This window comes from Paenibacillus sp. FSL M8-0334, assembly GCF_038000405.1.
GTDB lineage: Bacteria > Bacillota > Bacilli > Paenibacillales > Paenibacillaceae > Paenibacillus_AQ > Paenibacillus_AQ campinasensis.
The window spans coordinates 2996680-3054350 of the sequence record NZ_JBBOCH010000001.1; the positions used below are offsets into that span (position 1 = coordinate 2996680).

The 57671-nt window shown below is 52.6% G+C and carries 51 protein-coding genes and 1 riboswitch (2 of these 52 only partly in view); of the genes, 44 read left to right on the top strand and 7 right to left on the bottom strand.

Features of this window, described 5'->3' with window-relative positions; genetic code table 11:
• The 8 genes from MKX64_RS13160 to MKX64_RS13195 form a co-directional block, all read left to right on the top strand.
• A protein-coding gene (locus MKX64_RS13160; RefSeq protein ID WP_095398659.1) for an alpha/beta fold hydrolase crosses the window boundary here: on the top strand, positions 1–429 show its 3' portion. 375 nt of this gene lie to the left of the window's left edge; 429 of the gene's 804 nt are visible here — the last part of the coding sequence; its start codon lies beyond the left edge, outside the window; the stop codon is at positions 427–429.
• Positions 430–459: 30 nt separating this feature from the next.
• Positions 460–933: a GbsR/MarR family transcriptional regulator gene (locus MKX64_RS13165; RefSeq protein WP_095398660.1), complete on the top strand. Its 474-nt coding sequence runs from the start codon at positions 460–462 to the stop codon at positions 931–933.
• 196 nt (positions 934–1129) lie between these two features.
• Positions 1130–1771, top strand: coding sequence for a hypothetical protein (locus tag MKX64_RS13170; RefSeq protein ID WP_095398661.1), 642 nt, complete (start codon positions 1130–1132; stop codon positions 1769–1771).
• A 573-nt stretch (positions 1772–2344) separates the two neighbouring features.
• Positions 2345–2650, top strand: a complete 306-nt coding sequence (locus MKX64_RS13175; protein WP_095267924.1) for a YfzA family protein — start codon at positions 2345–2347, stop codon at positions 2648–2650.
• A gap of 15 nt (positions 2651–2665) precedes the next feature.
• A complete protein-coding gene (locus MKX64_RS13180; protein WP_095267925.1) occupies positions 2666–3037 on the top strand; it encodes a GntR family transcriptional regulator in 372 nt (123 codons plus the stop codon).
• Between the two features lie 6 nt (positions 3038–3043).
• Positions 3044–3910 carry an ABC transporter ATP-binding protein gene (locus MKX64_RS13185; protein ID WP_095398662.1) on the top strand — a complete coding sequence of 289 codons (867 nt, stop codon included), beginning with the start codon at positions 3044–3046 and terminating at the stop codon, positions 3908–3910.
• Positions 3903–4508 carry an ABC-2 transporter permease gene (locus MKX64_RS13190; RefSeq protein WP_095267927.1) on the top strand — a complete coding sequence of 202 codons (606 nt, stop codon included), beginning with the start codon at positions 3903–3905 and terminating at the stop codon, positions 4506–4508. The genes MKX64_RS13185 and MKX64_RS13190 overlap by 8 nt, the downstream gene beginning before the upstream one ends.
• Before the next feature lie 130 nt (positions 4509–4638).
• On the top strand, positions 4639–5190 hold the full coding sequence (locus tag MKX64_RS13195; RefSeq protein WP_095267928.1) for an NADPH-dependent FMN reductase: 552 nt from the start codon (positions 4639–4641) through the stop codon (positions 5188–5190).
• 144 nt (positions 5191–5334) lie between these two features.
• Here the strand turns inward: MKX64_RS13195 and MKX64_RS13200 are convergent, their stop codons facing one another.
• Both MKX64_RS13200 and cls read right to left on the bottom strand, forming a co-directional pair.
• On the bottom strand, positions 5335–6231 hold the full coding sequence (locus MKX64_RS13200) for a glycine betaine ABC transporter substrate-binding protein (protein ID WP_155618268.1): 897 nt from the start codon (positions 6229–6231) through the stop codon (positions 5335–5337).
• A gap of 452 nt (positions 6232–6683) precedes the next feature.
• Positions 6684–8132, bottom strand: coding sequence for a cardiolipin synthase (cls, locus tag MKX64_RS13205; protein WP_095267929.1), 1449 nt, complete (start codon positions 8130–8132; stop codon positions 6684–6686).
• A gap of 219 nt (positions 8133–8351) precedes the next feature.
• Between cls and MKX64_RS13210 the strand changes: the two genes are divergently transcribed.
• From MKX64_RS13210 to MKX64_RS13325, 24 genes are all read left to right on the top strand, one after another.
• Positions 8352–9431 (top strand): AI-2E family transporter, encoded by a 1080-nt coding sequence (locus MKX64_RS13210; protein ID WP_155618261.1) that lies wholly within the window; start codon positions 8352–8354, stop codon positions 9429–9431.
• Positions 9432–9557: 126 nt separating this feature from the next.
• Positions 9558–9704: riboswitch (cyclic di-AMP (ydaO/yuaA leader) on the top strand.
• 372 nt (positions 9705–10076) lie between these two features.
• Positions 10077–10931 carry an ectoine/hydroxyectoine ABC transporter substrate-binding protein EhuB gene (gene ehuB / locus MKX64_RS13215; protein WP_230875734.1) on the top strand — a complete coding sequence of 285 codons (855 nt, stop codon included), beginning with the start codon at positions 10077–10079 and terminating at the stop codon, positions 10929–10931.
• 1 nt (position 10932) lies between these two features.
• Positions 10933–11586 (top strand): ectoine/hydroxyectoine ABC transporter permease subunit EhuC, encoded by a 654-nt coding sequence (ehuC, locus tag MKX64_RS13220; protein ID WP_155618260.1) that lies wholly within the window; start codon positions 10933–10935, stop codon positions 11584–11586.
• Between the two features lie 2 nt (positions 11587–11588).
• Entirely contained in the window at positions 11589–12251 is a 663-nt protein-coding gene (ehuD, locus tag MKX64_RS13225) for an ectoine/hydroxyectoine ABC transporter permease subunit EhuD (protein WP_095398665.1), read from the top strand.
• Between the two features lie 12 nt (positions 12252–12263).
• Positions 12264–13118, top strand: coding sequence for an ectoine/hydroxyectoine ABC transporter ATP-binding protein EhuA (gene ehuA / locus MKX64_RS13230; RefSeq protein WP_095267934.1), 855 nt, complete (start codon positions 12264–12266; stop codon positions 13116–13118).
• 25 nt (positions 13119–13143) lie between these two features.
• Positions 13144–13656 carry a diaminobutyrate acetyltransferase gene (ectA, locus tag MKX64_RS13235; protein WP_341036076.1) on the top strand — a complete coding sequence of 171 codons (513 nt, stop codon included), beginning with the start codon at positions 13144–13146 and terminating at the stop codon, positions 13654–13656.
• Positions 13657–13678: 22 nt separating this feature from the next.
• Complete coding sequence (gene ectB / locus MKX64_RS13240; protein ID WP_095267936.1) at positions 13679–14971, top strand: diaminobutyrate--2-oxoglutarate transaminase; 1293 nt, start codon at positions 13679–13681, stop codon at positions 14969–14971.
• Positions 14968–15360: an ectoine synthase gene (locus MKX64_RS13245; RefSeq protein WP_095267937.1), complete on the top strand. Its 393-nt coding sequence runs from the start codon at positions 14968–14970 to the stop codon at positions 15358–15360. Before ectB ends, MKX64_RS13245 begins: the two co-directional genes overlap by 4 nt.
• Positions 15361–15496: 136 nt before the next feature.
• A complete protein-coding gene (gene thpD, locus MKX64_RS13250; RefSeq protein ID WP_095267938.1) occupies positions 15497–16408 on the top strand; it encodes an ectoine hydroxylase in 912 nt (303 codons plus the stop codon).
• Positions 16405–16935 carry a DUF2179 domain-containing protein gene (locus tag MKX64_RS13255; protein WP_095267939.1) on the top strand — a complete coding sequence of 177 codons (531 nt, stop codon included), beginning with the start codon at positions 16405–16407 and terminating at the stop codon, positions 16933–16935. Before thpD ends, MKX64_RS13255 begins: the two co-directional genes overlap by 4 nt.
• A 397-nt stretch (positions 16936–17332) precedes the next feature.
• The gene (gene rnhA, locus MKX64_RS13260; RefSeq protein WP_330163993.1) at positions 17333–18025 is read left to right on the top strand and encodes a ribonuclease H; all 693 of its coding nucleotides are present in this window, start codon (positions 17333–17335) and stop codon (positions 18023–18025) included.
• Positions 18026–18145: 120 nt separating this feature from the next.
• Complete coding sequence (locus tag MKX64_RS13265; protein ID WP_095267941.1) at positions 18146–19090, top strand: sugar-binding transcriptional regulator; 945 nt, start codon at positions 18146–18148, stop codon at positions 19088–19090.
• A gap of 291 nt (positions 19091–19381) precedes the next feature.
• A complete protein-coding gene (gene deoC, locus MKX64_RS13270) occupies positions 19382–20047 on the top strand; it encodes a deoxyribose-phosphate aldolase (protein WP_095267942.1) in 666 nt (221 codons plus the stop codon).
• 94 nt (positions 20048–20141) lie between these two features.
• A complete protein-coding gene (locus MKX64_RS13275) occupies positions 20142–21320 on the top strand; it encodes a NupC/NupG family nucleoside CNT transporter (protein ID WP_341036086.1) in 1179 nt (392 codons plus the stop codon).
• A 47-nt stretch (positions 21321–21367) separates the two neighbouring features.
• Positions 21368–22546 (top strand): phosphopentomutase, encoded by a 1179-nt coding sequence (gene deoB, locus MKX64_RS13280; RefSeq protein ID WP_341036088.1) that lies wholly within the window; start codon positions 21368–21370, stop codon positions 22544–22546.
• Between the two features lie 21 nt (positions 22547–22567).
• Complete coding sequence (gene deoD / locus MKX64_RS13285; protein WP_095398671.1) at positions 22568–23275, top strand: purine-nucleoside phosphorylase; 708 nt, start codon at positions 22568–22570, stop codon at positions 23273–23275.
• A gap of 58 nt (positions 23276–23333) precedes the next feature.
• The gene (locus tag MKX64_RS13290; protein WP_341036091.1) at positions 23334–24635 is read left to right on the top strand and encodes a pyrimidine-nucleoside phosphorylase; all 1302 of its coding nucleotides are present in this window, start codon (positions 23334–23336) and stop codon (positions 24633–24635) included.
• Between the two features lie 393 nt (positions 24636–25028).
• Positions 25029–25994 carry an MraY family glycosyltransferase gene (locus MKX64_RS13295; protein ID WP_095267947.1) on the top strand — a complete coding sequence of 322 codons (966 nt, stop codon included), beginning with the start codon at positions 25029–25031 and terminating at the stop codon, positions 25992–25994.
• 123 nt (positions 25995–26117) lie between these two features.
• Positions 26118–26981, top strand: a complete 864-nt coding sequence (locus MKX64_RS13300; RefSeq protein WP_095398708.1) for an SDR family oxidoreductase — start codon at positions 26118–26120, stop codon at positions 26979–26981.
• A gap of 132 nt (positions 26982–27113) precedes the next feature.
• Positions 27114–27770, top strand: a complete 657-nt coding sequence (locus tag MKX64_RS13305) for a hypothetical protein (protein ID WP_095267948.1) — start codon at positions 27114–27116, stop codon at positions 27768–27770.
• Between the two features lie 486 nt (positions 27771–28256).
• Entirely contained in the window at positions 28257–29045 is a 789-nt protein-coding gene (locus MKX64_RS13310) for a TerC family protein (protein ID WP_095267949.1), read from the top strand.
• Between the two features lie 244 nt (positions 29046–29289).
• Positions 29290–30036, top strand: a complete 747-nt coding sequence (gene map / locus MKX64_RS13315) for a type I methionyl aminopeptidase (protein ID WP_095267950.1) — start codon at positions 29290–29292, stop codon at positions 30034–30036.
• A 99-nt stretch (positions 30037–30135) separates the two neighbouring features.
• Complete coding sequence (locus MKX64_RS13320) at positions 30136–30939, top strand: bifunctional hydroxymethylpyrimidine kinase/phosphomethylpyrimidine kinase (RefSeq protein WP_341036092.1); 804 nt, start codon at positions 30136–30138, stop codon at positions 30937–30939.
• 242 nt (positions 30940–31181) lie between these two features.
• On the top strand, positions 31182–31862 hold the full coding sequence (locus MKX64_RS13325; RefSeq protein ID WP_095267952.1) for a YqaA family protein: 681 nt from the start codon (positions 31182–31184) through the stop codon (positions 31860–31862).
• A gap of 95 nt (positions 31863–31957) precedes the next feature.
• Here the strand turns inward: MKX64_RS13325 and MKX64_RS13330 are convergent, their stop codons facing one another.
• Positions 31958–32578: a hypothetical protein gene (locus tag MKX64_RS13330; RefSeq protein ID WP_341036094.1), complete on the bottom strand. Its 621-nt coding sequence runs from the start codon at positions 32576–32578 to the stop codon at positions 31958–31960.
• Positions 32579–32837: 259 nt separating this feature from the next.
• On the opposite strand from MKX64_RS13330, the gene MKX64_RS13335 reads away from it, so the two are divergent.
• A complete protein-coding gene (locus tag MKX64_RS13335; RefSeq protein ID WP_095266534.1) occupies positions 32838–34055 on the top strand; it encodes an MFS transporter in 1218 nt (405 codons plus the stop codon).
• A gap of 203 nt (positions 34056–34258) precedes the next feature.
• On the opposite strand, the gene rnjA is transcribed toward MKX64_RS13335, so the two are convergent.
• Together rnjA and MKX64_RS13345 are read right to left on the bottom strand one after the other, a co-directional pair.
• Complete coding sequence (gene rnjA, locus MKX64_RS13340; RefSeq protein WP_095398677.1) at positions 34259–35977, bottom strand: ribonuclease J1; 1719 nt, start codon at positions 35975–35977, stop codon at positions 34259–34261.
• 131 nt (positions 35978–36108) lie between these two features.
• On the bottom strand, positions 36109–36990 hold the full coding sequence (locus MKX64_RS13345; RefSeq protein WP_095266536.1) for an AraC family transcriptional regulator: 882 nt from the start codon (positions 36988–36990) through the stop codon (positions 36109–36111).
• 165 nt (positions 36991–37155) lie between these two features.
• On the opposite strand from MKX64_RS13345, the gene yicI reads away from it, so the two are divergent.
• The 7 genes from yicI (at position 37156) to MKX64_RS13380 (ending at position 49383) form a co-directional block, all read left to right on the top strand.
• A complete protein-coding gene (yicI, locus tag MKX64_RS13350; RefSeq protein WP_095398678.1) occupies positions 37156–39480 on the top strand; it encodes an alpha-xylosidase in 2325 nt (774 codons plus the stop codon).
• 216 nt (positions 39481–39696) lie between these two features.
• Positions 39697–41481 (top strand): sensor histidine kinase, encoded by a 1785-nt coding sequence (locus MKX64_RS13355; RefSeq protein WP_155618257.1) that lies wholly within the window; start codon positions 39697–39699, stop codon positions 41479–41481.
• Positions 41474–43024 carry a response regulator transcription factor gene (locus tag MKX64_RS13360; RefSeq protein WP_341036100.1) on the top strand — a complete coding sequence of 517 codons (1551 nt, stop codon included), beginning with the start codon at positions 41474–41476 and terminating at the stop codon, positions 43022–43024. Before MKX64_RS13355 ends, MKX64_RS13360 begins: the two co-directional genes overlap by 8 nt.
• A 254-nt stretch (positions 43025–43278) precedes the next feature.
• Positions 43279–44244 carry an ABC transporter permease gene (locus tag MKX64_RS13365; RefSeq protein WP_341036102.1) on the top strand — a complete coding sequence of 322 codons (966 nt, stop codon included), beginning with the start codon at positions 43279–43281 and terminating at the stop codon, positions 44242–44244.
• Positions 44245–44259: 15 nt separating this feature from the next.
• Positions 44260–45171 (top strand): carbohydrate ABC transporter permease, encoded by a 912-nt coding sequence (locus MKX64_RS13370; RefSeq protein WP_095266541.1) that lies wholly within the window; start codon positions 44260–44262, stop codon positions 45169–45171.
• 90 nt (positions 45172–45261) lie between these two features.
• Positions 45262–46956 (top strand): ABC transporter substrate-binding protein, encoded by a 1695-nt coding sequence (locus MKX64_RS13375; protein ID WP_095266542.1) that lies wholly within the window; start codon positions 45262–45264, stop codon positions 46954–46956.
• 57 nt (positions 46957–47013) lie between these two features.
• Positions 47014–49383 carry a glycoside hydrolase family 95 protein gene (locus MKX64_RS13380; RefSeq protein WP_341036105.1) on the top strand — a complete coding sequence of 790 codons (2370 nt, stop codon included), beginning with the start codon at positions 47014–47016 and terminating at the stop codon, positions 49381–49383.
• Between the two features lie 413 nt (positions 49384–49796).
• Here the strand turns inward: MKX64_RS13380 and MKX64_RS13385 are convergent, their stop codons facing one another.
• Together MKX64_RS13385 and MKX64_RS13390 are read right to left on the bottom strand one after the other, a co-directional pair.
• Positions 49797–51425: a response regulator transcription factor gene (locus tag MKX64_RS13385; protein ID WP_095266544.1), complete on the bottom strand. Its 1629-nt coding sequence runs from the start codon at positions 51423–51425 to the stop codon at positions 49797–49799.
• Positions 51403–53256, bottom strand: a complete 1854-nt coding sequence (locus tag MKX64_RS13390) for a sensor histidine kinase (protein ID WP_244908244.1) — start codon at positions 53254–53256, stop codon at positions 51403–51405. The genes MKX64_RS13385 and MKX64_RS13390 overlap by 23 nt, the downstream gene beginning before the upstream one ends.
• Before the next feature lie 119 nt (positions 53257–53375).
• Here MKX64_RS13390 and MKX64_RS13395 point away from each other — a divergent pair, with 119 nt between their 5' ends.
• The 4 genes from MKX64_RS13395 to MKX64_RS13410 form a co-directional block, all read left to right on the top strand.
• Positions 53376–54257: a carbohydrate ABC transporter permease gene (locus tag MKX64_RS13395; RefSeq protein ID WP_095266545.1), complete on the top strand. Its 882-nt coding sequence runs from the start codon at positions 53376–53378 to the stop codon at positions 54255–54257.
• Positions 54257–55105, top strand: a complete 849-nt coding sequence (locus MKX64_RS13400) for a carbohydrate ABC transporter permease (RefSeq protein ID WP_095266546.1) — start codon at positions 54257–54259, stop codon at positions 55103–55105. The genes MKX64_RS13395 and MKX64_RS13400 overlap by 1 nt, the downstream gene beginning before the upstream one ends.
• 70 nt (positions 55106–55175) lie before the next feature.
• Positions 55176–56459 carry an ABC transporter substrate-binding protein gene (locus MKX64_RS13405; protein WP_341036107.1) on the top strand — a complete coding sequence of 428 codons (1284 nt, stop codon included), beginning with the start codon at positions 55176–55178 and terminating at the stop codon, positions 56457–56459.
• Positions 56460–56704: 245 nt separating this feature from the next.
• Positions 56705–57671 carry the 5' portion of a GH1 family beta-glucosidase gene (locus tag MKX64_RS13410; RefSeq protein WP_341036108.1) on the top strand. The gene runs 386 nt beyond the window's last position, so only the first 967 of its 1353 coding nucleotides appear in the window; the start codon lies at positions 56705–56707; its stop codon lies beyond the right edge, outside the window.

Below are 57671 nucleotides of genomic sequence, written 5' to 3' on the forward strand. Positions count from 1 at the left end.
TGTACCTGCAATACAATGAAATTGACCGCGATGGAGAGGTTTTATTTATATTTAACACCGCTTATAACTCGGATGTATCCATGGAGCAACTTGGTTCATGCAAGTGTGAAGGCCAGTGCGTTACAACCGCATGTACAGGATTATTTACAGCAGACATTTAATCTTATAGGAAAAAAGGATTTTGTTAAAATATTTTTAGCCACTGCAGCCTGTCTTCATTACGAAGAGGGATATACAATAAATAAGCCTATTTTGCTTGTTTATGGCGAACATGATCAAACAGGGAATATTAAAAAAATTGCCCCTTCCTGGGCATCTAGCGAACCCAATTGTAGGCTGGTTGAAATAGCCAATGCAAGTCATTGTGCGAATCAGGATAATCCTTCACAATTTAATACGAGCTTATGGGAATTTTTGAATGATCAATAGATAAGTGTAGACAGGGAGGCAGATTCAGTCATGGACGTTAAAGAACTGGAGTATGATGAAGAAAAACGAGCCTTTGTCGAAAAGCTGGGTGTTTATTATGAGGACCATGGGATTCCACGAATTGGTGGAAGAATTTTAGGGTTATTATTAGTTTCGAATCAGCCTGTATCTGCGGAGCAAATGGCTAATCTTTTAAAGGTAAGCAGAGGGAGTGTATCGACTAACGTGAGACTCCTCGTCTCTATGGGGCTGTTAGAGAAAGTATCCGTTGTAGGTGATCGAACAGACTATTATTCCGTCAGTGAATCCATATGGGATAATGCCATAAAAACGAGGATTGACGGTTTTAAAAACTTGCGAAAGATTGTAGAACAAGGTTTAAAGGCAGTCGAAGGGCAATCTAATGCGAATAAGAATTTTGCTGAAATGCTCCTTTGGGTCGATGGTATGATCTCTAGTCATGAAAAGTTGCTGTTTGTGTGGAGGCAGGAAATCAAGGATTGAAGTAGGTAATAGGTTTACAATTAACCCCAATACCTTCGGGATTTTTGCTTTTTTATGCTTTAGTCCGTAACCCTTTATCATTTCTGTGCGTTTAGTTATATAGGTAACATGGAGAGCTGGTGCCCAGGAGTTACGTGGCGTTAATGTCCCGATAGTCCAGTCTGGGCTTACACCCTGGTAATGGAGGCATAAACCAATGAAAAAAACGATGGTAGCTTTAGGACTGTTACTCATAGGAGCTCTTACATTTGGTGTAATATCATCCTCTGCAATAGACCCACTTGCATCGGATCTGAGCCGTATCAAAAGTAATACAGACCGTAATGAAAAGGTGGAGAAGAAGGTACTGGTCCAAGTCGGCCCCAAAGAAATTACCAATACGGATGTATTAAACTACAAGGAGCTCAATAGTATTTCCCAATCAGTATCAAACGTTACCGACTCTGACATTCTTAAACATATGATTAAAGAAGAGTTATTCTTACAATTAGCCGAACAAGAAGGTGTATCCGCAACGTTAGAGGAAGGCAGACAAGAAGCAAACAAAATGAGGGACTTATTAAGTGAACAGCCCAAAGAAGTACAGGATACACACAAAATGTTAATTGAAGCATCGGGAGTCACCGAGGAAGAGCATTGGGAGAAAATTGCCCCAGGCCAGTATCAGAAGATCTTATCGAGTCAAAATTTAGCTGAAAAGATATGGAATGAACATGCTTCTGCTCAAAAGGAACCAGCCGATCCCGCTACAGTTCTTCAAGAATTTAAAGACCAACTGTTACAATCTTCAATTTCCAACGGTACCGTTAAATTTATTGACAAAAGCATCAGCCTTTAACGATGTAGAAGAATAAGAGTTTATACGGCGATTTGTTTCCGGAGTCTATCGGGAATCAATCGCCTATTTTGTTTTCAGGTTGTGCTGATCCACAATCCCTTTCCGGGTGCTTAGCGCCATGATCCCTTTTAATCAGGGAACTCAGAAACATGCTTTGACCCGTCCCTTGTTCCTCTTCCTCTAATCGCTCGCTAATCGCTCGTGAACCGCCCGCGCATGGACCGCGAAATCGCCTGCTCATGTCGCACTCTCTTTCCGCTGGCTTTGCCTCCTGAACGAAAGGGATAATCATGCAAGGAGGACAGGGGCCCTTCGATACGAACTTGCACTTATCAGACGATATATGCATACTGTTCGGCCGACTGAACGGATATGCTCCCCTTACAATTGACAGTGAAATAATTAAGCCTGGTGCTTTATGAGGAGTTTTATTTTCATTATCATCAACAAAAATGGTTGCACATCGCCTTTCACCGTGTATATAATGTGTATATAGTATATATACATTATATAAGATCGAAAAGAAGGATATTCTAACATCATGAAAGTGAAAGGTGAGGGGAGAGCGAGCCAATGTCAGGAACAGAACAATCCGTTCAAGCCAGTCAAGTGAAGAAATGGCTGAGCATCATCGCTGTATTTATCGTTTTTCAACTGATCTTTTTTGCCGTGGATGGTACATTCCTGGAGCCAAGGATCAATGATAGCAACAATTGGTTTGCCCAGTTGGGGCGGTGGATTCTGGACTCAAAACTGTTCACAGAATGGATTACGCCTTATAGCTATCCGTTTTTTAATATGTTCATGACCGTGCAAGTGATATCGATACTGGTTGTGGCTGTGCAGGACATAAAATCCGCTTGGATTTCCAAAACTTAAAGAAGAGGGATGGGCATGCAAATTGTTATATCGAACAGTTCCAAGGAGCCGATCTATGAGCAGATTACGAATCAGATGAAGGCGCTCATTCTGGGAGGCGAATTGCAGGAAGGGACAGCCTTGCCCTCCATACGCCAGCTCGCGAAAGACTTGCAGATCAGTGTGATCACAACCAAACGGGCCTATGAGGAATTGGAGAAGGCAGGCTTCATCTACTCCATTGTCGGAAAGGGTTCCTTTGTCGCTGAACAGAACCTGGAGGTGATCCGGGAGAAGAAGCTGAAGGTTATTGAGGAGCAGCTGAGCGCGGTGATCACGAACAGCAGGGAGATCGGCTTGTCTCTGGATGAGCTGCAGCAATTATTGAAGCTTTTATATGAGGAGTGAGACGGGATGGAGCATGTTATTGAATTGATCAATGTAAGCAAAACGTTTAAAGGATTTTCCGTTCATAATATGAATCTCGAAGTGAAGCAAGGGTATGTGACGGGATTTATCGGAGCCAATGGCGCCGGCAAATCGACCACGATCAAAATGATCATGAACCTGCTCAGGCCTGATGCTGGAGAGATCCGGATATTCGGTCTGGACTACAAGACGCATGAGAAGGCGATCAAGGAGCGCATCGGGTTTGTATATGATGGCAATGTATTTTTTGAAGGGCTGAACTTGAAAGATATCAAGCGGATCGTGGGCCCTGCGTACAAGCGCTGGGACGATACGCTCTTCAAACGCTATGTGGAACAATTCGAATTGCCGCTGGGCAAAGCGATCAAGACCTTCTCCAAAGGGATGCAAATGAAGGCGTCGCTTGCGATCGCGTTGTCCCATCATGCGGAGCTGATCATTATGGATGAGCCGACAGCAGGGCTTGACCCCATTTTTCGCCGGGAACTGCTCGACTTGTTGCAAGAATTAATGCTGGATGGCAACCGAACGATCTTCTTTTCGACGCATATTACAACAGATCTGGATCGGATTGCGGATTACATCGCTTTGATCCAGAAGGGGAAGCTTGTCTTCAATCAAACGATTCACGACGTTGCTGAGAACTATGCGCTCGTGAAAGGAACAACGGATCTGCTGGACAAGGATACGGAGCGGGCGTTTGTTCACATACATCGTGCGCCGACAGGCTTTGTGGCATTAACAGATAACGTCAAGGAAGTGGAGCATATTTTCGGGGGAGCGGTTGTGACGGAACGGGCGTCTTTGGAGGACATTATGTACTATATGAAAGGAAGAGAAAGCTATGTTTAATTTGATTCGGCGCGATGTGATTTTGCAGAAGAGGCATCTTTTAATCTTCTTACCTTTTATTATCTTTTTTATCCTTATGAGCAAGGACCCCTTCTTCATTTTTCTCGTTGCCAGCGTCTTCATTCCCTTTAATACGTATGCCTATGATGAAAGGGCAGAGACGAATATCCTGCTGAATTCCTTGCCTTACACCCGCACGGAAATTATCGCAGCGCGTTATCTGGGTGCGATTGTGTATATGCTGCTTTCCATCGTTCTGACCAGCTTGGCATTATTCATATTCAACAAACCGTTTACACTGACGGATATCGCGATTGGCGCAGGGCTGTTTATCGTGTTTGCGGCCTTTACCTTCCCGCTGTTCTATATCTTTAAACCGGGGCATATTACATCGGCGGTTCTTATTGGTTTTATCGTTCTGGTAGGGGTGGGCCCTTATGTTGCCAACCTTATCGCCGAGCATGTAACGGCGGTCACTGATTTTCTCCTTAGCTTGTCTATGCCGGCTTTATATACGGGAGCGACGATCGTGATCATCGGCATTTATGCCGTATCTTGGGCCATTACGACGACGATTTACCAGCGAAAAGCATTCTAAGAACGATGCTGTTTTTCCTTAATCTTAATATTGAGATTTTTAAGACTTTAAGGTATGATAGAAGTAGCAGTTGGAATGGACTATATTTTGGACGAGTTGGTAAGTAATATAGAAAAGGGAGGAAAGTACAATGGCAAATGAGAAATTGAACGTAGGCATTATTCTAGGGAGCACAAGACAAGGACGGGTAAGTCCGCAAGTAGGCGAGTGGGTTAAGGGGATTGCAGATCAGCGTGGCGACGCCAACTATGAGATTGTGGATATTGCAGACTACAATTTGCCGCTGCTTGGCACGACAGACGGATCCGAGCCGGGTATCGCAGCTTGGAATGAAAAGCTGAACAGCCTGGACGGTTTTGTGTTCATCGTGCAAGAATACAACCACAGCATTACCGGAGCCTTGAAAAATGCGCTTGACTTAGCTCGTGAACCTTGGAATAACAAGGCAGCAGGCATTGTCAGCTATGGTTCGACCGGAGGCGCACGCGCCGCTGAGCATTTGCGCGGTATTCTCGGCGAATTGATGATTGCAGATGTACGGGTTCATCCGACATTGTCATTGTTCACGGACTTTGAGAATTTCGCAACCTTTAAACCGGCTGAATTGCATCTGGACAATGTCAATGCCATGCTCGACCAAGTGGTTGCTTGGAGCGGGGCGCTAAAGACGCTGCGAGTTTAAAGTATCGTTCAAATAAAGGCATAGATAACGCGAATATCAGATACGGCTTACAGGGCCGTGTCTGATTTTTTTTTAAATAGATAGAAAAGGAAGGCCCCCATGATAAATCCTAAAGGTGCCTTCCCACATCGTGTACAATTCAGTTTAGGACTTCAAATCTTCGATGGAATTTACGTCTTCCATATAGGCCGGAACAGCCAATCCGGATTTCACATTTACCATGTTAGCTCCAAGATCGTCGAGCTGGTCGGCATATCGCTCCCAATAATCCGCATGTGTCACCGGCAGCCAGGCAGCTACCATGGCGTCTACGTCACCGTTGGCAACACCAATCCACATCGGTCCGATCTCCACCTGCAAGGCCTCCGCCTTGTAACCGAGCTTCTCTTCAAGCACATAGCGGACAACGCTGGTGCTCGCAAGCTCGGAATCCCACATGACAAAACTGAGGGTGAACGGATCGCCGTTTACGGGCTCCAAGCCTTCGATCCATTCCTGAACTTTAGCCTCGTTCTCCTCCACCCATTTGGAAGCAGCGGATTCCGCATCCATTCCGTTCTGGATATCAATCATCACTTCACCCATATCGTCGGCCGTCCAGTGAAAGCGGTCCAGAAATTCATAGGCCACCGGATGATCATCTTTCAGCCCAAGACGGGCAATCGTGTGAATCTCTTCAGGCTCTCCGTAAGTCAGTTTGGGATCATCGAGATATTTCAGATCATAGGTGTTAAACATCCAGTGCGGGGACCAGGCTACAAAAACAATCGGCTGTTTATTGTTATAAGCTGCATCGAGCTGGGCGGTCATGCCCGCTGCCGAACTTTCCGTCAAGGTCCAATTCGACAAATCATAATCTTCCATGGCTTGGGCTGTCAGCCTCATAAGGCCTGAGCCTGGATCCGTACCCGTAATCGTATATTTAACCTGCTCTCCGGCGGTCACTTGTTCCGCACCCGAGGCAGAATTGGAAGAACAGGCTCCTAATATGAGTACCATAGCTAAACTAAGAAACATCATCCATTTCGGTGTATTCTTCATCATGCGTTTCCCCCATCTGTAATCGTCGTTTCTATGCCGGCGTTACATTCTGCAGAAGTAGACAACGTTTGACGAATTGCGACAGTCGCTTGTCGTAACAACACCGTCATGATAACAAACAATGAAATTTTTCACAAATGAAAACGGCTGTTTATTAAGAATATACAGAAAAAACTGTATAAACCGAACGTGAGTATAATGCCGATTACGCTTGGATGCTCGCTATTTCTCAAAAATCACCGCCGTATATATTTCGTATAAAAAAATATTATTTTTTTTGTGGATGAGTAGGATTTCAGGGGAAACGCACCGAGTTAGCAACAGGAATATTCATGCTCGTTTCATTCGTAAGCCAATAAAAATCACCCCACTCAAGACAATGTCTGAATGAGGTGATTCATTGGCTTTGCTTCCTCGGCGGTCGAAACTGCCGGCTTCCTGTCACTTCGACCCTACAGAATCGGCGACAGCAATCGGGAAATCGACTCCTTGGTCCGAATCCAGCGCGACCGCTTCTCATAATCCTCCAGCGTGAGCAGCCGCGATACCCGCATATCCTGATGGAATGTCTCGGTCAGAGACCTTGAGATGAAATCGTCGTACAGGAAGGCGTTGACCTCGAAGTTCAGCTTGAAGCTGCGAACATCGATGTTGGCCGTTCCGACAGAGGCGATCTCTTCATCGACAATGATCGTTTTGGCATGGATGAAGCCATTGTTGTACAGGTACACGCTCGCTCCCGTCTTCAGCATCTCCCCGATATAGGAGAGGGTGGCCCAGTACACAAAGAGATGATCCGGCTTGTCCGGAATCATGATGTGTACCTTCACGCCGGAGAGCGAAGCGATCCGAAGCGCATCGAGCAGGCTGGCGTCCGGGATAAAGTAAGGTGTCTGAATGTAAATGGATTTTTTGGCCGCCGAGATCATTTTGATATACCCGTTTTTGATATGCTCATACTCCGAGTCGGGACCGCTCGTCACGATCTGGATGCCCACATTGCCGGGCGAATTGATCTTGGGAAACAAGTTCGGCTCATAGGAGATGTCATGATGATGGGACGCCTGATTCCAGTCCAGAATGAACCGGACCTGCATCGCATATACCGCTTGTCCCTGGATTCTCAGGTGGGTATCCCGCCAGTAGCCGAATTTGGAGTTGAGTCCGAGATACTCGTCTCCGACGTTGAAGCCTCCGACATACCCGATATCGCCGTCGATGATGACCAGCTTGCGGTGATTCCGATAGTTCAGACGCAGATTGACAAAGCGCAGTTTGGACGGAAAGAACGCCTCGGCCTCTCCGCCAGCTTCCCGGAACTTTTTGAAAAAGCCTTTGGTCAGCTTTCTGGAGCCCAGCTCGTCGTACAGCACGCGGACTTTCACGCCTTCCTTGGCCTTGCGGGTCAGGGCGGCGATTAGTTGCTTGCCCAGCTGGTCTCTGCGAATGATGTAATATTGGAGATGAATATACTCTTTGGCTTCCTCAATGTCCTGGAACAACCGATCGAATTTCTCTTTACCGTCGGTGAAAATCTCCACATGGTTATCATCGGTCAGGATCGCCTGATTCTCGTTGATGTGCATATGGATCAAATCGCTGTTGCAGGCCGCAACCCGGTTGCGGAACGAAAACTGCCCGCTGTTAATGTCGCTCATCTGGGCAAGCAGCACCTTCTCAATACCGGTCTTCTGGAGATCATCCCAGTGGAACAGGCGGATATGCCGCAAATTCTGAGCAAACAGCAGGTACAGCACGAATCCGAGTACCGGAATGAAGAATAGAACGAGCAGCCAGGCCCATGTCGAGCCGACATCCCGCCTCTCCTGAAACACAACGATCACGGCCAATGCGATATTAAGGACGAAGATGAAGCTAATGATGATGGACGTAACATCCATGAAAAAAGTTCCCCCTACCTTTCAGCCTTGTCCGGATAACGCTTCATATTATACTGGAGCTGTTACAAGAAGTATATATCCGGCACCCAAATGGGCCGTGAGATTGAGCGTCAATTGAGGCGGCAAGAAGGATGTGTATCCCGCTTCTTCGCTGCCGTTTGAAAAGCCGGTCTTCTGCATGATACGATAATTGAAACATAAGGAGATGGGGAGTCGCTATTGCTGAAGATGAACAAGTTTTTCAAGTTCTGTTTTGCCGTTATTCTCATTCTGATTATCATTTACCTTTGCTCGTTAGTCAGCTTCATATTCAACCCTCTATTATCCTTTATTTCGGTGATCATCGTTCCGCTGATGCTGAGCGGTTTTTTCTATTATCTGCTGAGACCGCTGGTGGCTCTAATGGAGAGGAAGAAGATGAACCGGACGCTGGCGATTCTGCTGCTTTACGTTGTGTTTGGGGGGATCCTGGTCGGCTTTCTCATCGGGGTCTGGCCCTCTCTTAAAGCGCAGATCATTGCCCTGGTGGACAATGCGCCGGCGATTTTCGCGGCCTTGAACAAGAAGATGCTGGAGCTGGAGCAAAGCGGCTTCCTGGAAGGTGTGTTTCCGGAAGGCTTCAATCCGTTAACGACGCTGACAGAATATTTGAACCGAGGCTTTACGTTCCTGACGGAATATGTCGTGAATTTGGTGGGAATTATATCGGAATTTGCGATCATTATGTTCATCTTCCCGATCCTGCTGTACTACATGCTGAAGGAGGGCGGCAAATTCGGCGAGCTGATCGTCCGCTTTCTGCCGAACCGTTTCAAGGAAGTCGGCACGTCGGTGCTTGGTGAAATCGACAGTGCGCTCAAAGGCTTCATCGTAGGTAGGGTGATTGTCAATTTTGCACTGGGAATCTTGATGTATGTGGGCTTCATCATTATTGGGCTTCCGTATGCGCTGCTGCTGACGGTCGTTGCGGTCATTGCGAACTTCATCCCGTTTATCGGGGCCATCGTGTCCTCAATCCCGATCATTATCATTGGTTTGATCCAGTCGCCATCCACCGCGATCTGGTCGCTTGTCATAATTTTGGCGGCTCAGCAGATCCAAGACAATCTGATCGGCCCGTATATTTTTGGCAAGCAGCTGGACATTCATCCAATCACCATCATTGTGCTTGTCCTGGTCGGACAGGACCTGGCTGGCATTATCGGAGTCTTGCTGGTCGTTCCGGTTTACATGATTCTCAAAATTCTGATCAGCCGGATTTACGAGCTGTTCTTCAAGGAGAGATGGGAGCAGTTATAGGGGGGATGAACACCCCGTAAATGAATTCTTTAAATTTGCGGAATGCCTTGTGTGATGCGGTTTTCAGCCGATCCTTCACCGCTTAAAGGGCTGGATCGGTTTGACATTTCCTAGCATTCCCTGTATTATGAACACACGCTTAGTTTCCGGTTGCTTAAGTCCGGAAAGCGGGGGAACCAGTTTTTTTAGGGGCGAGTCACTTGATTGTCAAGTGTAGGGTACCATCTTACCCGAGTCCGTCAGCTAACCTCGTCAGCAGTGGATGGGTCTTATTACATAATTGAGATTGATACCAAGGCCCTTAATTCTATGGAACAGGGGCCTTTTCTCTTTTCATTGACCCCATGCTGGCGGAGCTATGTTCGGATCCCCCTGCAAGAGGTCTTTTTTCGTTGGTTAAGAAGAGGAGGTGGCAATCAACCGGGCGTAGAGTAAGCGCCAAGCAAGTCCATATGCATATCCACAGGCGGTACAAGTGACGTGGAGTATAAGGAAAAGTCGATTATTAACGCTGGATAATGGGAGCGTTGAAACGGATTTTGACCCTATGAAAACCTAGTTGAAATATGAGTTTACTAGGTTTATTTATTCATGCCTAAAACAGGCATTCACAGATTTCAAGAAAGGTTGTGGGAAGGTTTGAAATTGCAAAAAGTGGCTCTGTTGTTGCTTAGTTTGGTGCTGGTTAGCGTGCTTGCAGCATGCGGGGATCAAGGCAGCACGCTGGAGAAGGCGATCGAGAGAGGGTATGTTACGGTCGGCTTCGCGAACGAGAAGCCTTACGCCTATCAGACGGCCGATGGCGAGCTGACAGGGGAGGCGGTCGAGATCGCCCGCGTCATTCTCGAGCGGCTTGGCGTTGGGGAAATGCGGGGGGAGCTTACCGAATTCGGCTCGCTGATCGCCGGGCTGCAGGCGAACCGCTTTGACATGATCACGGCCGGGATGTTCATCACGCCCGACCGCTGCTCGGCTGTCCTGTTCGCTGATCCGGAGTACAGCATCGGCGAAGCGCTGGCCGTGAAGCAGGGGAACCCGCTGAACCTTGGCAGCTACGAGGATATCGCTGCGAACGAGGAAGCGAGGGTTGCCGTCATGACCGGTGCTGTGGAGATCGGCTACATGGAGAAATCGGGGATTCCATCCGAGCGCATCATCCAGGTTCCGGACCAGGCGTCCGCGATCAGCGCACTGCAGGCCGACCGGGTTCAAGCGATTACGATGACGGGTCCATCGCTGCAGGCGATGCTGGATTCGGCTAGTGATGATCAGATTGAGCGAGTGGCGGATTTCGAGCAGCCGGTCATCGACGGGGAGAGCGTACGCGGATACGGTGCCACGGCATTCCGTCAGGCCGACACGGAATTCCAACAGGCTTACAATGCGGAGCTGCAGAAGATGAAGGAGTCTGGCGAGCTGCTGGAGATTTTGCAGGAATTCGGATTTACCGAGGATGAGCTTCCTGGCGATATGACGGCAGTCGCAGCGTGCGGGGAATAAGATGCCATCGTCTTGGATTGAATTTTTGCCTACCCTGCTGAAGGGCGCGGAGATCACCGTCATCGTGGCGCTGCTATCCGCGGTGCTAGCCATTGTCGCAGCCTTTATTGCCGGTCTGGGGCGCCTGTCCAAACTGTGGATCGTGCGGACGGTGATGGCGGTGTACGTGGAAGTATTCCGGGGAACGTCGCTGCTGGTGCAGCTGTTCTGGCTGTACTTTGCATTGCCGTTTATCGGGATCGAGCTGCCGAAGATGGCAGCGGCCGTGCTGGCGATCGGACTCAACTTCGGCGCTTACGGCTCCGAGATTGTCCGCAGTGCGATTCTTGCGGTGCCGAAGGGACAGTGGGAGGCGGCGGTGGCGCTCAATATGAAGCCGTGGCAGCGAATGTGGAACATCATACTTCCCCAAGCCTCCCTGCGCATGCTGCCGCCATTTGGCAATCAGCTGGTGGAGCTGATCAAGTCGACGTCGCTGGTGTATTTCATCACGATGGCAGATCTTACGTACCAGGCGATGGTGCTCCGCAACAACTACATCTCCTGGACGACGGAAATATTGGTTTTGCTGCTGCTGATGTATTTTGTCATAGCAACACTGGTCTCCGTGGGTGTGAAGCTGCTTGAGCGGAAATTGACAGCGGGGAGGCTATAGAGATGTGGGATTGGAATTATGTGCTTGATGTGCTTCCGCAGCTGTTAAGCGCGCTGAAAATGACCGTGTGGATCACACTGTGCTCATTTGTCGTATCGCTGATCGTCGGTTTGCTGCTGGCGCTTGCGGCAAGAAGCCGATTCAAGCCGCTGGCTTATGTCACCAAAGGCATTATTGAATTTATTCGAAATACGCCGCTGCTCGTTCAGGTGTTCTTCTTGTATTACAGCCTGCCGCTATTGATGGGCGTTTCCATCCCGGCCTTCTATGCCGGGGTCATCGGTCTGGGTCTTCATTACAGCACGTATCTGTCCGAGGTGTACCGCTCAGGCATTGAGGCTGTGCCGAAAGGGCAATGGGAAGCGGCAACGGCACTGAACTATACGAAGGGGCAGACCTGGCGGATCGTGGTTCTGCCGCAGGCGATCCCGCCGATCATCCCGGTGCTCGGAAATTATCTGATTGTGATGTTCAAGGAGACGCCGATTCTGTCTGCGATTACGCTGGTGGAGATGATGCTGACGGCCAAAAATGTGGTGTCCCAGTCGTTCCGGGCATTCGAGCCGTATACGCTGGTCGGGATTCTGTTCCTGGCGATCAGCTACATCGCTTCCCTGCTGGTGCAGCGGCTGGAGAAACGCATGAATCTGTTAAGAGGAAAGTAGGAGGGGATACGGATGTCGACAACCGTCATTGAGAGTGGAGAAGAAGCATCCAGGGAAAATGCATCCCTGCGGGATAAGCCGGGCACAGGCAATACGCCGATTGTCAGATATCAGGGCGTGACCAAATCGTTCGGGGATGTGCAGGTGCTCAAAGGCATTGATCTGGAGATGATGCCAGGGGAGAAGGTGGCGGTCATCGGCCCAAGCGGCTCCGGCAAAACGACGATGGGGCGCATGCTCATGACGCTGGAGGAGCCGACGGAGGGCACAATTGAGCTGGATGGCGAGCTGCTGTGGCATATGCGGGTCAAGGACCGGCTCGTGCGCGCCGACGAGAAGCATCTGCACCGGATGCGAGGCCATGTTGGCATGGTGTTTCAGCATTTCAATCTGTTTCCGCACATGAATGTGCTGCGCAACGTAACCGAAGCGCCGCGCAAAGTGCTGGGCCTGTCCAAGGAGGAGGCCGAGGAGAGAGCCGTGTCCATGCTCGGGAAGGTGGGGCTGGCCGACAAGCTGAAGATGTACCCGTCCCATCTGTCCGGCGGACAGAAGCAGCGGGTGGCCATCGCCCGCGCCCTTGTCATGAAGCCGAAGGTGATGGTGTTTGACGAGGTGACCTCGGCGCTCGACCCCGAGCTGGTGGGCGAGGTGCTGGAGGTGATTCGGGAGATTGCCGAGGAAGGCGAGATGGCCATGATGCTGATTACGCATGAGATGGACTTTGCGAAGGAGATCGCTGACCGGGTGATTTTCGGCGCGGATGGAAGAATCGTGGAACAGGGGACGCCGGAGGAGATCTTCGAGAACCCGCAGAGCGAGCGGCTGCAGAGCTTCTTGCAGCGTTTCCGCGCACAAGGAATTTGATCTGCCGAGAGGAGCGAACACGAGGATGAGTATCGAGACAAAGCAAGCGATCAAATACCGCAAGCCGTCGGCGGAAGACGGCTCGCGTATATGGAAGCTTGTGCAGGACACCGGGTCGCTGGACCTGAATTCACCTTATTGCTATATACTGCTGGGACATTATTTTAACGACACCTGCCTGGTAGCGGAGGACAGGGGCCGCATGATCGGCTTCATCTCCGGCTTTCGGCCGCCCCGGAATCCGGAGACGCTGTTTGTGTGGCAGATCGCGGTCGCCCGGTCGCACCGGCGGCGAGGCATCGCGAAGGCGATGCTGACCGAGCTGCTGGCTCAGGATGGCTGCCGCGGCGTCCGGTTTATCGAGACGACGGTATCGCCTAGCAACATCGCCTCCCGGCGGCTGTTTCTCGGCTTCGCCGAGGAGAAATCCATCCCGAGCACCGTAACGGTGGGATATGGGGCGGATATGTTTCCTGAGGAGACTCCCCATGATGATGAGCCTTTGTTTGTGATCGGCCCGTTTTTTAATGACATTTAAAAACGAATATATGGAGGGAATTATGAACAACCAAGTAATGGAAAAGCCGAAGCTGGACGTATTTGACCAACTGGAATCAGAAGTCAGAAGTTACTGCAGGAGCTTTAAGACGGTTTTTCATAAAGCCCGAAATGCCAAGCTGTGGGATACGCGCGGCAATGAGTACATCGACTTTTTTGCCGGGGCGGGCGCGCTCAATTATGGCCATAACAATGCGAAAATCCGCAAGAAGCTGGTCGATTATTTGCTGGAGGACGGCGTGACCCACAGTCTCGACATGGCCACCGAAGCGAAGGAGACATTCCTGACCCGCTTTCGGGAGGTGATCCTGAAGCCGCGCGGCTGGGATCACAAGGTCATGTTCCCCGGTCCGACCGGGACCAACGCGGTGGAAGCGGCGCTGAAAATTGCGCGCAAGGCGACGGGGCGCACCTCGATCCTCTGCTTCACGAATGCCTTTCATGGCATGTCGCTCGGATCCTTGTCTGTGACGGGCAATGCCTTTAAACGCAAGGGCGCGGGCGTGGAGCTCAGCCACTCTGTATTTATGCCGTATGATGGTTACTTTGGCGATAACGTGGATACGATGGCATATATAGAGAAGCTGCTGGATGACCCGGGCAGCGGGGTGCCGCTGCCGGCGGCTGTCATCGTCGAAGCCGTTCAAGGCGAAGGCGGGTTGAACGCGGCCAGCCGCAAATGGCTGCGCCGGCTGGAGCGGCTGTGCCGAAGCAAGGGCATGCTGCTGATCCTGGATGATATCCAGATGGGCTGCGGCCGCACCGGATCGTTCTTCAGCTTCGATGATGCGGGGATTGAACCGGACATTATCTGTTTGTCTAAATCGATCGGAGGCTACGGGCTGCCGATGGCGCTGACGCTGCTGAAGCCGGGGATCGACATCTGGGAGCCGGGTGAGCATAACGGCACTTTCCGCGGCAACAACCTCGGATTCATCGCGGCCACCGAAGCGCTCGCTTATTGGGAGAACGATCAGTTCCGCCGGGATATTCACAGCCGTGAGCGGCGGATGCGGCTCACGCTGGAGCGGGTCAGCGAAAAGTACGGCTCCATGTGCGGCGAGGTTCGCGGCCGCGGCATGATCCAAGGGATCGCCTTCAGGAAGCCGGAGCTTGCGGGCCGGCTGTCCGAACTGGCTTTTGAGTCGGGCCTCATTCTGGAAACGTCAGGCCCCCGCGGCGAGGTTGCCAAATTGATGCCGCCGCTCACCATCGAGATGAACACACTAGAGCAGGGATTGGTGATATTCGAGAACAGTGTTGATAAACTGGCGGCAGAGGAGGTCAAATCATGATTGTAAAACATCTGGAAGACATCGTCCATACGAAGGACGACATCGATACCGAGACTTGGAACTCGCGCAGATTGCTGCTGGAGAAGGACGGGATGGGCTTCTCCCTGCATGATACGCTGATTAAGGCGGGAACGGAGACGCTGATCTGGTATCAGAACCATGTTGAGGCCGTGTACTGTATCGAAGGCGAGGGAGAGATTGAGATCGTCGGTGGTGAGACGTATCATATTCGCCCGGGAATGATGTACGCCCTGGACGGCCATGAGAAGCACTACCTGCGCGCCCGCTCGCAAATGCGAATGGTGTGCGTGTTCAATCCGCCGCTGACCGGGGCGGAGGTCCATGACGAGCATGGAACCTATCCGCTGCTGGCCAAATCCAAGTCATAAGCCTCTTAAACTGAAATTGAATATGCGAGTGTGAAAGTGCGCCATTGCCCACAGTTACAGTTTGAATGCCAAAGGTCCAAAGTCGAAGGTCACAGTGTCAGTGGAACCTAAACTCACGATAAGGAGATGGTGATCAATGAGCCGGAATATCGCAATGATCGGGAGAGAACAGGGAGCAGATGTATATCCGTCGAGAGTATACGCCGAGGCGCGCATACTGGAGAGGAAAGATCCTGTCGTCTATTCGCAGTGGACGGCGGAGTCGCCGCTGAGCAAGGCTCAATCCGAGTTCTATGACCGGAACGGCTATCTGTTTCTTGATAATTTCTTTGACTTCGATGAGTTGTCCCGATACCAGACCGAAGCGCGGAAATTGCAAAGAGAGGCTGCGTCCAGCGAGGGGGATGAAATTATCCGGGAGCCGGGAGGTAACGAGGTTCGCTCGGTATTCGCCGTTCATCGCAGCCACCCGGAGTTCCAGGAACTGTCCCGTCACCCGAGGCTGCTGGCGATCGTTGAATATTTGCTCGGGAGCGAAACCTACATTCATCAGTCACGCATCAATTACAAGCCGGGCTTTTCCGGCAAAGAGTTCTACTGGCATTCGGATTTCGAGACCTGGCATGTGGAGGACGGGATGCCGAGAATGCGGGCGCTGAGCTGCTCTATCGCGCTGGAAGACAACTATGCTTTCAACGGTCCGCTGATGCTTGTCCCAGGTTCCCATAAGGAGTTTGTCTCCTGCATCGGCCAGACGCCGGAAAACCACTTCAAGGACTCGCTGCGCAAGCAGGAGTACGGGGTCCCTGACCCGGACAGCCTGACGCGGCTGGTGGAGAAGGGCGGGATCGACACGCCTGTAGGAAAGGCCGGCTCGGTGGTCCTTTTCGATTGCAACATTATGCACGGCTCGAACAGCAATATTACGCCAATGCCGCGCAGCAATATTTTTATGGTGTACAACAGCATCGAGAACCGGGTAGGCAGCCCCTATTCGGGACAAGAGCCGAGGCCTGAATATATTGCGACGCGCAAGCAGCTCCCATGATCAGCTGGTCGCTCGTCGGTTCGATTATCGGAATCAACGTTGTCTATGTTTCGATTTTCACCCTGAGGCTGATTCTGATGATCAAGGGCAGAAGAGGAGTTGCCTCCCTGCTGGCCATGTTGGAGGTGTTTGTCTATTTGCTGGGGCTGAATCTTGTGCTTCAGAATCTTGACAATCCGTTTAATATGGCGGCTTACTGTCTCGGATTCGGGCTGGGCGTCTATATAGGGAGCCGGATTGAGGAGTATCTGGCACTGGGCTATATCGTCGTGCAGGTCATCGTCAATTCACTGGAGATGGATCTGGCCGTGAAGCTGAGGGAGAAAGGGTATGGTGTCACCTCCTGGCCTGCCGACGGGAAGGATGGCAAGCGGCTGGTGCTTCAGGTGCTTGTGAAGCGCAAGAATGAAGGACGCCTGCTGGATACGCTAGGCAAGCTGTCCCCGCATGCCTTCATCATCTCCCATGAGCCGAAATATTTCAAAGGCGGCTTCTGGGTGAGGTTGACCGAGAGGCAGCGGCCGTAACCGGAGCGAGCACAGGATAAGAATCTATCAAGCCTGCCTGCGAATGGGCTACATTCGCGATGGCAGGCTTGTTGCTGCGTGTGGGCGCCGCTTTGATCCGCTGGCTGAAGCGAAGAGTCGCCGCAGGTAGGGTTGGGCATGGTAGCAGCACTGCAGCAATTCTGAATTTCGGAGTTGCAGGATTGAGGATTTGCGGAATTTCTATTGTAGTATTGCGGAATTTCGTATTACGGAATACTCGGAAGCAGTATTTCAGTATTCGGTATTTCGAAAATCAGGATCGAGGTATTGAGTATTGCGGTATTCAGCATGCGTACCCGCCCGGATCGCTTTTTCGTTTTCGGTTAAGGATATGATATAGTACGCTAGAGAGGATATGCCGGATGGAGGTACAAGCGTGGCAAAGCAAAAGTATTACGTCGTATGGGTCGGGAAAGTACCCGGCATCTATACAAGCTGGGATGAATGCCAGCAGCAGGTGAATCAGTATACAGGCGCCAAATTCAAGGCTTTCGAGTCGAAGGCTGAGGCGGAGAAGGCTTATGCCGCAGGCTATAAAGCATACTGGGGCTCGCAATCGGGCAGCAGCGGCCGGTCGTCTGGGAGCAAGGCGGCTAGCCAGGCTGCCGGAGGCGCAGGAGCACGGGCGAGCCAGGGCAGCGCCTGGGAAGCCGGAGACGATGCCATCGATTATGACAGCATCTCGGTGGATGTCGGTACACGCGGCAATCCCGGACCGGTGGAATACAAGGGCGTTGACACCCAGACCGGCGACATTCTGTTCTCGGTCGGGCCGATTCAGAAGGGGACCAACAACCTCGGGGAGTTCCTTGCGATCGTTCACGCCCTGGCCTATTTGAAAAAAATCGGGAGCCGCAAAACGGTGTACAGCGATTCGATGAATGCCATCAAATGGGTGAAGCAGAAGAAGGTAGCTACCACTCTGCCGCGCGACGCCTCGACCGAAGAAATATGGAGGCTGGTGGATCGGGCCGAGGAATGGCTGCGCACCAACAGCTACCCGAACAAGGTGCTGAAATGGCAGACGAAGAGCTGGGGTGAGATCAAAGCCGACTATGGCCGCAAGTAAGGCTAATGACTTTGGGGCCAGTGAGGCCATAGCAGCAGCGAAGCCATTTCGGGCCCTTGAACATCGAACCATGAAGATAACCGGGTCCAGATAATTTATCTAAAAGCGGGTTGAGCCATCATGGATTATGATAAACAACGCTTGTGCATCGAAGCGGCCAGGCTGTACTATCTGTCGGATTTCAGCCAGCAGGACATCGCCGACAGACTGGGGGTGTCCAGGCCGACCGTTTCCAGGCTGCTTCAGCATGCCAAAGAACAGGGTTATGTTCGCATACAGATCGTAGACCCCCAGGATGACCTGGACGCCTTGGGCGAGCGCGTTCGCAAGAAGTACGCGCTGGATCAGGTGCTGATCAGCTACTCCCCCGTGAACGAGTACCGGGAAATTCAGAAGCATATCGGCAAGAAGGCCGCCGATTATATTCATGATATTGTGAAGGACAACGACATTATCGGGGTGACGTGGGGGACGACCATGCATGCGGTAGCTACGCAGCTTCAGCACAAAGCCGTCCGCGGCGTCGAGGTCGTTCAGTTGAAAGGCGGGGTCAGCCATTCGCATGTGAATACATACGCGGCCGACATCGTGAACCGGTTCGCCGAAGCGTTTCACACCGCAGCCCGCTATTTGCCGCTGCCGGTCATATTCGACCGGGTGGAATTGAAGCGGATGGTGGATGAAGATCGCCATATTCAGCGGATTCTTGAACTGGGCAGGCAAGCGAACATCGCCGTATTTACGGTGGGCACCGTCAAGGAAGATGCACTGCTGTTCCGGCTCGGGTACTTAACGAAGGAGGAGCAGCACCTGCTCCAGGAAATAGGGGCCGGGGATATCTGCTCCCGTTTCTTTGATGCACAGGGCCGGATTTGCAGCGAAGATATTAACAACCGCACCGTCGGCATGGAGCTGGAAGAGCTCAGGCAGAAGGAGACGTCAATGCTGGTGGCGGGCGGACAGCGCAAGCTTATTGCCATCAAGGCCGCGCTTGTCGGCGGATATGCCAACACCCTCGTGACCGATCAGTATACAGCCGAGGCGCTGCTGCAGGAAGATGCCTAGCCTAGGCAAGCAAGCCGGCGAGCCGCAGGCTGTGCCAGCCAGGGAATGAACAAGCCTGTTATCGACCTTCGATAACGGGCTTTCCGCAGTCTTGTCGCGGAATATTATTCCTGAATGACAGGCCGCAAGACAGCAAACAATGATAGAAGATTTTGTTACCATAAACCGGAATGAACATAATTTCTAATCATTTTTACATATGTTCAGGCGTGTGATATGATGAATTCCGGCTACAGGGATTTCACGTTATGATGAGGTATACCCAATAAAATTCAAGGAGTGCTTGAACAGATGAATATAGCAGGAATGATCGACCACACTTTATTGAAGCCGGACGCCGTCGAGGCCGATATTACCAAGCTGGCGGAGGAGGCGAAGACGTATCACTTTGCTTCCGTCTGTGTGAATCCGGCATGGGTCAAGCGATGTGCCGAGCTGCTGGCAGGAACCGATGTGAAGGTGTGCACGGTCATCGGCTTCCCTCTTGGCGCCACAACCTCTTCCGTGAAGGCATTTGAAACCAAGGATGCGATTGGCAATGGCGCAACGGAAGTGGATATGGTCATTAACATCGGTGCGCTTAAGGATGGCAATGATGAGCTGGTGCTGAAGGACATTCAAGCGGTGGTGGACGCAGCTGAAGGGAAGGCGCTGGTGAAAGTCATCATTGAGACCTGCCTGCTGACCGACGAGGAGAAGGTGCGGGCTTGTAAGCTGGCAGTCCAGGCAGGCGCTGACTTTGTTAAAACGTCCACCGGATTTTCCACTGGCGGAGCGACTCCGGAGGATGTTGCGTTGATGCGGACCACGGTTGGTGACAACGTGGGCGTGAAGGCATCCGGCGGCGTTCGCAGCCTGGAGGATCTGGAGCGCATGGTTCAGGCTGGAGCGAACCGGATCGGAGCCAGCTCGGGCGTAAAAATTATGCAGGGCGGTCAATCTACAGCTTCATACTAAGCAGACGCGTGACGGTAAACAGATAGAAACAGCATAGTCTTCCCACAGTCATCTTGGCATTTTAACTTACATCTAATGGGGGGAACCAACTACAATGAAGATGATCATTGCGATCCTGGGTCTGCTGGTTGTACTGGGGCTTGCGCTTATCATCAGCAATGACAGAAAGCATGTACGCTATCGGCCGCTGGCGGTCATGGTACTGCTGCAGCTTGTCCTGGGTTATATCCTGCTCAATACGGGATTTGGAGAATATTTGGTGCGGGGCGTGGCCGGCGTCTTTGATGCGCTGCTCGGGTATGCCGGAGCCGGCATTGAATTTGTGTTTGGCGGGATGGCGAATGAAGGCGCAGGGCCGTTCTTCCTGAACGTGCTGCTGCCAATCGTGTTTATTTCCGCCCTGATTGGCATACTTCAGTATATCAAGGTGCTGCCGATTCTCGTTCACTATATCGGGCTCGTGCTGAGCAAGGTGAACGGCATGGGAAAGCTGGAGTCCTACAATGCGGTGGCTTCCGCGATTTTGGGCCAGTCCGAAGTGTTTATCTCTATTAAAAGGCAGATCAAGCTCATTCCGAAGCATCGGATGTACACGCTGTGCGCATCGGCCATGTCCACCGTCTCGATGTCGATCGTCGGCGCGTATATGACCATGATCGAGCCGCGTTATGTGGTGGCCGCGATTGTGCTCAATCTGTTCGGCGGATTCATGATCGCATCGATTGTCAATCCATACACGGTCAAGCCGGAAGAAGATATTCTGGAAGTGCAGGAAGAGGAGAAACAGTCGTTTTTTGAGATGCTTGGCGAGTACATTATGGACGGCTTCAAGGTCGCGATAACGGTCGCGGCGATGCTGCTGGGCTTTGTCGCTCTGATCGCAATGATTAACGGGATATTCAATACCATCATCGGCATCAGCTTCCAGGAACTGCTCGGCTACTTGTTTGCACCGTTCGCTTTTGTGATGGGGATTCCCTGGGCGGAGGCTGTGGATGCGGGGAGCATCATGGCAACGAAGATCGTATCCAACGAATTTGTCGCCATGCTGGAGCTTACCAACTTCCCGGCGCTGTCCGAGCGGACGGTGGGCATCGTGTCGGTCTTCCTTGTGTCCTTCGCCAACTTTTCATCCATCGGCATTATTGCCGGGGCGGTGAAAGGGCTGGATGAGAAGCAGGGGAATACGGTGGCGCGATTTGGGCTCAAGCTGCTGTACGGGGCTACGCTGGTCAGTGTCCTGTCGGCGACGATTGCCGGCCTGTTTTTGTAAAATAGCATCAAAGCACGTATCAATGTATCATGAAGGGGAGTACGAATATGGAACGGTTTAAACGAATCCATCTGATAGTGCTGGACTCCGTAGGAATCGGAGAGGCGCCGGATGCGGACAAATTTGACGACGTTGGCTCGGATACGCTGGGCCATATCGCTCGGGAACGCGGCGGGCTTCACATGCCGAACATGGCCAAGCTCGGCCTCTCCAACATCCGGGAGATTCAGGGCGTGCCGGCTGCCGAGAAGCCGCAGGCGTATTATACGAAGATGCAGGAGGCCTCCAATGGCAAAGATACGATGACCGGCCATTGGGAGATTATGGGCCTGTACATTGATACGCCGTTCCGGGTATTTCCGGATGGCTTTCCGCAGGAGCTGATTGAGCGGATCGAGCAGAAGACCGGGCGCAAGGTGATCGGGAACAAGCCTGCGAGCGGCACGGAAATTATCGAGGAGCTTGGCGAAGAACATGTGAACACCGGGGCGCTTATCGTCTATACTTCCGCAGATTCGGTGCTCCAGATTGCCGCTCATGAGGACGTTGTTCCGCTGAAGGAGCTGTACGAAATTTGCGAGTTCTGCCGCGAGATTACACTGGATGACCCGTATATGCTGGGCCGCATTATCGCCCGCCCGTTTGTCGGGGAGCCGGGCAGCTTCAAACGCACGGCCAACCGCCATGATTATGCGCTCAAGCCGTTTGGCAGAACGACGATGAACGAGCTGAAGGACGCGGGTCTGGATGTGATCGCGCTTGGGAAAATTTCCGATATCTATGACGGCGAGGGCATTACGAAAGCGGTCAGAACGGTGTCCAACATGGACGGCATGGACCAAATTGTGAAGACGCTGGATGAACCTTTTACCGGTCTCAGCTTCTTGAATCTGGTGGATTTTGATGCGGTGTACGGGCATCGCCGCGATCCGCAAGGCTACGGCCAGGCATTGGAGGAGTTCGATCAGCGCCTGCCGGAGGTGCTGGATAAACTGAGCGATGATGATCTGCTCATCATTACAGCGGACCACGGGAATGACCCGACCTACAAGGGAACCGATCATACGCGCGAATATGTGCCGCTGCTCGTCTATTCGCCGCGGTTTGACGAAGGCAAGGAGCTCCCGCTGCGCAGAACGTTTGCCGACATCGGGGCTACGGTGGCCGACAATTTTGGCGTGAAGCTGCCGGAGCACGGCACCAGCTTTTTGCAGGACTTGAAATAATCATTAGTGGAGGAATGGGACATGAGTACACATATTGGGGCTAAGCCAGGCGATATCGCGGAGACGATTCTGCTTCCAGGAGATCCGCTGCGGGCGAAATTCATTGCGGAGACGTATCTTGAAGACGTGAGCTGTTATAACGAGGTGCGGGGAATGCTCGGATATACAGGCACTTACAAGGGCAAGCGCGTATCCGTTCAGGGCACAGGCATGGGCGTGCCTTCGATTGCCATCTATGTCAATGAGCTGATTCGGGAATATGGCGTGAAAAATCTGTTCCGCGTCGGCACCTGCGGCGCGATGCAGGAGCATGTCCGCGTTCGGGACGTCATTCTGGCCCAGGCGGCTTGCTCGGATTCCGGCATGAACCGCCATCACTTCGGCGGTTATGATTTCTCGCCGATTGCCAGCTTCCCGCTGCTGCTGGGCGCGTATGAGCGCGGCAAGGAGAAGGGGCTGAACATGCATGTGGGCAACGTGTTCACCTCCGATGTATTCTATCGTGAAGACAAATCGGTGGTCGAGAAGCTGATGCAGCACGGGGTGCTTGGGGTAGAGATGGAGACGACGGCGCTGTATACAATCGCAGCCCGTTACGGTGTCCATGCGATGACGATACTGACAGTGAGCGATCACTTGCTGACAGGGGAAGAGACGAGCGCGGAAGAGCGGCAGACTACGTTTAACGACATGATGGAAGTAGCGCTGGACACGGCGATATCGCTATAAATCTGAAGACTCAATGCTAGCATGAACATCCATCCGCACACAGTGAGGAGAATAGACGATGAGAATGGTTGATTTGATTGCTAAGAAACGTGATGGCAAGGAGCTGTCCACCGACGAAATCCGCTTCTTTATCGAAGGATATACCGCAGGCGACATTCCGGATTATCAGGTCAGTGCACTGGCGATGGCTATCTATTTCCAGGACATGACAGATCGGGAACGGGCGGATCTGACGATGGCGATGGTGAACTCGGGAGATACGATCGACCTGTCCGCCATTGAAGGGATCAAGGTGGATAAGCACTCCACTGGCGGCGTGGGCGATACGACCACGCTTGTGCTTGCCCCGCTCGTAGCAGCGCTCGATATTCCGGTGGCCAAAATGTCCGGCCGCGGTCTTGGTCATACCGGAGGCACGATTGACAAGCTCGAGTCGATAGCAGGCTTTCATGTCGAAATCGACAAGGATGAATTCGTCCATCTGGTCAACACACATAAAATCGCCGTGATCGGTCAGTCAGGAAACCTCACGCCAGCGGACAAGAAGCTCTATGCGCTGCGGGATGTTACCGCCACGGTCAACTCCATTCCTCTGATTGCAAGCTCCATTATGAGCAAGAAGATTGCGGCAGGCTCCGATGCCATCGTTCTTGATGTGAAGACCGGGGCAGGCGCGTTCATGAAAACGGTGGATGACGCCAAGGAGCTCGCGCATGCGATGGTGCGCATCGGCAACAATGTCGGGCGCAAGACGATGGCCGTCATCTCCGATATGAGTCAGCCGCTCGGCGCAGCGATCGGCAATGCGCTGGAAGTCCGCGAGGCGATCGATACGCTTCGCGGCCAGGGGCCGAAGGATCTCGAGGAGCTGTGCCTCGCGCTGGGAAGCCAGATGGTATATCTGGCGGGCAAGGCAGGCTCCCTGGAGGAAGCGGAAGAGAAGCTGCGCGAAGTGATGCGCAATGGACAGGCGCTGGAGAAATTTAAGGCGTTCGTTGCGAATCAGGGAGGAGATGCTTCGGTTGTCGATCATCCGGAGCGTTTGCCGGAGGCACGCTTCAAGATCGAGCTGCCTGCGCGGGAAGATGGCGTGGTGGCCGAGCTGGTCGCCGATGAGATTGGAACCGCGGCGATGCTGCTCGGTGCGGGCCGGGCGACGAAGGAGTCCGAGATCGATCTGGCCGTGGGGCTTGTGCTGAACAAGAAAATCGGCGACCCGGTCCGTGAAGGTGAATCCCTGATTACGATTCATGCGAACCGGGAGGATATCGACGATGTGAAGGAGAAGCTGTACGCCAGCATCCGAATTTCCGATCAGGCCGAGCCGCCGGTGCTCGTACACGGAATTGTAACCGAATAACCGGCCTGCCTGGCTGGTGTAAGTCAAGTGATCTAGTCATAATCGGAAAGGCCCCCGCATAGTCTGGTAATGGGGAAAGTAAGGCCGATCAGAACAGACGGGAGAGGATGGACGTCCGGAGAAGAGCCAACCTTACAGGCAAGGGAGGCTATCCGATATGACCATCGATCAGCTGATCGCTTTGCTGGCACTTATCGTCATGATTATCGGACTTGCGGTGAACAGGAAGCAGTCCTGAGGAGCAGGCCGAGAGGCTGCCGCACGGTACATTATCGTACCGTGCGGCAGTCTTTTTTATAGTGGATTGGCATTGATAGGTTGATAGAGTCGCCTGAAAGTCATATACTGAGGTTGCAATGTTCTCCATACTTCATCATTCCACAGGAGGAAATTATGCTTTATCTCGCAGCATTTGTCGTATCGTTAGCGCTCGTGCTTGTGCTCATTCCGCCTTTTCGGAGGCTTGCAATCAAGCTTGATTTTGTAGACAAGCCACGGCCTGACAGTGAAAGAAAGATTCATCGGGAACCTATCCCGCTTACGGCGGGCGTCGCGATTTTCATCGGATTTTTTATAACCTATTTTCTATTCTCAGGTGCATTGACGAGAGAAGCGGTTGGCATATTCATCGGGAGCGTGCTGATTCTGGGCATCGGCTTGGTAGATGACTGGTACAAGTCCCAAGGCAAGGAGCTTGCGTCTCTGCCGAAGCTGATTGTGCAGGTCAGTGCGGCTGTCGTTGTATACAGCTATGGCATCCAATTTGAAGGCTTCAACAACCCGCTGACGGGGCAATACATCAATCTGCCGGAATGGCTGCAGCTTATTCTGACCATCCTGTGGATATTCGGCGTCACCACCGTGATCAATTTCTCGGATGGCATCGACGGTCTGGCAGGCGGACTCTCCGCTATTTCCGGCGGCACGCTGTTTGTCGTCGCGTTAACGATGGGCCGAGGGGAATCGGCGCTGCTGGCTGTGATCCTCGTCGGTGCAGCGCTTGCTTATTTGCAGTACAACAAACCGCCAGCCCGGGTCTTTATGGGGGATGCAGGTGCGACGTTCCTCGGCTTCATTCTCGGCATCATCGCCCTGGACGGGGCCTTCAAGGGAGCGACCCTGGCATCGCTGTTCGTACCGATCTTCGCGCTGGGTGTTCCGATCTTCGATAACATTATCGTCGTTATCCGGAGAATTCTGCAATCCAAGCCGATTTACCAGGCAGATGCCTCCCAGGCGCATTACCGTCTGCTGGCGACAGGGCTGAACCAGAAGCAGACGCTGATCTTCCTGTGCTTGCTGAACCTGTGCTTCGGCTTGACCGCGATCATTCTTGCCCTTAATGCAAGCGGCGCGTAGGCGCCGACTTGCAGTCTCGAATCATAGATGTGAACAGCATGAAATCTCGTCTTCTGGCATCCGGTTGGCGGGATTTTTCTGTCTAGTGCTAATTTCGAAAGGAGGCTCTCGCAAGTGACGGATATGACAGGGAAAATCGTAATGGTAACAGGCGCGAGTGCCGGTATGGGGCTCGCCACCGCAACGGAACTGGCCCGCAGAGGAGCCCGGGTCATCTTGGTCTGCCGGAGCCAGACGCGGGGAGAAGCGGCGCTAAAGATTGCCAGGGAGGAGAGCGGAATCCCGGAGCCGGAGCTGGAGCTGATGACCTGTGATCTCGGCTCGCTGGAGAGTATTCAGCGTTTTGTATCCGATTGCAAAGCAAAGCTAGACCGGCTGGATGTGCTGATTAACAATGCCGGGATTATTACACTCAAACGCGAGACAACGGCGGATGGCTTCGAGGCGATGCTCGGCGTGAATCATCTGGGCCACTTCATGCTGACCAATGAGCTGCTGGAACTGCTTCAGGCCGGACAGCGTGCCCGGATCGTGAACGTATCCTCAGGCGCGCATAAAATAGGCTCGATCCATTGGGATGATCCCCACCTGAGCCGCGGCTTCCATGTCATGAAGGGGTATGCACAATCGAAGCTGGCCAACATTCTGTTCACCAAGGAGCTGGCCCACAGGCTGAAGCATACAGGCATGACGGTCAATGCCCTGCATCCGGGGGCCGTGAGCACCAGCCTTGGGGTCAATCGGGACACCGGATTCGGAAGAGGTGTGTACAAGCTGCTGACACCGTTCTTTCTGACACCGCTCGAGGGGGCAGGAACAGCCATTTATTTGGCTTCCAGTCCGGAAGTGGAAGGGATTACCGGCGAATATTATGTCAAATGCAAACCGGCAAGAACCGCTCGGAAAGCGCAGGATCCCGAGCTTGCGGCTCGGCTTTGGTCATGGAGCGAAGAGCAGGTCGGACGTACGTATGGATTGCAGCCATGATCCACCATCGGCCGCTTCTCCGCGCTGGCGTGTCAGCATCTGATGATCAAGAAGGCTGAAGGCGGCCTCTGGTTGTTTTTAACAGAGAATGGAACCTTTTAGAAGTCCGCGGCGTCTGGAGATGTAGAGGTGATGATGATGGAGAGATCGTTTCAGGTACGCGGCGCGCGAGGTTGGGGGCGCAAGCTGCTGATACCGTTGTTGGCCGTAGTATGGATGCTTGTGGGGCTGTACTCGGAGAAACCGGATGAGGCGCTGGCCTGCAGCTGTATAGGACCGCTGCCCTTGTCCGAAGCAATGACGCATAAAACTGCTGTATTTGCGGGCAAAGTAACAGATATCGTTCCTCCGGAGTCCAAGCCGGTGATGTCTTCTGCCGAACCGGTTCTGGTGACTCTGGAGGTGTCGAGAGTCTGGAAAGGGCAGGTGCCGCCTGAAGTTCAGCTTACGACCGCGATGTCTTCGGCAAGCTGTGGATATGACGGGTTCCATGTGGGCGGTGAATTTCTGGTGCTGGCTCATGGCGAAGAGCAGCCGCTGCAGACAGGCTTGTGCGATGGCACTCAGCCTCTGGCAGCAGCTGAACCGGAGCTGAGCGAACTGGGTGCCGGATATGAGCCGCTGGCTAAGCCGTCCGTGGCGGAGCAGCCACAGGGACCGACGAGCGAAGGTGCAGAAGGCATGAATGAAGGCAAGAGTGTGTCCTCATACTGGATTCCCGCAGGCATAACCCTTGTTGTTTTGGCAGGTCTGCTGTTGTTTATATTAAATAAGAAAAGAAGTGCTTGACATCATACGGGCTAAATCAGTGAAGGGGAAGTGGGAGACTGGAGAAGCCAAGCGTTTGCCTTTCCTCCGAGTTCAACCGCTGCAGCGGTGAATGAAGTGAAGCGGGGCAGGATCGATCGCAAGACCCTTTATTCCCCGCAGCGGGACACCTGCTGGAGTTTTAGGAAATGATTTCTGAAATAAGCCTAAAGGAACGTTTAAAGTTCTAATTTCCTATTGGCGAGTGAGTAAAGTCATGCTATAATGCCGATAGTCAAGTAAAGGGGAGTAGCTCCACAACAAAGTCGTCAATTCGTGACACGCCCGTGTCTCCGGCTTTGTTGGCAACGTTACGTTGTTAGCGAGACCTTTGCCTAATCGGTAAAGGTATCTATTCCTGTAATATTGTGAATGTTACCTTTATCACCGGTTGTTCTGGGGTAAAGGTTTTTTGTTATTCCCGGCCCTGGACAATCATACTTAACCGATGGAAGGGAGATCATTGTTTTGGACACAGCACTATTACTCGAGTATGGTTGGGTCTTGATTGTATTGATTGGCCTGGAGGGCATCCTTGCCGCCGACAATGCGCTGGTCATGTCAATCATGGTAAAGCATTTGCCGGAGGATAAGCGGAAGAAAGCGTTGTTCTACGGATTGGCCGGTGCATTCGTATTCCGGTTCGGCTCACTGTTTATCATTTCATACCTGGCCGATGTCTGGTACGTGCAGGCGCTTGGTGCGGCTTACTTGCTCTACATTAGCATAAACCATATCGTGAAGCAGTACTTTGTGAAGAAGAAGGTTCACATGGAGAAGGCGGCCAAAAAAGAAGAGAACTTCTGGATTACCGTGCTCAAGGTGGAGCTCGCAGACATCGCGTTTGCGGTGGATGCGATTCTGGCAGCCGTTGCGCTTGCGCTGACATTGCCGGCTACCGGATTGCCGAAGATCGGCGGCATGGACGGAGGACAATTCCTCGTTATTCTGACGGGCGGAATTATCGGTCTTGTCATTATGCGGTTTGCGGCCTCCTATTTTGTCAAGCTGCTGGCGAGAAGACCAGGGCTTGAAACGGCAGCATTTCTCATTGTCGGCTGGGTCGGCATTAAGCTGGCCATCTATACGCTGGCTCACCCTGAGATTGGTGTTATCGCGGAGGGCTTCCCGAAGAGCACCGGCTGGAAAGTGATCTTCTGGGGCGTACTGATCCTGATCGCTGTGCTGGGCTGGTTCCTGTCCAAGGATAAGGGCGAGCTGACGGATAAGGAGAAGAAACAGCTGGAAGTGGGATAAGGGAGCACCTGCAATAAGGAATACAAGGCGCGCGGGAACTGAAGTTCCGGGCGACCATCCCCTGAGCAGCATGGCTGAATGAAATTCGGCTGTGCTGCTTTGCATTTGGTCGGCCATCCGCATTGGCCTGGGCTTATTGAGGTTGCAGATGGAGAAGAGTAGAATAGGAGCATGTGTAAGCCGGAGCGCGTTAGCGATCTCGGGCTAGCTAGCAGCAGGATATCGAACAAGAGGAGTGCCAGAGATGATCATACTGAAGACGAAAGAACAAATCGACAAAATGAGCAAGGCCGGAGAGCTCCTTGCCGAGTGTCACCGCCATATCGCTGAAATGATCAAGCCGGGTGTTACGACCCGGGAAATCGACCAGTTCGTAGAACGGTTTCTGAGCAAACACGGTGCCTATCCGGAACAGAAGGGATACCGAGGATATCCGTATGCGACATGCGCTTCTGTCAACGATGTCATCTGTCACGGATTTCCGGGTAGCGAGCCGCTGAAGGATGGGGATATTGTCACGATCGATATGGTCGTTAATCTGGACGGATGGCTCGCCGACTCGGCCTGGTCTTACCCGGTAGGGAACCTCTCTGAGGAGGCGCAGCATTTGCTGGATGTGACCAAAAAATCGCTGTATCTCGGCATTGAGCAGGCGGTCATTGGCAATCGGGTCGGCGATATTTCGCATGCGATTCAGTCTTATGCGGAGGCGCAGAACCTGTCGGTGGTGCGCCAATTTGTAGGCCATGCGATCGGCCAGAGCATTCATGAAGAGCCGCAGATTCCTCATTATGGCCCGCCGAATCGCGGGCCGAGGCTGAAGGAGGGCATGGTGATCACCATCGAACCGATGCTGAACCTGGGAACATTCCAGTGCAAGGTTGACGCGGACGGCTGGACGGCTCGAACCGCAGATGGCAAATGGTCTGCCCAGTACGAGCATACGATTGCCATTACGAAGGACGGCCCTCGGATCTTGACTGAACAATAAGCCGAGAAACCGCGGGGCTGCTCATTATTTGGGTATGGATTCTGTCACACAACTTTTTTATAATAGAAGAATCATTTTACATGCGAAGGGAATAGGGTCATGACAATCAAAAAAGCACTAACGGTAGCCGGTTCGGATACGAGCGGAGGCGCTGGTATTCAAGCCGATTTGAAAACATTTCAGGAATTTGACGTTTACGGGATGACTGCTCTCACGACGATCGTTTGCATGGAGCCGTCTACCTGGGATCATCAGGTGTTTCCGGTTGCGACAGATATTGTGGAAACTCAGCTGAAGACCGTGCTCGAAGGGATCGGCATCGATGCCATGAAGACAGGAATGCTCGGTTCAGTTGATATCATTGAGCTGGTGGCACGGTATATCGACCGCTACAAGCTGCAGCGTGTCGTTATTGATCCGGTGATGGTATGCAAAGGCACGGATGAGGTGCTGCAGCCGGAGAATACCGAGGCGATGCTGCAATTCCTGTTGCCTCGCGCAGACCTGGTAACACCGAACCTGTTCGAAGCTTCCCAGCTTGCCAAGACAGGCCCGATTACCAGCCTGGAGCAAATGCAGGAAGCGGCCAAGATCATTCATGAGCGCGGCGCGAAGAACGTTCTCATTAAAGACCGAGGCAAGCTGCAGGAAGGCAAAGCGATGGATCTGCTCTATGACGGAACCACGTTTGAATGGTTTGAGGCTGACGCCATTGTGACCCAGTATACGCACGGTGCGGGCTGCACATCGTCTGCGTCGATTACGGCAGGACTCGCCAAGGGGCTGACGGTTCGCGAGGCGATCCAGCAGGCGAAGGCGTTCATTACGCAGGCTATTGCCGGCGGCTTCCCGCTGAATCAATTTGTAGGTCCAACTCGTCATTCTGCTCATCGCAGCAGTTAATCAGCTGGCCAGACCGGCTATTTCAGAGGTCGAAGACCCCCCGGGAGCTGAGGCTCCGGGAAGGTGCTTCGGCCTTTCGCATTTGGAGCGAGAGGTGCTGCAACCGGTCCTATGGGTGTGGCTTAGCGGATTTTAGAGGGAATCGTCCGGCTGGGGCGATTTCGGGTATAGGAATGTGCTATAATTTATAAGAGGGTCTTATAAATAGGATAGTGAGACAGAAATTAAATAGGGGTTGAGACATGTTTCAGGACATACTGGATTTTTTAATGAAGTTTGGTCCATGGGGATTGTTTATTCATGCGTTTGCAGATGCCGTTATTTTTCCGATTCCGGCCTTTTTTCTGCAAGTATCTTTAAGTATGTTGAACCCCTCAAACGCACTATGGCTGGCAACGGCCGGTTTTATCGGATGTTTGCTGGGCACGCCGCTCGGATATCTGATCGGCAAGGTGCTGGGGAAGTCCGTGTTGTATAAGCTTCTAAAGACAAAGTGGATTGATGCGGCAACCAATATGTTTAACAAGAACGGGGAAGCCGCCATTATGATTGGTTCATTCACACCCATTCCGTTTAAGGTGTTTACCATTCTCTCCGGTTGTCTGAATTTTCCTTTATGGCGTCTTATGGTGTATGCTGCTTTGGGCAGAGCCACCAAGTTTTATGTTGTCGGTATTTTATTCTATTTATATGGAAGATCTGCGGAGGGCATGGTGAAGGATGTATCCATGTATATTGCCCTTATCGCTGTTCCGATTATTTCCGCCGTTATTTATTTCAACCGCAGACGCAAGCGGAAGCGCAGTCTTGCGCTTGAGCAGCAGGAAGATGCTGTCGAGCCATCAGCTGCTCCATCAGCGGGACAACCGCCAGTGAAGCAGAAAGGCTTGGAACAAACCTCAGATCAGACCCCGTCCGTATAAATTAATATTTGCGCTAGGTGTAATTATAGAGAAAGCAGCCGAGACAAGGACTCGGCTGCTTTCCATTTGTTATATTCATTATGAGTGCATCATCATTAACCCGTCTTGCCAATCCGAAAAAACTTGCCCCTGCCTTCCGTAGTTACCGGTGCGAATGCTGGAGAAGAAGGGAGCGAAGCGGGGGAGTCCGGGGGGAGATAACCGTGAAGCGGTCCCCGGTATACCTCGTGCAATTGCGGGCAATTGGAGAAGTCTTCGGGCGTGACCAGATGACAAGGCTTATTCACAAGCCGCAGCCCTGCACGATCCAATACGGTCGCGACAAAGTGGGAACAGAAGAAGGCGTAGTCCCGGTCGATGTGGATTCGGAACAGGATGCCGAGCAGCCCGAGCAGATTATATTTGTAGCGATCCTGGTTGCGCATCATTTCCTTCACCAGATTGTACATTCGTTCATAATCTTCGGTACGGACACGGCAGCGGTAAACCGCGCATTCCGAATTGTAGAAGAAAGGGGAACGCAAGTTTTCCCGTACCAGTCCGCCGTCAAACGGGTTGTTGGCTTTTTTTCGACCGAAGCTGTACACTTCGCACAACTCGGAATCGAATGCGATGGATGCATGATTCAATGGGGCTTTCGTGAAGTATTGGATCATCCGGCTGAACCAGGTACCCGTGCCTGTGAGCACAATCCAAATATCTTGTTCCGTGTACATACTCACAAACTCCTTTATTAACAATCCTAACGCTATACACAATTGTAAATGACTTGCTTTTCTCCACAATATACGAAAAGGGCAGCAGATTCAAGTCAAAAATATCCAATTTTTTTCAATTCCCCGAAAGAGGAGATTGCTGGGAACATGTACGGCTATACGCTCATACGAGGAATGTTGCAACTTCTGGTAATCTTCTATTGACCGAATGTATCCTTCGACCTATCTTATAGAAAGATAAGGGAGAGGAGGTTAGAGGATGAGCAATCTGGCACTTTTAAAAGAACCCAAGCAGCGCAAGCTGCTTTTCAGCGCGGGACTCAGCTGGATGTTCGATGCGATGGATGTCGGCATGATCTCATTTGTCGTTGCCGCGCTGGCATCCGAATGGGCGCTCAGTTCGCAGCAGGTGGGCATTTTGACAAGCACGACGTCGATCGGCATGGCATTTGGCGCTGCGATGGCCGGATTTCTGGCAGACAAATATGGCCGCAAAAGCATCCTGCTGTGGACACTGCTTATATTCTCCATTGCCAGCGGGCTGTCGGCCCTGGCGACGGGGTTTATCATGCTGTGCATCTTTCGTTTCATCGCCGGGCTTGGTCTTGGCGGAGAACTGCCTGTAGCATCTACGCTTGTATCTGAGAGCATGCCGGTCAAGGAACGAGGGCGGGCGGTCGTGCTGCTGGAAAGCTTCTGGGCAGCGGGCTGGATTCTAGCCGCCTTGATCGCTTACTTTGTCATCCCGAATTACGGATGGCAGGCGGCATTTCTAATCGGAGCCCTTCCAGCATTCTATGCTTTGTATTTGCGGCGTGCCATTGATGACTCGCCCAGATACCTGGAGCAGAAGAAGGTGGTCAGATTGGGCCTTGGCAAACGGATCGCTTCGGTCTGGTCACCGGAGTTTCGCCGTACGAGCATCATGCTCTGGGTGCTCTGGTTTACCGTTGTGTTTTCTTATTATGGTATGTTTTTATGGCTGCCGACGGTCATGGTAGACAAGGGGTTTAGTCTGGTGCAGAGCTTTCAATATGTGCTGATCATGACGCTCGCCCAGCTTCCCGGATATTTTACAGCAGCTTATTTCATTGAGAAGCTGGGCAGAAAGTTTGTGCTGGTCACCTATTTGGTATTGACGGCGATAAGCGCGGCCTGGTTTGGCATCGCCGATTCCGTTGGATCACTGCTGGCCGCAGGGATCTGCCTCTCGTTTTTCAATCTGGGCGCATGGGGAGGTCTCTACGCCTACAGTCCGGAGCTGTATCCGACAAGGGTTCGCTCCACCGGTGTGGGTCTGGCGACTTCTTTCGGCCGGATCGGAGGGGTGATCGCCCCGTTTCTCGTAGGCGTGATGAAAGGCAACGGGGTTCGTATCGAGGTTATTTTCCTGCTGTTTTTTGTCACGATTCTGATCGGGGCCTTCAGCGTGCTGCTGCTGGGCAAAGAGACGAAGGGTGTGGAGCTTGCAGATTAGCGTTGGCTTGTGGCGGGAGCACGTTCTTGCTGTGCGGAGGCCTAGCACGGTCATCCCGTTTGATCAGGTAGAGGTGGTTTAGAGTTAAGGCAGAGGCAGGGGGAGCTTCCTGAGCGAAAGGGATCATCATGCTAAGGGAGTGGCAACGAACCCTCTATCACCGAAAAAAGAGCCGGGGATGTTTCATCCCAGGCTCTTTACCTTTATACCTCCATAATCGAAGGCATGATATAGGGGCTTCTTCCAAGCTCTCTTCGGAAATAGCGATTCAGTTTGGTGCTCGTGATTTGCTCCCATGCCGCGCGGTCGTATTCCCGCTGTTCGCCCGCCTTGTTCAGCTGCTTGCGCAGCATCGCCTCCGCGCGCCGCAGAAGCGGCTTGGAGTCCTGCATGTATACGAAGCCGCGAGTAATCAGCTCCGGGCCGGATAACAGCTTGCGGGTGCTGGGATCGATCGTAATGGCCACAATGACGACCCCATCATGGGCGAGCTGAACGCGCTCTTCAAGCAGCTCCTTCTCATGTACGCGCAGCTCACCATTATTAATGTAGACTTCGCCGGAAGGAATATTGCGTCCTCTTCGAGCCCCGTTTCTGAACAAGGACAACGTATTGCCAATGTTCAGCAGATGCACGCTGCTCTCGGGCATGCCAACCTGAAGGGCGAGCTCACGATGATTCAACAGCATCCGGTACTCCCCATGTATCGGTACAAAATATTTCGGGCGAATACTGCTGATCATCAGCTTCAAATCCTCACGGCAACCGTGACCGGATGTGTGAATGTCCAGAATGGAGCCGTATTTCACTTCAGCCCCGGCCCGCATCAGCAAATCGATGCTTCGGTTCACATTTTGGGTGTTCCCCGGAATCGGAGACGAAGAGAAAATAACGGTATCGTCTGGATGAATCTGAATGGAGCGGTGCGCCCCGGAAGCGATCCGGGTCAGCGCTGCATTCGGCTCTCCCTGACTGCCTGTGCATACGATCAACACCTGTTCATCGCGGTAGCGATTCACGGCTTTGACATCGATCAGCATGCCTTCAGGCATCCGGATATAACCGAGCTCTTGTCCGATCACAAATACTTTTTCCATGCTTCGGCCGACGATGGCAATTTTGCGGCCGGTCTGTATGGCCGCATCCACGACCTGCTGCAGCCTGTGCACATTCGAGGCAAAGGTGGCAAACAGAATGCGGCCAGGGCATTCCTGGAACAGGCGCAGGATGGATTGGCCTACCGTACGCTCGGAAGGCGTGAAGCCATCGCGCTCGCTGTTGGTGCTGTCTGCCATCAGGGCAAGGACGCCGCGCTGTCCAACCTGAAGAATTTTGTGCAGATTGGCGGGTTTATCCTCCGGTGTAAAGTCGAACTTGAAATCGCCTGTATGGACAACTGGCCCATACGGTGTCTCGACAACGATCCCGAAAGCGTCCGGAATGCTGTGCGTCGTACGGAAGAAATGAACCGACAGATGCCGGAAGGAGATCGTTTCCTCCTCATGAAAGACATGAAGTTCGGTCTGATCCAGCAGCCGATGCTCCTCCAGCTTGGCACGAACGAGTCCGATCGTCAGCGGACCGCCGTAGATCGGCATCTGGATCTGGCGCAGCACGTAAGGGATCGCTCCGATATGGTCCTCATGACCATGCGTCAGAAACAAGCCCTTCACTTTGCTTTTGTTCTGAATTAAATAGCGGATATCCGGGATGATGTAATCCACACCGCCCATATCTGAATCGGGGAACTTCAGGCCGGCATCAATGAGAATAATTTCGTTTTTAAATTCAACGCCATACATGTTTTTGCCGATTTCCCCAAGTCCGCCGAGTGCGAATATCCGAACAGGCGGCGCGGAGGGCTTGGGCCTCTTCTTAGGCTTGGCAGCTTGAATGGTGTCTGATAGCAGTGGTTTAGACATAGTGTAAAAAAATCCTCTCTATGGTAATTAAGGCAAATGCCTGGGTTTTTATTTTTGTCCTCTACTAAAGATATCAGAAAGCGGAGGCTTCGTGAAACGGTTTTCGTGAATTCGTTCTTAAATTGCCTTCATTATATAAGCTGTTTGCGATACTCCGACGGTGTGCACAGCATAATTTTGCGAAAGACACGGACAAAATAGCTGATATGCCCAAATCCGACATCCAGTGCGATATCGGATATTTTGTGCTCCGGCTGCCGCAGCAATTCCGCGGCCTGGCGGACGCGATAGGAATTAATATAATCGATCGGCGTCTGCCCGGTCATCGATTTGAAGAACCGGCAGAACTGCCCTTCGCTCATCGGAATCAGCCCGGCAAGCTCGCTCAGGCGGATCGGGCGATGATAGTTGCCCTGAATGTAGGCGATGACTTTCTTCAACCGCTCGGTCTGGGTCGTATCCCCGGCACCGCTCCGGCTCCGGTTGGCCATGCGGCCGGCAGCCTTCGCTTCATATAGCATCAGATAGATATGCCCCTTCAGGGCAGCCTCGTATCCCGCTGGCTTAGCTGCGGTCAGATGGACCATCTCGGTAATGTGGGCCATAAGCGAAGCATCGGTCTCCGGACGAATCAGTCTCGGCAGCGTAGCCTTTCTTTCCTGGAATGGCAGAATGATCTGCTCTTGCACCACATCGTATTGCGAGCTGGCAAGCATCGCCGGATCGAACACCATCGCACAGAAGCTGCAGCCCTGATCTCCCCGGGCGTGACCGGTATGAATATCGCCGCCGTCTATGAACAGCGCTTCCCCCGCCTTGACCGGAACATACTCGGTATCAATCTGAAACAGCACTTCGCCCTGAAGCACGTAGAAGATCTCCGCTTCCTTATGCCAGTGGGAGTCTACGACATGGGCCCCGGGGGCAAAATGAAACCGGTACGACGCGAACGGAAAGCGCGCATTCCCGTGCACCTGGCTCTCCTTCAGGGACTGGCGAAGCGTCTGATCCATGGCAAACTCTCCTTCATGCGGAATTGGTAATCCCTAGGTGGATATATACATCAAAATCGTGCAATAAAACGACCGGATATTGATAGAATCAACAAAATTAGATCAGTATAATGATATTATAACGCTTACAACACCAAATTGAAATATAGAAAGGCGGTCCAACTTATGAAATTCACCGACGGCAACTGGATGATTCGTGAAGGTTTCTCCGTAGCTGGAGCCGTTCAGGCTTATGATTTTGCGGTAAAAGGGAAGACGCTGACAGCTTACGCCTCCACCGCGCCCATTCCCGGCCGGGGAGCCACCATTAACGCGCAGCTGATTACGGTTCAGTTCCATTCCCCGGCTCCGGACGTGATCGGCGTTAAACTGATTCATTACGCAGGCGTGCGTGATCTCGGTCCGGCATTTGAATTGAACAAGAGCGACGGGGATCATGTCGTCATTGAAGAGAATGAGAACGAAGCGACGATGCGCAGCGGCAACCTGAGCGTTGTCATCAGAAAAGGCTCGCAGTGGTCCGTGGACTTCTACAGAGGCAGCGAGCGCATTACCGGCAGCGGCTTTAAATCGATCGCTCACATCGTGGAAGAGGGCGGTCAAGCCTACATGCGCGAGGAACTTGACCTTGGCGTAGGCGAGTGGGTATACGGCCTCGGCGAGCGCTTTACGTCCTTCGTCAAGAACGGTCAAGTGGTCGATATCTGGAACAAGGACGGCGGAACGAGCTCTGAGCAGGCATACAAAAACATTCCGTTCTACCTCACGAACAAGGGGTACGGCGTGTTTGTCAACCAGCCGGATCTGGTCTCCTTCGAGGTCGCCTCGGAGAAGGTGAAGAAGGTGCAGTTCAGCGTTCAGGGCGAGTCGCTGGAATACTTCATTATTGATGGTCCGGATCCGAAGGGCGTGCTTGATAAATATACGAATCTGACCGGGAAGCCGGCACTGCCGCCAGCCTGGACCTTCGGTCTGTGGCTCTCTACATCCTTTACGACCAAGTATGACGAGGAAACGGTTAACTCCTTTGTAGATGGCATGCTGGAGCGCGATATCCCGCTGCATGTATTCCACTTTGACTGCTTCTGGATGAAGGGGCTCAATTGGACAGACTTCCAATGGGATGAAGAGGTATTCCCGGATCCGCAAGGCATGCTGCAACGCCTGAAAGAGAAGGGGCTGAAAATTTGCGTATGGATCAACCCGTACATTGCCCAGCGCTCCCGCCTGTTTGAGGAAGGCCGCGAGAAAGGCTACCTTGTGAAGAAGCCGAACGGCGATGTATGGCAATGGAACATGTGGCAGCCAGGGATGGCACTGGTGGACTTCACCAATCCGGAAGCCTGCGAATGGTATGCAGGATACCTGCGCGAGCTGGCGGACATGGGTGTCGACAGCTTCAAGACCGACTTCGGCGAGCGGATTCCAACAGATGTCGTTTATTATGACGGCTCCGATCCGCACAAAATGCACAACTACTACACACAACTGTACAACAAAGTAGTCTTCAACGTACTGGTTGAGAAATTCGGCAAGAATCAGGCTGCCGTATTTGCCCGCTCGGCAACCGTAGGCGGACAGCAATTCCCGGTTCACTGGGGCGGAGATTGCTATGCCGACTACGAGTCCATGGCGGAGAGCCTTCGCGGCGGACTATCGCTCGGACTGGGCGGCTTTGGCTTCTGGAGCCATGATATCGGCGGCTTCGAAGCTACAGCGCCTGCGCATGTCTTCAAACGCTGGCTGGCCTTCGGTCTTCTGTCGAGCCACAGTCGTCTGCATGGCAGCAGCTCTTACCGGGTGCCTTGGGCCTATGATGAGGAAGCAGTGGACGTAACCCGCTTCTTCACTCAGCTGAAATGCAGCCTGATGCCTTATCTGTTCCATACGGCCGTTCAGGCTTCGGAGAAAGGCATCCCGAGCATGCGCGCCATGTTCCTGGAATTCCCTGGCGACCCGGCTGTCGAAATGCTGGACCGTCAATATATGCTGGGCGATTCCTTGCTGGTTGCACCTGTATTCAGCGAGCAGGGAGAGGTTACTTATTACTTGCCTCATGGACGCTGGACGCATCTCTTGACCGGGGAGACGGTCGAAGGCGGAACATGGCGGAAGGAAACGTATGATTTCCTGGGACTGCCGCTCTTTGTACGCGAGAATGCATTTGTGGCGATTGGCGCGGACAATACCCGTCCGGATTATGACTATGCGGACGGCGTGAAGCTGGGACTATATGCGCTGGAAGAGGGCAAAGAAGCTGAAGTTACTGTGCGCAGCATGGAAGGGGCAAGCGAGCTGGAAGTTCGCGCGGTGCGCAGCGGCAACCGCGTCGCCTTTACAGGCACCGGTGCAGGCAAGCCATTCTCGATCCAACTGCACAGCATGGGCGAGATTGAGTCTGTTGATGGCTCCGCAGCCTTGGCCGAAGGTGCAATTCAAGTGGCCGGCGGACAGCAGACGTTCTCCTTTACCGCAACGCTTAAAGCATAAAGGCAACCTAACACTTCCGGGTGAAGCATTGCAGGTTATAAGCCCGCAGCAGCGATTGATTTAACGCTGGTGTCGGGCTTATTTCCATCTTTTTCATGCGATCGGCGGGTGCAAACCTTGTTATAATGGCGATGAAACCAGTGCCAGGTCTTGTTGAAACCGTTTACTTATATCGGCGGGATGGGCTGGCGACGATACAAGGACAGGAGCATAAGCATGCGATCCTCTTTCATTCAGCTCATGAATGACATGAAGCTTCGAAATAAGTTGATATTATCCTTTGTTGTGGTCGTATTTGTGCCGGTGGCGATCGTTGGCGTAATTCTGACCAGTGAGCTGCGAAAGTTCGCTTTTGACAATGCCATGGAGCAGGCTTATCAAAATGTAGACCGTGTCAAGAAACGGGCCACCGAGATTATCAATGTGGCCGATGATCTGTCCTACAGGCTGCTGTATGACGAAAGATTGAAGAGCGTTGTCAACAATCGCTATGAAAGCGTATACGATGTGTTCGTTGCTTATAGGGCCTACCCGGATCTTCATCAGGCGATCCAAATGTACAAGGAGATCTCCAACATTCGTTTCTATAGCAACAACGAAACGCTGCTGAACAACTGGCAGTTCATCAATCCGACACCCGAGATCGAGGCCACGGACTGGTACAAGAACGCCAAGGAGAACGTCGGACTGGTCCAGTGGGATTATATTACGGACGAGAGAGACAATCGAACCTATCTCAGCCTGGTGAAAGGCGTCGATTTAGGAAGCAGGGACAATCGCGGCGTGCTGGTCATCAACGTAAACTCCGAGATTCTCAATACGATACTGAGCCAGGAGACGTTTGACACCATTATCGTGGACAGCAAGAACAATATCGTCGCCTCGAACCGTCCGGAGCTGTACGGGAGTCCGCTGGAAAATATCCATGATGAATCCGGCGTCGTATACAATCTGGAGGGCATCTATGAGTCCGTGATTGACAATAAGGAGTCCAAAGTGCTGATTGAACCGCTGAATACCGAGTCGGGCGTGGACGGCCTGAGGATTATTTCGATCTTCTCCATCGATAGCATTGTCAAGGAAGCCAACCGGATCAACCGGCTTGCGATGACGGTGATTCTGATCAGTTTGCTGCTGGCCTTATTGCTCATATACAGCTTCTCGCATCTGATATCCAGCCGGCTGCTTCGCTTGAGCAAGCATATTTCGAAGGTAGGTACGGGAAACCTCGGCGTGGCTATGGAAATTGACGGCCGGGACGAGATTGGGCAGCTCTCGCGCCAGTTCAATTCGATGGTATCCAGCATTGGCGAACTGATGAATGAAGTGCAGGAATCCAATCAACAGAAGCGGTTGCTTGAGCAGAAGCAGAATGAAATCAAGTTCAAAATGATGGCCAGCCAGATCAATCCGCATTTTCTGTTTAATGCGCTCGAATCGATCCGCATGGAAGCCCATATCAAGGGGGAGACCGAGATTGCCCGCGTGGTGCGGATGCTGGGCAAGCTGATGCGCAGCAATATTGAGGTTGGCAGCGGCAAAACAACCATCAAGGATGAAATCGAGATGGTGGAATGTTATTTGGACATCCAGAAGTTTCGTTACGAGGATCGGCTTCGGTTCGAGGTTCAGGTCGACCCCGAAGCACTGCTGTTCCGGATTCCGCCGCTGATTATTCAGCCGCTTGTGGAGAATGCGGTCATCCACGGCATGGACAACAAGCAGGAGGCGACCACGGTCCGGGTGACGGTAACTGCGGAGAATGAGGCGATCCTTATATCGGTCGCGGATGACGGTGCCGGCATCGACCCGAACAGACTCGAAATGATCCGGGGGTTTCTGGAAGAGTCGGAGGAACAGGAACGGATCGGCCTCCGAAATGTGCATGTCCGTCTCCAGTTGACCTATGGTCCGGCATCCGGTTTGCACATCGAGAGCGAGCCTGGGCAAGGCACGATAATTCAATTCAGCATTCCGATGGGGGGAGAGTTCAATGATTAAAGTGCTAATCGTGGACGATGAGCCGAAACTTCGTGAAGGACTGAAAAGCATCGTCCCGTGGAATGAGCTTGGCTTTCAGGTTGTGGATACAGCAGCGAACGGATCGGAGGCGCTTGACAAATTCAAGGCGCATGCACCGGACCTGATGCTGGTGGACATTCGGATGCCGGGCATGGACGGCCTGCAGCTTATTGAGGCGATACGGGAGAAGGATCCTCGTGTGCACATGCTTATATTGAGCGGGTACGCTGATTTTGACTATGCGAAGAAGGCAATCTCACACCGGGTCGCCGGTTACTTGCTGAAGCCGGTGGATGAGGATGAGCTATCCAGTTACTTGCTGGAAATCAAGGAGGAGATCCAGAAGGAGCGCAGCTGGGAAGACACGCATAAGGTGGTCGTGGAGGAGAGCCGGGAGGCCTTGATCCAGACACTGCTTTCCGAGGAGTCTCATAGCGGGGCTGAGCTTGCGCAGCATGCTGCGAGGCTGGATCTGATGTGGAATTATTATCAAATTCTGCTCGTGCATGCTGAAGGCGAGGAAACCGCGAATCAGGACCCGGAACGCACGCTGAAGGAGCTGCTGAATGAATGGGTCGAGCAGCGGGGCCATGGTGCTGTCTTTGCCTATCAGGCGTATACCGGAGTCCTGTTGTCTGCTTCGCTTCATACCGAGGCGGCCAGGCAGGAGATGTATGGTCTGCTGGACCGCGCAGCGGCCCAGGCGGGTCTGCATATAACGGCAGCGGCGGGGAAAGAGGTGCGCAAGCTGGAAGATGTGGTCCAGTCGTACAAGATGGCCAAGTCGCTCATCCGAAGCCGCTTTTTCTATCCGCCGGGCGAGCTGCTGTCGTCCTATTCCAAGCCGTTCACGGCCGAAGATGATAGCCAGGAGGGCGGATATGACCCAACCCAAGCGATGGACCAGCTGTACTTCGCCGTGGATGTCGGCCATGCCGAAGTGCAGCATAGTCTGATTCCATCCGCCGCATACGCAATGGTTCGTGACGGGTATACGGAGGGAATGATGAAGGGCGCCTTTATGGAGCTTCTGACAGGCATATTCCATAAGCTGACCCTGCACCATCCGGATCTTCAGTCCCGCACCAAAGAATATACCGACAACATTGCGGCCGTGTACCGGCAGCGCACGGTGTTTGAACTGTGCCAGCATGCCGTCGATGTGCTGGGCGAACTAACACAGCAGGTCGGCAGAGGCAGTTGTGATCAGGAGATCAAGCGTATCCTGGATCTAATCGAGCGGAGCTACAGCGAGAATCTCAAGCTGGAGACACTGGCCACCGTCTTCAATTACAACAGCGCTTATCTGGGCAAGGTGTTTAAAAATACGACCGGAGAATACTTCAACACGTATCTGGACAAGGTGAGAATCAGCAAGGCGAAGGAATTTCTGAAGCAGGGGATGAAGGTGTACCAGGTCGCCGAAAAGGTGGGCTATACGAATGTCGATTATTTTCACAGCAAATTTAAAAAATATGTCGGAACCTCCCCCTCCAGCTATCGCAAAGAACTGAAACTGTAGTCGCCTGATGCGGCATATAGCCGCTGGGACCGGCATCCCCTCCATGCCGGATGAATCCGTACGAGATGGACATATCTTGAAGCGAAGCCCCACGTGTTGGGGCTATTCTTTTAGGCGACGGACGCGGCGTCTGACGGTCCATTAGCCATCGCGAACAATGTCTAATTTTTATATGATTTTTGGCGAAATCCTTCGGGTACCGCCTGGCGGCTCCTTGGTTTATCATCGTGGTATACAAGAGAGGAGGGGTTGGTTTGAAAGCGGCAACAGAAACATCAGGCAGCACGGAGCCTACCGTAAATAAAAAGAAAAAAGGCTTTTGGACCACTTTCAAGGAGCAGAAAATACTGTATGGAATGTCGCTTCCCTTTATCATCGTTGTGTTCATATTCAGCTATTTGCCGGTGTGGGGCTGGATTATGGCATTCCAGAATTATAGGCCGGGCAGAGGGATATTCGAACAGAAGTGGGTCGGCTTTGATCACTTCGTGACCCTGTTCACGGATGATAAGTTTTACCTCGTGTTGCGAAACACGCTGGCCATGAGTTTCATGGGGCTGATCGTGGGATTCACCATCCCGATTTTGTTTGCGGTGCTGCTCAATGAGATTCGTGGAAGCGTTTTTAAAAGAACCGTACAAACGATCTCCTACTTGCCTCACTTTGTATCCTGGGTCGTTGTTGCCGGGATTGTAACCAAGATGCTGTCCGTTGATGGAGGCGCTGTCAATCAGCTGTTGATGGCCCTGGGCTTCATCGATCAGCCGATTCAGTTCATGGCACAGGGAAGCTGGTTCTGGTATATCGTTACCGCCTCCGATCTGTGGAAGGAAATGGGCTGGAACGCGATCATCTATCTAGCCGCGATTGCCGGCATTGATCAGGAGCAGTTCGAAGCAGCCAAGGTGGACGGAGCAAGCCGCATCCGCCAAATCTGGCACATTACACTGCCGAGCATTGCACCGACCATTGCCATTCTACTCATTATGTCGATCGGGCACCTCGTCAGCATCGGGTTTGAGAAACAGTTCCTGCTTGGGAACCCGCTCGTTGTGGACTACTCCGAAGTTCTCGATTTGTATGCATTGAATTACGGACTGAGCATGGGTCGCTTCTCCTTCGGTACGGCGATCGGGATGTTCAACTCGATTGTTAGTATCATTCTGTTGCTCACAGCTAACGGTTTGTTCAAAAAATTCATGAAGCAATCGATTATGTAAGGAGGAGGGAGCAGCATGGCTCGTACGAAAGCAGCATCCATCAAGCCCTCGTTCTCCGATCGGGTGTTTGATATCGTGAACTACACGTTCATGACCCTGGTTATGATCGTGACACTATATCCATTCTTGAATGTGCTGGCGATCTCGCTTAACGACTCTGTGGACACGGTTCGCGGAGGAATCACGATATGGCCAAGGCAATTCACGTTAGAAAACTACATGCAGATATTCCAGTATGAAGGGCTGATTACCGGTGCCAAAATATCGGTGCTCCGGACACTGGCTGGAACGCTGCTCGGCCTGATCTCAGGCTCGATGCTCGGCTATGTGCTGAGCCGGATAGAGTTTCAGGGCCGCAAGTTTATGTCTACCTTCTTGGCTCTGACGATGTACTTCTCCGGCGGCATGATTCCAGTGTTCATCCTGATCCGGGACCTGAACATGATGAACTCTTTCCTGGTCTACATCATTCCCGGAATGGTCAGCGCATTTAACGTCTTTGTCATCCGGTCGTTCATCGACGGCCTGCCCTATTCCTTGCAGGAGTCGGCCAAGCTGGACGGAGCGAACGACTTCACGATTTACTATCGCATTATCCTTCCGCTCTGCAAGCCGGTGCTTGCCACCATCGCCCTGTTCCTGGCGGTCGGACAGTGGAACTCCTGGTTTGATACGTATCTGTACAACGGCTCTGCGCCGCATCTAACAACCCTTCAATTCGAGCTGATGAAGGTGCTGCAGAGTACACAGGGACAAAACACCGGGATGGGGGCCGGTCAGAACATGGCCGAAATCGTCAAGCAGGTATCTCCGGAATCGATCAAGATGGCGATCACGATCGTGGTTACCGTTCCGATCCTGCTGGTGTATCCGTTCCTGCAGCGTTACTTCGTGAAGGGCATGACGCTCGGAGCGGTAAAAAGCTAAACACCGATCCATGGTATCAGCAGGCCGTGCGGCCGCGTGCGGCCTGTTATACAATAGAATTTTTTCACTTTAGAATAGGGGGTAAAGCAAATGAATCACAAGAAAAGATTATCGCTGCTCCTTGCCATCATGATGCTGGCTACATTTATTCTGTCTGCGTGCAGCGGGGGTAATAACGGCAATTCCGCAAGCGGCGGAGACACTGGCAATGAGGGAGACAGTCTGGAGCCGATCACAATCACATATTTCAGCGCGGACTCTAACGCGAACTGGGTCAACATGCAGGATGCGGTTGGCAAGAAGCTGACCGAGCTTACAGGCGTTACGATTCAAGCCGAATTCGCGGTGGATGGCTCGAACCAGAAGCTGCCGCTCATGGTGGCCAGCGGTGAGTACCCGGATCTGGTATTTGCTAAAGGGGATGCCAATCTGTTTGTTGATGCAGGCGCTTACATTGATCTGACAGACCTTATTGAGGAGCATGCGCCGAACATCAAAAAGGTCTACGGCGACTATATGAGCCGCTTGAAGTGGAGTAATGAGGATGAAGCGATCTATGTGCTGCCTACCTTGGCGGCGGTAGATAATGAGATGCTCGACGCGGGCGGTACGTTCCAGATTCAACACGAAGTATTGAAGGAGCTCGGCTATCCGGAGCTGAAGACAGTGAAGGACTACGAGAATGCTCTGAAGGCTTATTATGAGAAGTACCCTACGATTGACGGGCAGCCGACGATTCCGCTGTCGCTGAACGCGGACGGCTGGAGAATTATGATATCGGTTACAAATCCGGCCTTTATCGCAACCGGCGTATCCGATGATGGTGAATATTATATCGACCTGGAGACGGCCGAGGCGCAGCTGCACTACAAGCGTCCGGAAGAGAAGGAGTATTTCCGCTGGCTGAACCATATGAACGCTACCGGGCTGCTGGATAAAGAAACATTCGTACAGAAAACAGACCAATATGAAGCTAAAATTTCCTCGGGCCGCGTCCTGGGCGTAATCGACCAGGATTGGGGCTTCGGCAATGCAACGAGTGCTCTTCGTTCCTCCGGCAAAGAGAATCGCACCTATGCAAGATTCCCGATCCAGCTGGATGAAACGACCAAGGATGCTACATTCCAGGATACCGGTTATGTGGCAGGATGGGGTGTAGGGATTACAACGTCTGCCAAGGATCCGGTGCGCATCATTAAATTCCTGGATTATCTGGCATCCGAGGAAGGTCAAATTCTGATGAACTGGGGCATTGAAGGCGAGCATTATGAAGTTGTAGACGGCAAGCGCGTCATTCCGGAAGAGATTCAGGAGCGCAAAACGTATGACAATGCCAACTTCACGAAAGAGACAGGAATTGGCTTGTACAATGCACTGTATCCGCGCTACGGAGACGGTGTGCTGGATTCGACAGGCAACTACTTCACAACCAACTTCCCTGAGACGATCATGAAGAACTATACGCCGTCCGAGAAAGAGACGCTTCAGGCATACGGCGTAGAGATGTGGAAGGATCTGTGGCCGAAGAAGGAAGAATTCCCTGTGAAGCCATGGGGTGTTGCTTACAACATTCCGGTACCAAGCGATTCCAACATCAACATCACGTATAAAAAAGTGGAGGAAATTACCCGCAAACGTATTCCGGAAATCATTCTGGCAGACCCGTCCAAGTTCGACGAGCTGTATGATCAGTTCATTCAGGAACTGAACGCTGCCGGTGCGGAGCAGATGGAACAAGAATATACCGAGCTCGTACGCGCTCGCGTGGAGCTGTGGAACGACTAATACAAGGTGAGGGGCATGCTTATGGCTGCCCCTCTTTGCATAGAAGGAGAGATCGAATTGGCAGAGGAGCAGGAATGGAAGCTGTGGTATGGCCAGCCGGCTGATAAGTGGGAAGAGGCGCTCCCGCTTGGCAATGGCAGGCTGGGGGCAATGGTGTTCGGCGGGATAACCTCCGAGCGGATTCAGTGGAATGAAGATACACTGTGGTCCGGTTTTCCCCGCGATACGCATAACTATGATGCGCTCAGGTATCTTGCCCCTGTGCGGGAACGGATTGCGTCGGGACGCTACGAAGAAGCGGAGAAGCTCATTGAAGAGCATATGGTGGGCAGGCGTACGGAGTCCTTTTTGCCGCTTGGGGATCTCATTATTGAGCAGGAAGGAATCAGCGGGGCGGTTACAGGCTACAGGCGGGAGCTGGATCTGGATGCCGGGATGGCAGCGGTACGTTGGGTTTCCGAAGGAAGGCGCTATAGCCGGGAGATGTTTATCAGTGCGGTCGATCAAGTTGCGGTGATCCGGTATGAAGTCGATGCAGCTGCATCGCTTGATCTGACCATCCGACAGGAGTCTCTGCTTAAGCATCATATCCGTGAGACGGCAGAGGGGATCCTTAGGCTGTTCGGGCATGCGCCGTCCCATATTGCCGACAATTACAGGGGAGACCATCCGCAATCCGTGCTGTACGAAGAGGGACGGGGACTGCGGTATGAGATGCAGCTGCTTGCTCAGGTGGAAGGAGGCCGCGAACGTGCTGATAGCGGTATGATTCGCATTAGCAATGCGTCATCGGTGACACTTCTGGTCGCCGCTGCTACCGATTTCGAAGGGTTTGATCAGATGCCAGGGGCGGAGGGAAGCATGCCGTCCAAGCGGTGTGAGCAGGCGCTTCTAGCCGCTGCTCAGCTGGGCTATGAGCAGCTGCGTGATCGACATCTGGCAGATCACCGCGCATTGTTCCGCCGTGTGGAACTCCGCTTGGGACCGGAGGCTGACGGGCGGCTGACAGCATGCAAGCCGACCGATGAGCGCTTGAAGGCGTACCGCGAGGGCGGAGCTGATCCCGCGCTGGAGGCGCTGCTGTTCCAGTATGGGCGCTATTTGCTCATGGGCAGCTCGCGTCCGGGTACGCAGCCGGCGCATCTGCAGGGCATATGGAACCCGCATGTGCAGCCGCCATGGAACAGTGATTACACCACGAATATCAATACGGAGATGAATTACTGGCCAGCTGAGGTGGCCAATTTGAGCGAATGCCACGAGCCGTTGATCCGGATGATCGGGGAGCTGTCTGTTCACGGCAGCCGTACCGCCCATATCCATTACGGCTGCCGGGGCTGGACTGCGCATCACAATGTGGATCTGTGGCGCATGTCGACCCCGAGTGACGGCAGCGCCAGCTGGGCATTCTGGCCGATGGGCGGCGTATGGCTGTCCCGTCATCTGTGGGAGCATTATCGCTATAATCCGGACCTTGAATATTTGCGGCAGACGGCTTATCCGCTCATGAAGGGAGCGGCCCTGTTCTGCCTGGATTGGCTTGTGGAGGATGAGAAGGGGCGCCTTATGACCAGTCCATCCACCTCCCCCGAGAACCGCTTCCTGACGGAGGAAGGAGTGGCCTGCAGCGTGTCGGCAGGCTCGACGATGGATATGGCGCTCATGCGGGAGCTGTTCCATAGCTTCATCGAGGCGTCGGAAATGCTTGACGATGACCGGGAGCTGCGGGAGGAGCTTCGGCAGGCCGCTAAACGGCTGCTGCCGTATCAGATTGATGCGGAGGGAAGATTGATGGAATGGAGCGAGCCATTTGCAGAAGCCGAGCCGGGACATCGCCATGTGTCCCATCTGTACGGCCTGTACCCGGGTGAGGAGATCACCCCGGAGGCGACGCCCGAACTGGCCGCCGCAGCCGAGCGCTCGCTGGCGTCCCGGATCCGCAGCGGCGGCGGGCATACCGGCTGGAGCTGCGCCTGGCTGATCAATTTGTATGCCCGGTTAGGGCAGCCAGAAGCGGCGTATACGTACGTCCGCACGCTGCTGAGCCGCTCCGTTCATAAGAATCTGCTCGGCGACCATCCGCCGTTCCAGATTGATGCCAATTTCGGCGGAGCAGCCGGCGTGGCCGAAATGCTGCTCCAGAGCCATGGTGGTGTCATCCGGCTGTTGCCGGCTCTCCCGGCAGCCTGGGAAGCGGGCGCAGTCCACGGCTTGAAGGCGCGTGGCGGCTTCGTTGTAGCGATGGCGTGGAGCAAGGGAGCTCTTGACTCGGCAAGCGTCATCTCCACGCATGGACAGCGCTGCACACTCGTCTATCACAGGCCGCTCGAAGTGGCTGACGACCATGGCTCCATCGTAGCTGAAGGGGAGAGCTGCACGTTCGAGACACAGCCAGGGAAGGTGTATGTTATACGTTTGCTCAATTAACAGGGGGCCAGGCGCGCAGGCCAGCAGGCCAGCAGGCCAGTATGAGAGCATCCGGTGTGATTCGCTGTCCCGCGGGTCTGCTTATCCACTGTCTGGCTGCTTTGGATGATGATCCCGTTTGATCAGGTATCCTCCTGAACGAAGGGATCATGGTGCTAAGGGGGAGTTTGGAGAAATCATTAGCTTACCCGGTGACGTTCATATTGATGAGCGTACGTTACACAGTCTCGGCCCGGAATAAACACGTTCAAGCGCAGCATGAATTATAAGCATGAAGCAAGCTGTGCTTGAAGACGATAACATCAAGGAGCTAAGCGGGAATGAGCCGCTTAGCTCCTTGGCTTTCTCCGAGTGATATCCGTTACAAGCTACAGATCAAGTCGGCTATAGCAGATCAAGCCTGCCGTTTGCGATCAGGAATCCTTCTCATGCAGCTTCCGGAATTCGGTCGGAGATATGCCTTCCTGTTTTTTGAACACGAGGCTGAAATACTTCTCGTTCTTGAAGCCGACCATTTCCGAAATGGCGGCCATTTTCAGTCCGGGATTCTGCAGCAGGATTTTGGCTTTGGATATACGAATGCGATTGATATATTCCGGAATGTTGATTTGATGGCGCTGCTTGAATTTGCGCGATATGTATTCCCGGCTGACATGAAAGCGGTTGGCGATGTCGTAGAGCGACACCTCGTTCTGATAGTTCTGTTCAATAAACTGTGTGATGTCATGGATCAGATCCTGTCCTTCATGCTTACGGGATTGCAAGGCGGCTGCCAGCCAGCCGATCGTCGTTTCCCAGTACTGCTGCCATTCGGCATAGGAGAAGAGATGCTTGTCCGGGCTCGGCTTGGCGCTGGCTGCGCTTTCCTCCTTGTACTCCTGCAGCAGCGTTTCAGACAAAGGGGAGGCAGCCTCATGGATGATCCGCAGCAGAAAGCGTTCAATATCACGATCATAACGCTCCAGCAGCTCTGGTGTAATGACGCCGTTCTTGCGCATGGCAGCGAGCCATTCCTCTACAGCTTCGGCGATCAGATTGGGCTGACCGCTCATGATGGCCAGCTTCCACCGGTCCTCATAGGCGCTGAATTGAAGCCCGTGATCTCCGCCCCTGACGCCGGAGACCTCCTCATGCAGGAACTGGTTAAGGACCGTCAGATCGCGTGAGCGAAGGCAGGAGAGACCGTGGTTAAACAGCTTGGGCATGTCTTCCGGATACAGCCCTGTCGGGCTGATCCCGAAATGCATGTAGCGGGACAATGTCCGGTGGATGCCGCTGTTGATCTCCTTCAGTCGGGTAGGAAACGTTGCGAGCTGATCCCACACCATAATGACGATGTTGCGCTGAGAGCTGAAATGACGGAAGGCGACGCCGATCCGGTCCTTCTGCATGAATTCGTTACATATGTTAAGCAGTGCAAACATCAGCAGATCCTGATGATTGCCAAAACGGTTATACAACGCTTCATCAGAAGGGTCAACCTGCAGCACGGCCAGCCGGATGTCGGATACCTTATCCGGGATGATGCGCTCATCCTGCAGGCGTCTTGCGGCCTGGGTTTGGGAGAACGGCTCATCGATCAGGCTGGTCAGCAGCTTCTCCGAATAGACAGGCCGATATTCATTGACCTGAACATGCTGCTGGTGCATCGCCCGCCGCTCTTCATCCTCCGCCTTCCAGGCGGATATTGCTTTGCCTACAGCCGCATTGATGGCGGTCTCGTCCACCGGCTTCAGAATATAATCCGTCCCGCTGTACAGTATGGTGTTTCGTACAAATTCAAAATCATCATGACCGCTGATCACAATGAATTTGGTATCCGGATAATGGTTATGAATCCACTCCATCAGCTCCAGACCGTTCGTGAGCGGCATCAGCATGTCGAGCAGCACGAGGTTCGGACGATGCTGCTGGATAAGCTCAATGGCCTTCAGGCCGTTATCGGCTTCCTGAATGTCGGTAATTCCGTGTTCCTCCCAATGGACGAGCAGTCGGATCGCTTTCCGGACACGGCTCTCGTCATCTACGATCAACGCCTTCATCTTCTGCTTCACCTTCCACATTAATTGTCAGCACGACCCGGAAGCCGCGAGGCTGGACATTCTCCATGTTGAAGCTGGATTTGTCCCGATAATAGAGTCTCATTCGGGTCACGATGTTGATAAGCCCGATCCCGTGTTCGGCCGCATCGGCCTCGTCGCTGTCGGAGACCTCGAGCTGCTCCAAATCAAGCATCTCCAGCTGCTGTACCTGCTCTTTCAGCGTGGCAAGCTTGTCCTCGGACATTCCGTTGCCGTTATCCTCTACAACAATCTGCACGACGTCTTCGGACAGCCGGCGGGTGCTGACGCTAATGTAGTTATCGTCAGCCATACGGTTCATTCCATGCTTGAAATAATTTTCGACAAGCGGTTGAACGAGCATTTTGGGGATCAATATATCGACAGTAGACTCATCCACATCGTAACGGAAGTCGAAGAGATTCTCAAATCTCTCTTTTTGCAGCTCGACATAATCTTTGATATGATCCAGCTCGGTGCCAAGCTTTACAGGTTTGTCCGTATTGTACATGCTGTATCGCATCATCCGGGCAAGCGCCGAGATCAGGGAATAGATCCGCTTCATGTTGTGCTCAAGCGCGAGCGTCCCGATCGTTTGCAGGGCGTTGTTCAAGAAATGCGGATTGACCTGTGCCTGCAGCACGCGGAGCTGGTTTGTCCGATTGGCCAGCTTCAGCTTGTATTCCTGAAGAATGAGATTGTTGATCGTATCCATCATGCTGCCAAACCGGCGGTGAAGGATCCCGATTTCATCCTTGCGCGGCGAAGAAACATCGACCGTCATCCGGCCGCTCTTGACCTGGCTCATCACGCCGACAAGCTTGCGGATCGGCTCGGTAATGTGTATCGATATCCAGATTGTGGCCGCAATGATGACCAGCAAGGACACCGCGAGCAGCAAAATATTGATAAACGCTGCCTTGTCGGCACTGCTCAGAATATAGGAAGACGGGATTTCCTTGATCATTGTCCAGTCGGTTAGGCCTGTGCGGATGCTGTCATATATATAAATGTTGTCGTCATGTTCAAAATATCCGGATTCTGTGCCGCTTTCCTGGATGAGGTTGTACCAGGCTTCCCGAGGTTTCTGGCTGATCAGGCTGCTGTTACCCGAATACATGACATAGCCGTCCTCATTCAGGATATAAAGCTGCTCATGGTCCGGCTGAAACAGCTGGCTGCTGATCCGGCTAATAAAGGACATGTCCAGATCGATCGCCAGAATGCCGAGCTGTTCGCTGGAGGGGATGCGCTGGATGACCCGGTACATCGTCATCACCTGCAAGCTGTCCGGGTAGGGATTGGATAATTGGAAACCATAGGTATGGACAGGACGGGGCGGCTCGATGTAGTAGTCCTTCCCGCTCAGATCAGGAATTTGGTCGTATAGGGCAGCATCGCTCATGCGGCGGGCGATGTCCTGGGCGAAGAGCGTCGCTTCCCGCTTTCCGTCCACGTAGAGGTACACCTGCTTGGAGCCGCTGATTGCATGGTTGATGGATTGCAGCGTTGCAGACTGGCGTCCGCTGGCATTGATATTTTCATGGCTGTAGTACAAGCTTATATAGAACTCCGGGTCGGAATATACGGAGAGGGAGGTGCGGTTCATTTCCTCCAGATCGTTCTCCAGGTTCATGCGACCCTGGTACAACAGATTCATATTTTCAACAACGGCTCGCTCCTTGAGCGAGTTGGTGGTGATGACATAGCTGATAATCATCGAGATGGTCGTCGGCAGTATTGCAGCCAGGATCATCAAGGCAATAAGCTTGGTGCGTATGCTGTTCCATTTCAAGAGGCTGGTCCACTTCAAAGATTTCGCCCTCCGATCAATTTTCTATACCATTTAGTTCACATCCGATGGTAGTCCCTAGTCCCTAATATTAGCATAATTGAGCTATAGAGAAACAAAGGAGATTGGAGGGGGATTCGATGAAGAGAAAGACATCCGCTGCCCTCGCGCAGCAATTGGTATACGTTGGCCCCGCCCTGCTGTTTTTTGCCATTACGATCATTGTCCCTTTTGTGATGGGGATGTATTACTCCTTTACGGATTGGAACGGTGTTTCGGGTACAGTAACCTGGGTTGGCCTGGACAACTTCAAACAGATTTTCACAAATGACAGCGCTTTTGCCACCTCCTTCTGGTTTACGGTCAGATTTACAGTGGTCGGTGTCATCCTGACGAACTTGGCCGGATTTTTCCTTGCCTACTTTTTGACGAAAAATATTAAGGCGCGCAACTGGCTCCGTACGATCTTCTTTATGCCGAACGTGATCGGCGGCCTGCTGCTCGGATTTATCTGGCAGTTTATCTTCATCAAAGGTTTTGCAACGGTTGGAGAGGTGACAGGACTTGCCTTCTTCCAGCTGCCTTGGCTGGGCGACGAAGTAACCGGCTTCTGGGCGATCATCATGGTGTTTGTATGGCAGTCTGCCGGTTATCTGATGGTCATCTATATCGCCTCGATCAACAATGTGTCGAAGGATGTGCTTGAGGCGGCAGAGATTGATGGCGCTAGCCGGTTTCAGGTGCTGAAAAGCGTTATCGTGCCGCTGATTATGCCGGCCGTAACGATCTGCTTGTTCCTGGCCATTTCCTGGTCGTTCAAAATGTTTGACCTGAACCTGTCGCTGACGAAGGGCGGACCATACCGTTCCACAGAATCGCTGGCGATGAACGTGTACAATGAAGCGTTCCTGAACAACCGCTATGGGCTCGGAACGGCCAAAGCCTTAATATTCTTTGTCATCGTAGCCCTCATTACACTGCTTCAAGTACGGGCGACGAAGAAGAAGGAGGTCGAAGCCTAATGAACACCAAATTGAAGAAGAAGTCCTCCATGTCCATATCGGACATCATTACACAGGTGATTCTCGTTATTATTGCGATCATGTTTCTGTCGCCGTTCTACTTCCTGCTGGTCAACTCGGTGAAGTCGCTCGGAGACATTATGGTCAATGCGGCGGACTGGCCAAACCAGTTCAACTGGAGCAACTATGCGAGAGCGTGGGAGATGACTCGCTTCCCGGAGGCATTTACGAACTCGATTATCATTACGGTCATCAGCAATCTGCTTATTGCGCTTCTGAGCGCCATGGCCGCGTACCGGCTGGTGCGTTCCAACACGATGTTCAACCGCTTCGTATTTATGATGTTTGTATCTGCGATGGTTATTCCGTTTCAGTCGATCATGATCCCGCTGCTGAAAGTTGTTAGCTGGCTGGGTGTGAACAACAGCATGGTCGGTCTGATCCTTGCTTATATGGGACTCGGCATCCCGCTTTCGATCTTCCTGTTCCACGGTTTTGTCAAGTCGATTCCGATGGAGATTGAGGAAGCAGCCACGGTGGATGGCGCCAATTCCTACAGCGTGTTCACCCGCATCGTACTGCCGATGCTGAAGCCGATGATGGTTACAGTCATTATTCTGAACTGCCTGTGGATCTGGAACGACTACTTGCTGCCGTCCCTGATTCTGCAGAGCCCGCATCTGCGTACGATCCCGCTTGCTACGTTTGCCTTCTTCGGGCAATACTCCAAGCAATGGGACCTGGCGCTGCCGGCGCTCGTACTGGGCATATTGCCGATCATCATCTTCTTCCTGTCCCTGCAGCGCTATATTGTTGAAGGCGTTGCAGCCGGTTCCGTCAAGGGTTAACCTTGACGGAGCCCCATAACTTGGTTTCAATGAAACAACTCATAAATTCATTTTTCTAGGGGGTAACACCATGAAGAAATGGAAATTTTCACTGGTTATGCTGCTGGCGTTCTCACTCGTGCTTGCGGCATGCGGAGGTAATTCTGGGGGAGGCAGCGCAAGCGGCGGCTCCAATGATCAGGAAGTGAAGACGGTTACGATTTTCCAATTCAAAACGGAAATTGTAGATGGTCTGAATGAACTGAAGGTGGAGTTTGAGAAAGAATATCCAAACATCAAGCTTGATATTCAAACTGTAGGCGGCGGTGCTGATTACGGTGCAGCGCTGAAAACGAAATTCGCATCCAACGATGCGCCTGATATTTTCTCCAACGGCGGATATGCCGAGATGGACATGTGGTTTGACCGTCTGGAGGATCTTTCCGATCAGCCATGGGTACCGGATCTGGTGGAAATGGCCGCGAAACCGATGACTAAGGACGGCAAAGTATATGGTATGCCAATGAACCTCGAAGGTTGGGGCTATATCTACAATAAAGACCTGTTTGAGCAAGCCGGCATTACCGAAATGCCAAAAACGTACTCTCAGCTGGAAGAAGCATCGAAGAAGCTTGAAGCTATTGGTGTAATTCCATTTGCGAACGCTTACCAAGAATGGTGGCTGCTGGGCAACCAGGGCATCAACCCGGCATTTGATCTCCAGGAAGACCCGGATGCATTCATCCAGGGCTTGAACGAGGGTACGGAAACGTTTGTGGGCAACAAGTATTTCGAAGAGTGGGCCAAGCTGATGCAGCTTACACTTGAATACGGTAACAAAAACCCGCTGACGACCGACTACAACACAGCGATCTCCTTGCTGGCTACAGAGCAAGCGGCCATGATGCAAAACGGAAACTGGGCTCAGACTGAAATTGATGCGATCAATCCGGACCTGAATCTTGGGTTCCTGCCGATGCCGCTTGGCGAGAATGCCGAGGAGAACGACGCCATTAACGTAGGGGTGCCTGCGAACCTGGTAGTCAACAAGGATTCCGACTCCAAAGAGGAAGCGAAGATCTTCCTGAACTGGCTTGTAACGTCCGATATCGGTCAAGAGTATATTGTGAAACACTTTAAATTCATCCCGTCCCTGACTTCTATTGAAGCGACACCGGAAGATATGGGAGATCTGGGTTCCTCGATTTATGATTTTGTACAGGCCGGCAAAGTGCTGGAGAAGCACTCCGCCAAGTTCCCTGACGGTGTAGCCCAGGAATTCGCGGGCTCGATGCAGGCATTCTTTGCAGGCAAGTCCGATGTGAACAAATTGCTTGAGGACATGCAGGCTTCTTGGGACAATCTGAAGAATTAATCCGTCGCCGATTGCTGGCAACGCGAAGAGCTATGTGATGAAGGCACGCCAGTCCCGTCTATCAACGTTCGGGGCGGCGTGCTTTTCCTATCATTTAGTATAAATTCGGTATGATATCCAACGTGAGAGAAAGCGTTTCATCCATTGTCCTGGCTGTGATTTAATACTTTGCGAAAGGCCTCTTCCGAGCGTTACCATAATGATATATACTGGGCTAGTAAGCTTGAAAGGAGTCGGATAAATTTATGAGTATTCATATGTTTCCTTCTGATTTTAAGTGGGGAGTGGCCACGGCCGCGTATCAGATTGAAGGCGCTTATAATGAAGATGGACGGGGGATGTCCATCTGGGACACATTCGCTCACACACCGGGCAAAGTGAAGAATGGCGATAACGGAAACGTCGCATGCGACAGTTATCACCGGGTAGAGGAAGATGTGCAGCTATTGAAGGATCTGGGCGTGAAGGTGTACCGCTTCTCGATCTCGTGGCCGCGCGTTCTTCCGCAGGGGACAGGAGAGGTGAATCGTGCCGGACTGGATTATTATCATCGGCTCGTGGACGAGCTGTTGGCTAACGGAATTGAGCCCTTCTGCACCCTGTATCACTGGGATCTTCCGCAAGAGCTTCAAGATCAGGGCGGATGGGGCAGCCGCATCACCATCGATGCATTTGCTGAGTACGCCGAATTGATGTTCAAGGAACTCGGTGGAAAAATCAAGCACTGGATAACCTTTAATGAGCCTTGGTGCATGGCGTTCCTGTCCAACTATCTGGGCGTGCATGCTCCGGGAAATAAAGATTTGCAGCTGGCTATCGACGTAAGCCATCATCTGCTGGTTGCGCATGGACGTGCTGTAACGCTCTTCCGCGAGCTGGGCATCTCGGGCGAGATCGGGATCGCGCCGAACACGTCATGGGCCGTTCCTTACCGACGCACCAAGGAGGATATGGAGGCTTGCCTGCGCGTGAACGGCTGGTCTGGCGACTGGTATCTGGACCCGATCTATTTCGGGGAATATCCGAAATTCATGCTGGATTGGTACGAGAACCTGGGCTACAAGCCGCCGATTGTGGACGGCGATATGGAGCTGATTCACCAGCCGATTGATTTCATCGGCATCAACTACTATACCTCTTCCATGAATCGTTACAATCCTGGAGAAGCGGGCGGCATGCTTTCCAGCGAAGCGATCTCCATGGGCGCTCCGA

Coding starts and splice junctions, on each gene's coding strand:
- MKX64_RS13165 (WP_095398660.1), top strand. CDS start 460: ATGGACGTTAAAGAACTGGAGTATGATGAAGAAAAACGAGCCTTTGTC.
- MKX64_RS13200 (WP_155618268.1), bottom strand. CDS start 6,231: ATGAAGAATACACCGAAATGGATGATGTTTCTTAGTTTAGCTATGGTA.
- MKX64_RS13335 (WP_095266534.1), top strand. CDS start 32,838: ATGAGCAATCTGGCACTTTTAAAAGAACCCAAGCAGCGCAAGCTGCTT.
- deoC (WP_095267942.1), top strand. CDS start 19,382: ATGAATATAGCAGGAATGATCGACCACACTTTATTGAAGCCGGACGCC.
- MKX64_RS13290 (WP_341036091.1), top strand. CDS start 23,334: ATGAGAATGGTTGATTTGATTGCTAAGAAACGTGATGGCAAGGAGCTG.
- thpD (WP_095267938.1), top strand. CDS start 15,497: ATGAGCCGGAATATCGCAATGATCGGGAGAGAACAGGGAGCAGATGTA.
- MKX64_RS13190 (WP_095267927.1), top strand. CDS start 3,903: ATGTTTAATTTGATTCGGCGCGATGTGATTTTGCAGAAGAGGCATCTT.
- MKX64_RS13305 (WP_095267948.1), top strand. CDS start 27,114: ATGATGATGGAGAGATCGTTTCAGGTACGCGGCGCGCGAGGTTGGGGG.
- rnjA (WP_095398677.1), bottom strand. CDS start 35,977: ATGTCTAAACCACTGCTATCAGACACCATTCAAGCTGCCAAGCCTAAG.
- MKX64_RS13345 (WP_095266536.1), bottom strand. CDS start 36,990: ATGGATCAGACGCTTCGCCAGTCCCTGAAGGAGAGCCAGGTGCACGGG.
- ectB (WP_095267936.1), top strand. CDS start 13,679: ATGAACAACCAAGTAATGGAAAAGCCGAAGCTGGACGTATTTGACCAA.
- MKX64_RS13195 (WP_095267928.1), top strand. CDS start 4,639: ATGGCAAATGAGAAATTGAACGTAGGCATTATTCTAGGGAGCACAAGA.
- yicI (WP_095398678.1), top strand. CDS start 37,156: ATGAAATTCACCGACGGCAACTGGATGATTCGTGAAGGTTTCTCCGTA.
- map (WP_095267950.1), top strand. CDS start 29,290: ATGATCATACTGAAGACGAAAGAACAAATCGACAAAATGAGCAAGGCC.
- MKX64_RS13175 (WP_095267924.1), top strand. CDS start 2,345: ATGTCAGGAACAGAACAATCCGTTCAAGCCAGTCAAGTGAAGAAATGG.
- MKX64_RS13185 (WP_095398662.1), top strand. CDS start 3,044: ATGGAGCATGTTATTGAATTGATCAATGTAAGCAAAACGTTTAAAGGA.
- ehuA (WP_095267934.1), top strand. CDS start 12,264: ATGTCGACAACCGTCATTGAGAGTGGAGAAGAAGCATCCAGGGAAAAT.
- MKX64_RS13330 (WP_341036094.1), bottom strand. CDS start 32,578: ATGTACACGGAACAAGATATTTGGATTGTGCTCACAGGCACGGGTACC.
- MKX64_RS13385 (WP_095266544.1), bottom strand. CDS start 51,425: ATGAAGGCGTTGATCGTAGATGACGAGAGCCGTGTCCGGAAAGCGATC.
- MKX64_RS13320 (WP_341036092.1), top strand. CDS start 30,136: ATGACAATCAAAAAAGCACTAACGGTAGCCGGTTCGGATACGAGCGGA.
- MKX64_RS13170 (WP_095398661.1), top strand. CDS start 1,130: ATGAAAAAAACGATGGTAGCTTTAGGACTGTTACTCATAGGAGCTCTT.
- MKX64_RS13395 (WP_095266545.1), top strand. CDS start 53,376: ATGAAGAGAAAGACATCCGCTGCCCTCGCGCAGCAATTGGTATACGTT.
- MKX64_RS13255 (WP_095267939.1), top strand. CDS start 16,405: ATGATCAGCTGGTCGCTCGTCGGTTCGATTATCGGAATCAACGTTGTC.
- ectA (WP_341036076.1), top strand. CDS start 13,144: ATGAGTATCGAGACAAAGCAAGCGATCAAATACCGCAAGCCGTCGGCG.
- MKX64_RS13360 (WP_341036100.1), top strand. CDS start 41,474: ATGATTAAAGTGCTAATCGTGGACGATGAGCCGAAACTTCGTGAAGGA.
- deoD (WP_095398671.1), top strand. CDS start 22,568: ATGAGTACACATATTGGGGCTAAGCCAGGCGATATCGCGGAGACGATT.
- ehuD (WP_095398665.1), top strand. CDS start 11,589: ATGTGGGATTGGAATTATGTGCTTGATGTGCTTCCGCAGCTGTTAAGC.
- MKX64_RS13295 (WP_095267947.1), top strand. CDS start 25,029: ATGCTTTATCTCGCAGCATTTGTCGTATCGTTAGCGCTCGTGCTTGTG.
- MKX64_RS13400 (WP_095266546.1), top strand. CDS start 54,257: ATGAACACCAAATTGAAGAAGAAGTCCTCCATGTCCATATCGGACATC.
- ehuC (WP_155618260.1), top strand. CDS start 10,933: ATGCCATCGTCTTGGATTGAATTTTTGCCTACCCTGCTGAAGGGCGCG.
- MKX64_RS13325 (WP_095267952.1), top strand. CDS start 31,182: ATGTTTCAGGACATACTGGATTTTTTAATGAAGTTTGGTCCATGGGGA.
- MKX64_RS13265 (WP_095267941.1), top strand. CDS start 18,146: ATGGATTATGATAAACAACGCTTGTGCATCGAAGCGGCCAGGCTGTAC.
- MKX64_RS13370 (WP_095266541.1), top strand. CDS start 44,260: ATGGCTCGTACGAAAGCAGCATCCATCAAGCCCTCGTTCTCCGATCGG.
- MKX64_RS13355 (WP_155618257.1), top strand. CDS start 39,697: ATGCGATCCTCTTTCATTCAGCTCATGAATGACATGAAGCTTCGAAAT.
- MKX64_RS13375 (WP_095266542.1), top strand. CDS start 45,262: ATGAATCACAAGAAAAGATTATCGCTGCTCCTTGCCATCATGATGCTG.
- MKX64_RS13180 (WP_095267925.1), top strand. CDS start 2,666: ATGCAAATTGTTATATCGAACAGTTCCAAGGAGCCGATCTATGAGCAG.
- deoB (WP_341036088.1), top strand. CDS start 21,368: ATGGAACGGTTTAAACGAATCCATCTGATAGTGCTGGACTCCGTAGGA.
- MKX64_RS13405 (WP_341036107.1), top strand. CDS start 55,176: ATGAAGAAATGGAAATTTTCACTGGTTATGCTGCTGGCGTTCTCACTC.
- cls (WP_095267929.1), bottom strand. CDS start 8,132: ATGGATGTTACGTCCATCATCATTAGCTTCATCTTCGTCCTTAATATC.
- MKX64_RS13300 (WP_095398708.1), top strand. CDS start 26,118: ATGACAGGGAAAATCGTAATGGTAACAGGCGCGAGTGCCGGTATGGGG.
- MKX64_RS13275 (WP_341036086.1), top strand. CDS start 20,142: ATGAAGATGATCATTGCGATCCTGGGTCTGCTGGTTGTACTGGGGCTT.
- MKX64_RS13245 (WP_095267937.1), top strand. CDS start 14,968: ATGATTGTAAAACATCTGGAAGACATCGTCCATACGAAGGACGACATC.